At 58.4% G+C, this 56,944-nt stretch carries 52 protein-coding genes (1 of these 52 cut by a window edge); 32 read left to right on the forward strand and 20 right to left on the reverse strand.

The genetic code is table 11. From position 1 onward, the window contains the following. Both WA928_RS03605 and WA928_RS03610 read right to left on the reverse strand, forming a co-directional pair. A partial coding sequence (locus WA928_RS03605; protein ID WP_424299703.1) for a TRAP transporter small permease occupies positions 1-207 on the reverse strand: 207 nt, incomplete at its 3' end. A 107-nt stretch (positions 208-314) separates the two neighbouring features. Then, positions 315-767, reverse strand: a complete 453-nt coding sequence (locus WA928_RS03610) for a hemerythrin domain-containing protein (RefSeq protein WP_424299706.1) — start codon at positions 765-767, stop codon at positions 315-317. A 197-nt stretch (positions 768-964) separates the two neighbouring features. On the opposite strand from WA928_RS03610, the gene WA928_RS03615 reads away from it, so the two are divergent. The 4 genes from WA928_RS03615 (at position 965) to WA928_RS03630 (ending at position 4,397) form a co-directional block, all read left to right on the forward strand. Then, positions 965-1,741, forward strand: coding sequence for an ABC transporter ATP-binding protein (locus WA928_RS03615; RefSeq protein ID WP_424299709.1), 777 nt, complete (start codon positions 965-967; stop codon positions 1,739-1,741). Then, positions 1,738-2,733: an ABC transporter substrate-binding protein gene (locus WA928_RS03620; protein WP_424299712.1), complete on the forward strand. Its 996-nt coding sequence runs from the start codon at positions 1,738-1,740 to the stop codon at positions 2,731-2,733. Before WA928_RS03615 ends, WA928_RS03620 begins: the two co-directional genes overlap by 4 nt. A 139-nt stretch (positions 2,734-2,872) precedes the next feature. Further along, entirely contained in the window at positions 2,873-3,601 is a 729-nt protein-coding gene (locus WA928_RS03625) for an ABC transporter permease (protein WP_424301088.1), read from the forward strand. Continuing rightward, positions 3,594-4,397, forward strand: coding sequence for an ABC transporter substrate-binding protein (locus WA928_RS03630; RefSeq protein WP_424299715.1), 804 nt, complete (start codon positions 3,594-3,596; stop codon positions 4,395-4,397). Before WA928_RS03625 ends, WA928_RS03630 begins: the two co-directional genes overlap by 8 nt. Before the next feature lie 37 nt (positions 4,398-4,434). Here WA928_RS03630 and infA read toward each other — a convergent pair whose 3' ends face one another. Then, positions 4,435-4,695, reverse strand: a complete 261-nt coding sequence (infA, locus tag WA928_RS03635; RefSeq protein ID WP_350383048.1) for a translation initiation factor IF-1 — start codon at positions 4,693-4,695, stop codon at positions 4,435-4,437. Between the two features lie 280 nt (positions 4,696-4,975). Between infA and WA928_RS03640 the strand changes: the two genes are divergently transcribed. After that, on the forward strand, positions 4,976-5,887 hold the full coding sequence (locus tag WA928_RS03640; RefSeq protein ID WP_424299718.1) for a DMT family transporter: 912 nt from the start codon (positions 4,976-4,978) through the stop codon (positions 5,885-5,887). 51 nt (positions 5,888-5,938) lie between these two features. Here the strand turns inward: WA928_RS03640 and recJ are convergent, their stop codons facing one another. After that, positions 5,939-7,639 (reverse strand): single-stranded-DNA-specific exonuclease RecJ, encoded by a 1,701-nt coding sequence (recJ, locus tag WA928_RS03645; RefSeq protein ID WP_424299721.1) that lies wholly within the window; start codon positions 7,637-7,639, stop codon positions 5,939-5,941. Further along, the gene (locus tag WA928_RS03650) at positions 7,624-8,535 is read right to left on the reverse strand and encodes a hypothetical protein (RefSeq protein ID WP_417276729.1); all 912 of its coding nucleotides are present in this window, start codon (positions 8,533-8,535) and stop codon (positions 7,624-7,626) included. Before WA928_RS03650 ends, recJ begins: the two co-directional genes overlap by 16 nt. A 40-nt stretch (positions 8,536-8,575) precedes the next feature. Here WA928_RS03650 and WA928_RS03655 point away from each other — a divergent pair, with 40 nt between their 5' ends. The 12 genes from WA928_RS03655 to purL all read left to right on the forward strand — a co-directional run bounded on the left by WA928_RS03655 (position 8,576) and on the right by purL (position 25,796). Then, positions 8,576-9,847: a lipoprotein-releasing ABC transporter permease subunit gene (locus WA928_RS03655; RefSeq protein ID WP_417276730.1), complete on the forward strand. Its 1,272-nt coding sequence runs from the start codon at positions 8,576-8,578 to the stop codon at positions 9,845-9,847. Continuing rightward, on the forward strand, positions 9,840-10,538 hold the full coding sequence (locus WA928_RS03660) for an ABC transporter ATP-binding protein (protein ID WP_424299726.1): 699 nt from the start codon (positions 9,840-9,842) through the stop codon (positions 10,536-10,538). Before WA928_RS03655 ends, WA928_RS03660 begins: the two co-directional genes overlap by 8 nt. Positions 10,539-10,557: 19 nt before the next feature. Continuing rightward, positions 10,558-11,385, forward strand: coding sequence for a TatD family hydrolase (locus tag WA928_RS03665; RefSeq protein ID WP_424299728.1), 828 nt, complete (start codon positions 10,558-10,560; stop codon positions 11,383-11,385). A gap of 103 nt (positions 11,386-11,488) precedes the next feature. Further along, positions 11,489-14,029: a DNA internalization-related competence protein ComEC/Rec2 gene (locus WA928_RS03670; protein ID WP_424299731.1), complete on the forward strand. Its 2,541-nt coding sequence runs from the start codon at positions 11,489-11,491 to the stop codon at positions 14,027-14,029. A 114-nt stretch (positions 14,030-14,143) separates the two neighbouring features. Beyond that, positions 14,144-15,376, forward strand: a complete 1,233-nt coding sequence (locus WA928_RS03675; RefSeq protein WP_424299734.1) for a 3-methyl-2-oxobutanoate dehydrogenase (2-methylpropanoyl-transferring) subunit alpha — start codon at positions 14,144-14,146, stop codon at positions 15,374-15,376. 2 nt (positions 15,377-15,378) lie between these two features. After that, a complete protein-coding gene (locus WA928_RS03680) occupies positions 15,379-16,416 on the forward strand; it encodes an alpha-ketoacid dehydrogenase subunit beta (protein ID WP_350383026.1) in 1,038 nt (345 codons plus the stop codon). Then, on the forward strand, positions 16,416-17,774 hold the full coding sequence (locus WA928_RS03685) for a dihydrolipoamide acetyltransferase family protein (RefSeq protein ID WP_424299738.1): 1,359 nt from the start codon (positions 16,416-16,418) through the stop codon (positions 17,772-17,774). The genes WA928_RS03680 and WA928_RS03685 overlap by 1 nt, the downstream gene beginning before the upstream one ends. 2 nt (positions 17,775-17,776) lie before the next feature. Continuing rightward, positions 17,777-19,189, forward strand: a complete 1,413-nt coding sequence (gene lpdA, locus WA928_RS03690; RefSeq protein ID WP_424299741.1) for a dihydrolipoyl dehydrogenase — start codon at positions 17,777-17,779, stop codon at positions 19,187-19,189. A gap of 14 nt (positions 19,190-19,203) precedes the next feature. Next, entirely contained in the window at positions 19,204-20,133 is a 930-nt protein-coding gene (locus tag WA928_RS03695; RefSeq protein ID WP_424299744.1) for an alpha/beta fold hydrolase, read from the forward strand. Positions 20,134-20,172: 39 nt separating this feature from the next. After that, positions 20,173-21,009 carry a PHP domain-containing protein gene (locus tag WA928_RS03700; RefSeq protein WP_417276738.1) on the forward strand — a complete coding sequence of 279 codons (837 nt, stop codon included), beginning with the start codon at positions 20,173-20,175 and terminating at the stop codon, positions 21,007-21,009. Positions 21,010-21,021: 12 nt separating this feature from the next. Then, a complete protein-coding gene (greB, locus tag WA928_RS03705; RefSeq protein ID WP_350383015.1) occupies positions 21,022-21,573 on the forward strand; it encodes a transcription elongation factor GreB in 552 nt (183 codons plus the stop codon). 176 nt (positions 21,574-21,749) lie between these two features. Then, on the forward strand, positions 21,750-25,796 hold the full coding sequence (purL, locus tag WA928_RS03710; RefSeq protein WP_424299749.1) for a phosphoribosylformylglycinamidine synthase: 4,047 nt from the start codon (positions 21,750-21,752) through the stop codon (positions 25,794-25,796). Here purL and WA928_RS03715 read toward each other — a convergent pair. Beyond that, positions 25,793-28,150: an acyl-CoA dehydrogenase gene (locus tag WA928_RS03715; RefSeq protein ID WP_424299752.1), complete on the reverse strand. Its 2,358-nt coding sequence runs from the start codon at positions 28,148-28,150 to the stop codon at positions 25,793-25,795. The two genes, purL and WA928_RS03715, sit on opposite strands and share 4 nt — an antisense overlap. Before the next feature lie 113 nt (positions 28,151-28,263). On the opposite strand from WA928_RS03715, the gene guaB reads away from it, so the two are divergent. Continuing rightward, complete coding sequence (gene guaB / locus WA928_RS03720) at positions 28,264-29,724, forward strand: IMP dehydrogenase (RefSeq protein ID WP_417250807.1); 1,461 nt, start codon at positions 28,264-28,266, stop codon at positions 29,722-29,724. A gap of 125 nt (positions 29,725-29,849) precedes the next feature. On the opposite strand, the gene WA928_RS03725 is transcribed toward guaB, so the two are convergent. Further along, positions 29,850-30,578: an alpha/beta fold hydrolase gene (locus WA928_RS03725; protein ID WP_424299756.1), complete on the reverse strand. Its 729-nt coding sequence runs from the start codon at positions 30,576-30,578 to the stop codon at positions 29,850-29,852. After that, positions 30,575-31,807 carry a YbfB/YjiJ family MFS transporter gene (locus tag WA928_RS03730; RefSeq protein ID WP_424299759.1) on the reverse strand — a complete coding sequence of 411 codons (1,233 nt, stop codon included), beginning with the start codon at positions 31,805-31,807 and terminating at the stop codon, positions 30,575-30,577. The genes WA928_RS03725 and WA928_RS03730 overlap by 4 nt, the downstream gene beginning before the upstream one ends. Positions 31,808-31,960: 153 nt before the next feature. On the opposite strand from WA928_RS03730, the gene guaA reads away from it, so the two are divergent. Further along, the gene (gene guaA / locus WA928_RS03735; RefSeq protein ID WP_424299762.1) at positions 31,961-33,553 is read left to right on the forward strand and encodes a glutamine-hydrolyzing GMP synthase; all 1,593 of its coding nucleotides are present in this window, start codon (positions 31,961-31,963) and stop codon (positions 33,551-33,553) included. Positions 33,554-33,683: 130 nt separating this feature from the next. Here guaA and WA928_RS03740 read toward each other — a convergent pair whose 3' ends face one another. The 3 genes from WA928_RS03740 to WA928_RS03750 all read right to left on the reverse strand — a co-directional run bounded on the left by WA928_RS03740 (position 33,684) and on the right by WA928_RS03750 (position 36,777). Next, entirely contained in the window at positions 33,684-34,514 is an 831-nt protein-coding gene (locus WA928_RS03740) for a nucleotidyl transferase AbiEii/AbiGii toxin family protein (RefSeq protein ID WP_424299765.1), read from the reverse strand. Beyond that, complete coding sequence (locus WA928_RS03745) at positions 34,514-35,350, reverse strand: type IV toxin-antitoxin system AbiEi family antitoxin domain-containing protein (RefSeq protein ID WP_424299768.1); 837 nt, start codon at positions 35,348-35,350, stop codon at positions 34,514-34,516. The genes WA928_RS03740 and WA928_RS03745 overlap by 1 nt, the downstream gene beginning before the upstream one ends. A gap of 449 nt (positions 35,351-35,799) precedes the next feature. Beyond that, positions 35,800-36,777, reverse strand: a complete 978-nt coding sequence (locus WA928_RS03750; protein WP_424299771.1) for a LysR substrate-binding domain-containing protein — start codon at positions 36,775-36,777, stop codon at positions 35,800-35,802. 41 nt (positions 36,778-36,818) lie between these two features. Here WA928_RS03750 and WA928_RS03755 point away from each other — a divergent pair, with 41 nt between their 5' ends. The 3 genes from WA928_RS03755 (at position 36,819) to WA928_RS03765 (ending at position 40,041) form a co-directional block, all read left to right on the forward strand. Next, the gene (locus WA928_RS03755; protein WP_424299774.1) at positions 36,819-37,985 is read left to right on the forward strand and encodes a mandelate racemase/muconate lactonizing enzyme family protein; all 1,167 of its coding nucleotides are present in this window, start codon (positions 36,819-36,821) and stop codon (positions 37,983-37,985) included. Between the two features lie 84 nt (positions 37,986-38,069). Continuing rightward, entirely contained in the window at positions 38,070-39,341 is a 1,272-nt protein-coding gene (locus WA928_RS03760) for a M20 family metallopeptidase (protein ID WP_424299777.1), read from the forward strand. 22 nt (positions 39,342-39,363) lie between these two features. Then, positions 39,364-40,041: a trimeric intracellular cation channel family protein gene (locus WA928_RS03765; RefSeq protein WP_424299780.1), complete on the forward strand. Its 678-nt coding sequence runs from the start codon at positions 39,364-39,366 to the stop codon at positions 40,039-40,041. Between the two features lie 12 nt (positions 40,042-40,053). Here WA928_RS03765 and WA928_RS03770 read toward each other — a convergent pair whose 3' ends face one another. Continuing rightward, positions 40,054-41,520: a sodium:solute symporter family protein gene (locus tag WA928_RS03770; protein WP_424299783.1), complete on the reverse strand. Its 1,467-nt coding sequence runs from the start codon at positions 41,518-41,520 to the stop codon at positions 40,054-40,056. Continuing rightward, positions 41,517-41,702, reverse strand: coding sequence for a hypothetical protein (locus WA928_RS03775; RefSeq protein WP_424299786.1), 186 nt, complete (start codon positions 41,700-41,702; stop codon positions 41,517-41,519). Before WA928_RS03775 ends, WA928_RS03770 begins: the two co-directional genes overlap by 4 nt. Before the next feature lie 877 nt (positions 41,703-42,579). Between WA928_RS03775 and WA928_RS03780 the strand changes: the two genes are divergently transcribed. Next, on the forward strand, positions 42,580-42,927 hold the full coding sequence (locus WA928_RS03780; RefSeq protein WP_424299789.1) for a BON domain-containing protein: 348 nt from the start codon (positions 42,580-42,582) through the stop codon (positions 42,925-42,927). An 81-nt stretch (positions 42,928-43,008) separates the two neighbouring features. Continuing rightward, positions 43,009-43,206, forward strand: coding sequence for a CsbD family protein (locus tag WA928_RS03785; protein WP_424299792.1), 198 nt, complete (start codon positions 43,009-43,011; stop codon positions 43,204-43,206). Positions 43,207-43,243: 37 nt separating this feature from the next. On the opposite strand, the gene WA928_RS03790 is transcribed toward WA928_RS03785, so the two are convergent. The 3 genes from WA928_RS03790 to WA928_RS03800 form a co-directional block, all read right to left on the reverse strand. After that, entirely contained in the window at positions 43,244-44,710 is a 1,467-nt protein-coding gene (locus tag WA928_RS03790; RefSeq protein WP_424301091.1) for an MFS transporter, read from the reverse strand. 153 nt (positions 44,711-44,863) lie between these two features. Continuing rightward, entirely contained in the window at positions 44,864-45,244 is a 381-nt protein-coding gene (gene trxA, locus WA928_RS03795) for a thioredoxin (RefSeq protein ID WP_350382984.1), read from the reverse strand. 94 nt (positions 45,245-45,338) lie between these two features. Then, positions 45,339-46,631, reverse strand: coding sequence for an NCS2 family permease (locus tag WA928_RS03800; protein WP_424299796.1), 1,293 nt, complete (start codon positions 46,629-46,631; stop codon positions 45,339-45,341). A gap of 106 nt (positions 46,632-46,737) precedes the next feature. On the opposite strand from WA928_RS03800, the gene tsaD reads away from it, so the two are divergent. Then, complete coding sequence (gene tsaD, locus WA928_RS03805) at positions 46,738-47,787, forward strand: tRNA (adenosine(37)-N6)-threonylcarbamoyltransferase complex transferase subunit TsaD (protein ID WP_424299799.1); 1,050 nt, start codon at positions 46,738-46,740, stop codon at positions 47,785-47,787. 1 nt (position 47,788) lies between these two features. Here the strand turns inward: tsaD and plsY are convergent, their stop codons facing one another. After that, complete coding sequence (gene plsY, locus WA928_RS03810) at positions 47,789-48,430, reverse strand: glycerol-3-phosphate 1-O-acyltransferase PlsY (protein ID WP_424299802.1); 642 nt, start codon at positions 48,428-48,430, stop codon at positions 47,789-47,791. A gap of 136 nt (positions 48,431-48,566) precedes the next feature. On the opposite strand from plsY, the gene surE reads away from it, so the two are divergent. From surE to rlmD, 5 genes are read left to right on the forward strand one after another with little or no spacing between them, the layout of a single operon-like run. Beyond that, positions 48,567-49,316, forward strand: coding sequence for a 5'/3'-nucleotidase SurE (surE, locus tag WA928_RS03815; protein ID WP_350382974.1), 750 nt, complete (start codon positions 48,567-48,569; stop codon positions 49,314-49,316). Beyond that, positions 49,309-50,139: a protein-L-isoaspartate(D-aspartate) O-methyltransferase gene (locus tag WA928_RS03820; RefSeq protein WP_417250829.1), complete on the forward strand. Its 831-nt coding sequence runs from the start codon at positions 49,309-49,311 to the stop codon at positions 50,137-50,139. The genes surE and WA928_RS03820 overlap by 8 nt, the downstream gene beginning before the upstream one ends. A gap of 13 nt (positions 50,140-50,152) precedes the next feature. Then, positions 50,153-50,962, forward strand: coding sequence for a peptidoglycan DD-metalloendopeptidase family protein (locus WA928_RS03825; RefSeq protein ID WP_417250830.1), 810 nt, complete (start codon positions 50,153-50,155; stop codon positions 50,960-50,962). Continuing rightward, on the forward strand, positions 50,959-51,738 hold the full coding sequence (locus WA928_RS03830) for a 3'-5' exonuclease (RefSeq protein WP_417250831.1): 780 nt from the start codon (positions 50,959-50,961) through the stop codon (positions 51,736-51,738). Before WA928_RS03825 ends, WA928_RS03830 begins: the two co-directional genes overlap by 4 nt. Then, positions 51,731-53,053: a 23S rRNA (uracil(1939)-C(5))-methyltransferase RlmD gene (rlmD, locus tag WA928_RS03835; RefSeq protein ID WP_424299807.1), complete on the forward strand. Its 1,323-nt coding sequence runs from the start codon at positions 51,731-51,733 to the stop codon at positions 53,051-53,053. The genes WA928_RS03830 and rlmD overlap by 8 nt, the downstream gene beginning before the upstream one ends. Before the next feature lie 13 nt (positions 53,054-53,066). Here rlmD and argH read toward each other — a convergent pair whose 3' ends face one another. Beyond that, entirely contained in the window at positions 53,067-54,494 is a 1,428-nt protein-coding gene (gene argH, locus WA928_RS03840; RefSeq protein ID WP_424299810.1) for an argininosuccinate lyase, read from the reverse strand. A gap of 82 nt (positions 54,495-54,576) precedes the next feature. Between argH and WA928_RS03845 the strand changes: the two genes are divergently transcribed. Continuing rightward, on the forward strand, positions 54,577-54,915 hold the full coding sequence (locus WA928_RS03845) for a P-II family nitrogen regulator (RefSeq protein WP_424301094.1): 339 nt from the start codon (positions 54,577-54,579) through the stop codon (positions 54,913-54,915). Next, complete coding sequence (locus tag WA928_RS03850; RefSeq protein ID WP_424299813.1) at positions 54,915-55,646, forward strand: pseudouridine synthase; 732 nt, start codon at positions 54,915-54,917, stop codon at positions 55,644-55,646. Before WA928_RS03845 ends, WA928_RS03850 begins: the two co-directional genes overlap by 1 nt. Here WA928_RS03850 and WA928_RS03855 read toward each other — a convergent pair. Continuing rightward, the gene (locus WA928_RS03855; RefSeq protein WP_424299816.1) at positions 55,619-56,539 is read right to left on the reverse strand and encodes a 23S rRNA (adenine(2030)-N(6))-methyltransferase RlmJ; all 921 of its coding nucleotides are present in this window, start codon (positions 56,537-56,539) and stop codon (positions 55,619-55,621) included. The genes WA928_RS03850 and WA928_RS03855 overlap by 28 nt on opposite strands. Positions 56,540-56,548: 9 nt before the next feature. Next, positions 56,549-56,944: the 3' portion of a glycerophosphodiester phosphodiesterase gene (gene ugpQ / locus WA928_RS03860; RefSeq protein WP_424299819.1), read on the reverse strand. 369 nt of this gene lie beyond the right edge of the window; only the last 396 of its 765 coding nucleotides appear in the window; the start codon falls outside the window, past its right edge; its stop codon occupies positions 56,549-56,551.

A 56,944-nucleotide genomic window follows, 5' to 3' on the forward strand; every position in this document is an offset into this window, starting at 1 on the left:
GCCGATGTGGGCCCCCACGCGCACGCCGTAGGCCATGCCCAGGAAAATGAGCGCGCCAAAGCAATACATGGTGAGCTCGAGCGCCCAGACAAAGCTGTAATTGAAAACGTAGCGGGCGATGACCTGAGCAAAGGTAATGATCGTCATTGCCGCCAGCAGAAAGGCAATCAGCCCTTCCTCTAGATGTTCCAGCCAGTTTCTCAGCATGGAAAACTCCTTCAGGATACGAGAAACGGCCGCAGATGCTGCGGCCGTACTAAATCAGCTTAGAGGATACCTGCACTTTGGCTTTGCCCGGCAGGGAGAGAAAACCCTTAACCTTGTGCGAATGCCTGGGTGTATCGCGCCTCGATATCCTGTAAGGCAGCGTCGTCCAGCAGGCGCTGGGCCATCGGCAGTAGATCCTCATCGGCGCATTGCAGGTATGTCAGGTAGTCCTGTATCCAGCGCTGAGTGGTCTCACTGTTCTGGCCAGGCGCCTGCAGGGCTTGTCGTATGGCCGGCCATTGGTGGGCCAGTACATGGCTTTGCTCAGTCAAGCCGCGAGTCATGCCTTTCAGGCAGACAGCATCGGATCCGGCCATGGATTCGATCAGGGCAGGGAACACGCCGGTTTCAAGGATCTCTCGTTGTTGTGATGCTGTGTGATCAAACCAGGCAATGGCTTGAGCACCATTGGCACTGCCCAAAACGCCAAGTTGCTGGCGTGTTTGCTTGTGGCCCGCGAGTAACAGGGCAAGAGGATCGAACTCTGAAGGGCGCGGCATGACGGGCTCCTGATTATGCTAGGCCCATGGTAGCGCGTCCATGGGGCATGTACGAGTGAAGCTTATATAACCAAATGTTATGTTGAAATCAATAATTTGTTGTTGTTGTTTATGTAGACAGGCCGCTAAAGTAGCGACATCCTGTCTATTAAAGGACGCAGGTTTGTCCAGCCAGACTTGCCCGTCCCGATGTCATTATGAATCTATCCTTTCAGCAAGTAGAAAAACAGTTTGGCGATCTGCGAGTTGTGGATCGCTTTGACAGCAATATCCAACCCGGAGAGCTTGTTGCACTGGTCGGGCCATCAGGGTGTGGTAAATCCACCTTGCTGCATTTGGCTGCTGGCCTTGAGAAGCCCAGTGCCGGAGAAGTCCTTGCTGATGGTGTGCCTATCAGGCGCCCTGATCCCAGCCGCATGCTGATGTTCCAGGAAAACGCGCTGTATCCCTGGTTGACTCTGGCACAAAACGTGGCCATGGCACTTGAACTGCAAAAAGTACCCAAATCCCAGGCACGCCAGCAGGCGCTTGTCTGGTTGGACAAGGTTCGCCTCAAAGGTTTCGAAAACTACTTCCCGCACCAGGTATCGGGGGGGATGCGTCAGCGTTGCGCATTGGCCCGGGCATTTATCAGCCACCCCGAAGTACTGCTGCTGGACGAGCCCTTTGGGGCGCTGGATGCGCTGACACGCATGACCCTGCAAGATGCCTTGCGTACGCTGATCCTTGAAACCAAGCCTACTGTATTGTTGGTTACGCATGATGTGGATGAGGCTTTATTCCTGGCGGATCGCATTCTGGTGTTCAGTTCGCGTCCATCCAGGCTTTTAAAGGAATTCCACCTTTCTGCTCATGACAAGACACACGATTTGTCCGGTTTTGCCGCAATGCGGCGCGAAATCCTGTCCCTGCTAGGGATGACCACTGATCCAGAATCACCTTCTCACCCTGTTACTGAGGAAATTGCAGCATGAAATTCAGCCGTGTATTAATCCCAGCGCTTGCCGCCCTGACACTGGCAACGCAGGTGCTGGCCGCCGAGCCCTTCAAGGTAGGCTATATCCGTGTCATGGATGATGCCCAGGCAATTACCGCCTACGAAGGTCAGTTTTATGCCAAACACGGCCTGGACGTGCAACTGGTTGAGTTCAAGTCTGGCACTGATCTGATCAAAGCCATTGTGGGTGGCCAGCTGGATACTGGCGTGCTGGGTTTCACTAATGCCGCCTCCTGGTCGTCTCGTGGTGCCGATCTTAAAGTGGTTGCCGGAGCCCAGCGTGGATATCATGCACTGGTCGTGCGTGACGACGCAGGCATCAACACGGTAGCTGACCTCAAAGGCCACACGTTGGCATCGCAAAAAGAGGGCAGTACAGCAGATACCGTGTTGCGTGGTGTTGTACTGAAAAACGCCGGCCTGGAAGCCAGCGACGTATCCATCATGGGTGTCAGCCCGCAGGTGGCTGTGCAGTCTTTGGTGGGCAAGCGGGTGGATGCAGCCTTTCTGTTCGAACCTCAGGCCAGCATTGCGCAGCTGATCGCGCCGGTCAAGCAGATCTACGAGATTGGCGAAGTCTGGCCTTTCCCCTGCATGGTTACTATCACCTCGGGTGATACGCTCAAAAACAAAAAGGATCTTGTCTGGAAGTCTCTGGATGCACAACGCGAAGCAATCGACTTGTTGCAAAACAAACCCGATGAGGCCGCTAAGCTGATTGCGGGCTACTTTATCGCCGAGCCCACTCTCAAGACGCTGAATAAAGGTGAGATTCCGCGTGAGCAGGTGATCAGCAAGGCCATCCAGACACAAACCTTCAGCCCGGCCCTGACAGCCAAGGATCTGAGCCGCATGCAGGAAGTTGCGGACATCATGCAAGCGCGTGGTTCGCTCAAGACCAAAGACGGACAGCCTTACGATGTGAGTGCGATTGTCGATCTCGACTGGCAGCATGATCGCAAGCTGTAAGACGCCGGCTTAGTGTCGTGTGTCTATGGGTGCGATAATCGCACCCATTCCTTATTTTTGGTGGCCGGGTTTGTCCGGCCATAAATTCTTGAGTATGAGCAAAAAAAGACAGGTTTCTTCTACAGGCCGCAAACTGGCGATGGGCGTGGCGATTGCCGCCATCTTGTTGATCTGGCAAAGCGCCGCCTGGACGCTGCCGGACTTTCTGATGCCTGGAGTGCCTAGTGTGCTTGATCGCGTCTGGCATGATCTTCAAACGGCAGAGTTTCGTGCCATTTTGGCAGGCAGCATGGGGCGCCTGGGTATCGGCTATGGTTTTGCCCTGCTGTTCGGTATCGGCTTTGGCCTGGCGGGTGGCTTGTTGTTGTTTTTCCGCGAGGTGTTGAAGTCTGCCATCATTATTTTGCAGTCGATTCCATCCATCGCCTGGGTACCGCTGTTTTTGATTTTGATGGGCTTTGGCAACGTACCCATTATTGTGGTGATTGCGCTCGCAGCGTTTTTTCCGGCAGCCCTATCGGTGATGAATGCCACTGAAAGCGTTTTGCAAACTCATGTGGCTGCTGCGCGGGTGATGGGCGCCAGCCCCTGGGACATGGTGCGCCGGGTTTATCTGCCAGCTGTGATGCCCGCTCTTATTACCGGGGCCCAATTGGCGTTTGGCAACGCTTGGCGTGCCTTGATTTCGGCAGAAATGCTGATTGGTTTTGGTCAGGGGCTGGGCCGTTCTCTGGCATACGCAGGTGAGACAGCCGACATGATCGGCGTGATGGCCAATATTCTTACGATTGCGATCCTGGCCACCCTGATTGATCAGGTCATTCTTGAAAACATCAAACGCCGCGTGTTGCGGTACCAATATGTCTAGTGCTCAAGGGCCGCGTGCGCTCGGCCTGTTTTTACATACCACTCGGGTGCTCGTTGTGGGATCAGCGTTGGTTTTGACGGCTAATCAGGCCATCGCGGGGCCCGCCCAGGAGGGGTGGCTCCTGGGTGTGGCCAATGTCCCTGATGCACCGGTACCAGGGGCCAAACCTCGCACGCCCGTGCGCATCGAGGTGCTGGCAGGCGCCAAGTGGGAGGGATCCGCCCCTATGCAGGCGGTTGCAGCTGATCAGGCCCTGGCGCAATTGCAGGACGGGCAATTGGATGCATGGGTGGGTGTTTTGCCCGAAAACAGTCAAGTCTCGCAGCAGGTGCTTAAGCAAACTGTGGCATGGTCGGTCAGCCCGATGGCGATCATGCGGACTGATACCGACATTCATGACTGGGCATCACTGGCTGGACGCACGGTGTGCTTGAGTGCCGACGGCCGCTATGTAGGAGAGCTGAACGCGCGGCTGGGTGCCATCGAGCAGGTGTATGCCTCGGCTACGGATGCCTTGCTGGCTTTACGTACAGGGCAGTGCGACGCTGCCGTACAGGATGAGGGGTTTCTGCGCCAATTGCTGAAGTATCCAGAATGGCGCAAGTTTTCGGCACAGCTGGCCCCGTACCGAAAAGCCAGTTTGACGCAATTGGTGAGGGCAGACCTGCCCACGTCAGCTCGGAAGGCCTTGCAGCAGGTATTTTCTGCCAAAAACCTAACACAGTTGGGCAAAGAGCAGGCGAAAACCATCGCCTTTGAAGTGTATCTGGATCAGGCCGTACCGGATTGCCACTAAGGCAAATGGTGTCGCCCAGCGGGTGGGCGCCTGAAAATCAGTGGCGACGACGTTGCACAGGGGCGGAGCCTGGTGCACGATTGAGATGGCGAAACGTAATGCGCCCTTTGGTGAGATCGTAGGGCGACATCTCGAGGGTGACTTGGTCGCCGGCAAGGATGCGGATATGGTGCTTGCGCATTTTGCCGCCGGTGTAGGCGATAACTGGGTGTCCGTTGTCTAGCGTGACGCGGAAGCGTGAATCGGGCAACACCTCGGTGACGGATCCGTGCATTTCGAGTAGTTCTTCTTTGGCCATGTATTCTCCGTGAATTGATTAATGCATCAGCGTTGCACATGCAGCAGGTTTCGCATCGATGGACGCGAAAATAAAGATATGCAGACGATCAGAACCTGGACAGGGGCCTGAAACCCCAGAGAGGCAGTGGATAAATGGTATCCACCAAGGCAGCCAGCATGCCGGCAATGACTGAAAACCGCTGATGAAACAAGCCCTTATGATAAGGGTTGCACGTATATTATGTCAACAATTTTAGTGGGGGTTAGAATTCAGCAAAATGTATGCAGGTGATTGACAGATGAATGACAGATTAAGCCCCGGCACAATAGCACTGCTTCTGGTTCCTCCCACCCTGTGGGCCGGCAATGCAGTGGTGGGACGGGCCGTGGTGGATCTTGTCCCGCCATTGACGCTCAATTTTCTGCGCTGGACATTCGCCTTGCTGATTTTGTTGCCCATGGGGTATCGGGTTTTGGCTCGTGGCAGTGCCATCTGGCAGCAGTGGCCCCGCTACGCCATATTGGGGCTATTGGGAATCGGCCTGTATAACTCGCTGCAATATCTGGCACTGCATACCTCCACGCCGTTAAATGTCACGCTGGTCACTGCCAGCATCCCGGTATGGATGATGATTGTGGGGCGCGTGTTTCACGGTGTACCAATTCAAGTGGGCCAGATACTGGGTGCAATTCTGTCTTTGGCAGGGGTTGCCATTGTGCTCTCGCATGGCAACTGGCAGCAGCTGCTGGCGCTGCATTTTGTGGCAGGAGACCTGATCATGGTTCTGGCTACCATTATCTGGGCGTTTTATAGCTGGCAGCTTGCGGGGGTGCCGGCTGACTCTCCTGTGCGGGCACACTGGGCAGGGTTTTTGTTGGGGCAGGTGCTGTATGGCGTAGTGTGGTCGGGCGTGTTTGCAGCCATCGAGTGGCAGATCACCGATTGGCAGATCAGTTGGGGCTGGCCGTTGGCACTGACTGTGCTGTTTGTTGCGGTCGGCCCGGCGGTGATTGCGTTTCGCTGCTGGGGAGCAGGCGTACAACGGGTTGGGCCAACCCTGGCGGGGTTTTTCAATAACCTGACGCCTCTGATTGCCGCATTGCTTTCTTTGGTGGTGTTGGGCGAATCACCGCAGCTGTTTCACGTGCTGGCGTTTGCACTGATTATTGGCGGGATTGTGCTGTCTTCGCGCAAACCTGCCGCTGCTTGAGATCGCAAGGCCTGCAGCGGCTGTCATCGGTTTGCTGGACAGATGTGGCTTTTACGCCGCCTGAGCGTATTCGATCAGCAACTGAACCGTCGTCTGGCCACCCCAGGTGTTGGATTCCAGCCGGTAGACAATCTCGACTTCTTCGGGCAGCAATTGCGCATGATTAAACCAGATGCCATCGATTCGCTTTCCGTCGCGCTCGAGATAGACCTTCAGGTGTTGCTCTTTCAGCAGCCGCTGATGAACCACCCGAAATCGATCCTGGAACAGTGGGGGAGGAAACCCTGCGCCCCACACCTGATCGGCCAGCAGACGCGCCGTTTCGGTACTGACGAGGCCAGGCTCCAGCGAGCCGTCTGTTTCCAGACAGGGTTCAAATGACTCACGGCCGCTTAGCGTGCGCACCGCGTCATCAAACTGCACAGAAAAATCCTTGAAGGCAGGTGCATGCAAGGTGAGGCCGGCGGCCATGGCATGGCCTCCAAACTGAATAATCGCACCCGGCAAGCGTTTGCTGACCAGATCCAGGGCATCGCGCAGATGAACTTCGGGGATGGAGCGGCCAGAACCCCGTAGTGTGTTGGATTCATCTGGCGCAAACGCCAGGGCGGGGCGCCAGTAGGTTTCTTTCAAGCGGGATGCCACCAGACCAATGACTCCTGGGTGCCAGCCGGGTTGCCAGACGCAAATGCTGGCTGCCAATGTGCCGGGTTGAGCATCCAGATGGGCCAGCGCTTGATCACGCATTTCTGTTTCACGGCTGCGGCGCTGGCGGTTCACCTCGTCCAGCGCTCGGGCAAGCTCAAGTGCCCGCTGGGGGTTGTCCTCAAGCAGACAATGAATGCCAAGGCTCATGTCGGCCATTCGGCCTGCCGCATTGATCCGCGGGCCCAGCGCAAATCCGAGATCCGCTGTGGATGCCTCGCCTGGATTGCGTCCGGCAATCTCGAATAAGGCGGCCACACCGGCATGCATCCGGCCCTGGCGGATGCGCTTCAGGCCTTGCGTAATTAGAAGCCGGTTGTTGGCATCCAGACGCACGACATCAGCCACGGTTCCCAGAGCCACCAGATCGCTTAAGGCATCCAGACGTGGCCCGCCTTGTGCGGGCAATAGGTTGCGCTCGCGTAGTACGGCGCGCAAGGCCAGCATCACATAGAAGATCACGCCCACACCGGCCAGGTGCTTGGATGGAAAGCCGCAGCCAGGCTGGTTGGGGTTTACGATTGCCAGGGCCTCAGGCAACGTGTCTCCGGGCAGATGATGATCGGTGACGATCACCTCCATACCGGCTTGTCGTGCAGCGGCTACCCCTTCGATACTGGCAATGCCGTTGTCTACGGTAATCAGCAAATCGGGCTTGCCGGCTGCATGCTTGCAGGCAAGCTGCACCACTGCGGGCGACAGCCCATAGCCAGTTTCAAACCGGTTGGGCACTAAAAAATCAACATCTGCATCCATCGCCCGCAGACCACGCACTGCCACGGCACAGGCGGTTGCGCCGTCGCAGTCGTAGTCGGCCACGATCAGCAGTTTTTTGCGGCTGCTGATGGCGTCTGCCAGCAGCTGAGCTGCCTCTTGCACGTGGCTCAGGTGCGACGGCGGAATCAGCCCGGCCCACTCTGTGGGGGCCAATGCGGCCAAGCCGCGCGCGCCCCACAAACGGGCAAGCAGTGGGTGCACCCCTTGTTGAGTCAGGGCTTCGGTGCGTTGCCGGTTGCTGTGTCTCGGGCGAATCAGCGGCTGCACCACCAGCGCCTCCAGTCTTGTGTGCGCCAGCGGGCAAACCAGCCAGTGTGTGCACTGAGTTCTACATAGCGGTTACGCCCGCTCAGGATCAGAGAGGCCGGTTGCGTGGTCAGTTGTGTGAACAGCTGCTGATCCAGGCGCGCCAGCGCCTCAATCCACTCGCCCCACTGCTGCGAGATGGCCAGGTCATATAGGGAGAAATCAGTCTGGATATCGTTGGGTGGGGTGCGGCCCAATTGCGACTGGCCGGCGCCGCCGTACAACCAGAGGCTGTTGACCGGCGCTTGCCCTAGTGCCGCTCTGGCCTGATTGGCAGGGTGCTCGTACCAAGCCATCTGCAAGGTGTTTGCCAGTTGTCGCCATGGCCGTGCAACAGCTTCTTGTGGCCACCAGTCGTTGACGGCACTGGTGGCCACAAGCGCAGGGCTGGCACACGGCAGCGTAACGGCTTGAGGCCAGCGCACGCGCCAGGTGTCCGTCGTCAGGGCCTCAAGCTCAAGGCCGCTTTCCTGGAGGTAATCCTTTGCAGTTTCCCATAGGGCGTGGGATTGTTCTGGCGTGATATCGAGCACTCGGGCGGGCAGCAGTGCCGCACCGTCACGTGAGGGTGCCATATGCACAAGCTCGGCCAGCCAGACGGGTTCCTTGTCTGCCGGTGCGCCACGCAGCGGCCCCAGACCTGCGCTAATATGCTCTGCTTCAGCTGGGTTGAAGTTACAGGCCTTCAGCAACCAATGTTCGTGCGGCATGCACCAGGTATCTGCAGCAGGGCTTTGGGTAATAGCTGTGGTGCTGTGGGCCATCCAGGCAGCCAGTGCGGGTGCGCGCTGGGCTACATGTCCGGCAAGCTCGCCAGCAACTTCAGGTTCGGGCCAGGCCCCGGGGATCACAATATGCATGGCAGAATTGTAGAGTTAAACAGAACAGAAGGCAGTTCATATGGCCTATGAATGGTGGATTGGTGCCCGATATGCCGGTTTGGCCCGCACGGGGCGCAAAGGGCGTCGGGGCGACCGCTTTGTGTCGTTTGTTGCCGCCAGCTCGATGGCGGGTATCGCACTGGGGGTCGCTGCACTGATTATTGTGCTTTCGGTGATGAACGGCTTCCAGACACAGGTGCGAGATCGCATGCTGTCCGTTTTGCCACATATCGAGCTCTATTTTTCAGGTGTTGATCATCAGCAGGTGCTTGAGCACTGGCAAGAGTTGGCACAGGCTGCCAAGGGCGACCCCGAAGTACGTGGTGCCGCACCTTTTGTGGCTGCCCAGGCCATGGTAGCGCGCGGGCAGTCGCTTAGCGGCGTGCAGGTGCGAGGCATTGATCCGGCGGTCGAGCCCCAGGTATCTGATCTGGCGCAACAAATGCAAACTGGCACGCTGGATTCCTTGAGCCCTGGTTCATATCATGTCATCGTCGGCAGCCAGATTGCGCAATCTTTAGGGGTAGGCGTAGGCGATACGCTGCTGATGCTGGCGCCACAGGGGTCGATTTCTCCGGCGGGGTTTGCGCCGCGGATGCGCCAGTTCACGGTCTCCGGGGTGTTTTCTTCTGGCTACTACGAATACGATGCGACGCTGGCTTTCGTCAACGTTCAGGACGCGGCCCGCGTGTTTCGTGACAGCGGTGTCAGCGGTGTGCGCTTGCGCATTGCCGACATGCAGCAGGCGCCCCAGGTAGCCCTGCGGGTGTTGCAGCGCATGCCTCGGGGTGTGCGCGCCACCGACTGGACGCAAAGCAACCGTACCTGGTTTGCTGCCGTCAAAACCGAGAAACGCATGATGTTCCTGATTCTGGCCCTGATTGTGGCGGTTGCCGCTTTCAATCTGCTGTCGTCTCTAGTGATGGCCGTCAAAGACAAGCAGTCGGATATCGCCATACTGCGCACGCTAGGTGCAACACCTGGTGAGATCGCTCGGATATTTTTGGTGCAAGGGGCGCTGATCGGCGTGATTGGCACAGGCGCAGGGGTGGTTCTGGGCACGCTGCTTGCCTACAACATCGATGTGATCGTCCCCTGGATCGAGCGCATGCTGGGGATTCAATTTATCCCACAACAAATTTATTTCATCAGCGAACTACCTTCCAATCCCCAGATTGGCGATATCACCTGGATTGGCGTGACCTCATTGGTGCTGTCCCTGCTGGCAACGCTATACCCCAGTTGGCGTGCTTCGCGCCTGCAACCCGCCCAGGTGCTGCGTCATGACTAATTCAACTCAAGACCCCAATATCGTCTTGCGGGCAGAGCATCTAGCAAAAACCTACGATGAAGGTGCCAGCCGGGTTGAGGTTTTGCGAGACGTCAATTTGACAGTGCAGGCTCACGAGATGGTTGCGGTCATCGGTGCCTCGGGGTCTGGCAAAAGTACCTTGCTGCATGTGCTGGGGTTGCTGGATCAGGCGGATGCCGGGAAGCTATGGATCGCTGGCGAGGCTGCCAGCGGTCTGAATGAACGCCGCCGCAGCCAGTTGCGCAACCGCGCGCTGGGCTTTGTATATCAGTTTCACCATTTGCTGCCCGAGTTCTCTGCTCTGGATAATGTGGCGATGCCACTGATTGTGCGTGGCATGCGCCGGCCCCAGGCTCGCCAACAGGCAGAAGCCTTGTTGCAGCAAGTAGGCCTGCCAGACCGTGCCAGCCATTTTCCGGGCCAGTTGTCGGGCGGCGAACGTCAACGCGTGGCGCTGGCGCGTGCCCTGGTTACGCAGCCTGCCTGCGTACTGGCTGATGAACCCACCGGCAATCTCGACCGTCATACCGCAGACAAGATGTTCGATCTACTGCGTGAAATCAATCGGGATCTCGGAACTGCGTTTGTCATTGTCACGCATGATCCCGCCCTGGCGGCGTTGGCTCATCGCCAGCTGCACATGGAATCAGGGCATTTAGCCGAAAACTGAACCTCTGGGCGGGCCTGCCATGTTGATTGACACCCATTGTCACCTCGATGCCGCAGAGTTTGAAGATGACCGTGATGCGGTGATTGCCCGGTCGCGGCAGGCCGGCGTGCGCGCAATCGTGATCCCGGCCGTGGGCGCAAACAACTTCCAGGTGGTGCGCCAGTTGGCAGGGCAACTGCCTGGCGGGGCCTATGCCCTGGGGATCCATCCGCTGCTTGTTGCACAGGCCACAGAGGCTGATCTGGACGGCCTTAAAGACTGTCTGCAGGCCTGGCGTGATGATCCCCGTCTGGTGGCCATCGGCGAAATTGGTCTGGATTTCTTTGTGCCGGAAATCAGCACGCCATCCGGACGATCCCGGCAGGAGTACTTTTATCAGCGGCAACTGGACCTGGCCGTACAGTTCGATCTGCCCGTGCTGCTGCATGTGCGGCGCTCACAGGATGTTTTGCTCAAGTATTTGCGCAGGCGCCCAACAGTGTGTGGGATTGCCCATGCGTTCAATGGCAGTTTCCAGCAGGCCCAGCAATTCATCCAGCAGGGGTTCGTGCTGGGGGTTGGCGGCGCGATGACCTTTGACCGTGCACTGCAAATCCGTCGGCTGGCTGCTCAGTTGCCGGGTGATGCCCTGGTGCTTGAAACAGATGCACCGGATATCCCGCCGGCCTGGCTTGGGATTGCAGGCGCGCCTATACGGCCACGTAATGAGCCTGCCCAAGTGGCGAAGATTGCTGAGTGCCTGGCACAGCTGCGTGATGAACCCGTTTCCCAGCTTGTAGCCAGGTGCGCAGATAATGCAGTGCGGGTATTGCCGCGTCTGTCGGCTGTGCTGCAAACAGCACGCTGATCTCGATTTGTCCTGGCAAGCTGCAGTAGCGTAATACGCGTGTGCAGCCCCTGTGCAAGGCTTTGCTGTCAATAGCAAACCTTGTTGCTAAAGGACATCCATCATGATCGGCCGGCTGACAGTAGCAGCCGGCCTGGCCGGTATCGCGATTGTCCATCAATTGCAGACGTTACCGGGAGTACTGCTGCCTGTGCTAATAGGTGGCATGGGCGCAGGCTTGTTGGCCCTGGGCAAGCGTTGGACGCAACGCAGGCGTGGCTGCGCAAGCCGTTGGCTGTGGCGTGTGGGCCTGTGGATTCTGGTGGCCAGTGTATCGGCGGCAGTGACGGCGCATCGTGCGCAACAGCGGCTTGATCAGCACCTCGCGCCTGACAATGTCGACAAGGTATCGCGCGTCATCTTGCGTGTTCATGGGCTACCCAGGCTGCAAGCCGACAAAATCCGCTTTGAGGCCGATATCTTGCAGGCCCATCCTCCCGGGGTCCCTCGGCGGGTGCTGGTGAGCTGGTCTGCGGCAGGCTGGCGTAGCCCCTATGCTGCGCCTACCCCTGCAGAGCCGCCATTTCCTGTGATCCAGGCAGGGCAGGTGTGGCGCATGGCATTGGTGCTTAGGCCGGTTCATGCCGCGCAAAATATTGCGGCATTCGACTACGAAGCACATCTTTTTGCTCAAGGTGTCCGGGCCCTGGGCACGGTGCGCGGAGTACCGGAATACCGAAGAGATGATGGCTGGCAGGATGTTGGTATCGTCGCCGACAGGGCCCGCCATGAAATCCGCGAGGCCATGGCGCCTTTTTTGCAAGGGCTGCGCTATGGTGCTGTCCTGCGGGCATTGGCCATCGGCGACCAGGACGGCATGGAGGATGCCGACTGGCAAGTGTTCAACCGCACCGGTTTATCGCACCTCGTGTCCATATCCGGATCACACATCACGATGCTGGCAGGCGTAGCCGCGTGGCTCACCCAATGGGTCTGGCGGCGAGGACGCTGGCGCGGGCGGATTCTGGCCGAGCGCTGGCCGGCACGCCGTGCGGCTGCGTGTGCGGCCTTGCTGTTTGCCTGGTTGTACTGTCTATTGGCGGGCTGGGGTGTGCCTGCCCAGCGAACCTTTATGATGTTGGCGGTGGTGGCGGGGGCCCAGTTAGTGCAATTGCGCCTGTCTGGTGCACGCGTGCTGGCACTTGCGGCCGTTGTGGTCTGTGTGCTGGATCCCTGGGCATTGCTGGCCAGTGGATTCTGGCTGTCCTTTGCCGCAGTGGCTGTACTGTTGGCGGTAGGCGCGCGGTTGGCCTCCAGGCAGGGCACACTGGGCTCAGGCGCTGCGCCTGTTCCCGCCGGCCGGCTCAAGCGGCTTCTGCACGGGCTTGGTCTGGCCGCTCGTCTGCAATGGGCAATCACGTTGGCCCTGGCACCGGTACTGGCACGGGTCTTTCACGAAATCTCGCTGGTATCGCCACTGGCCAATGCTTATGCCATTCCGGTGATCGAGCTCCTCGTCACGCCTTTGTCTCTCTTATTGGCAGTCGTGTCCCTGATGCCGGGTCTGGCGCTGCTTGCCACCGGGCTTGCCCAGGCCGCCCACGGGATCCTGAATCTGATGATGTACCCAACCGAGTGGCTGGCTGCGCTACCATCTTGGCCAGTAGCCGCCGGACCTGTCGGTGGGTACGTACTGGCATGTGCGGGTGCGGCCATCGCCTTGTGGCCACATCCATTGGCCGGCCAGGGACGGCTCGCCACTGACTTGCGGCGTCTGCGTCCCTGGGCGTGGCTGGGCATCGTGCCCATGATGATCTGGAGGCCCCCCACGCCTGCGCCAGGTGAGTGGGATGCCTATGCACTGGATGTCGGCCAGGGCAGTGCCGTGATCATCCGAACCGCCCGGCACGCGGTTTTATTTGATGCCGGGGCCCGTCATGCGCGTGATTCGGACGAGGGGCAGCGCACGGTGGTACCTGTCTTGCGCGCCCTGGGTATTCGGCAGCTGGACGCCGTGGTGCTCTCTCATGCGGATCTGGATCATGCAGGAGGTGCACGCAGTGTGCTGGCAGCCGTGCCGGTGCAGCAAACATTCAGTTCCTTTGACTTGCCCCGTTGGCTTGGTGGTGAGGCGCGTCGCCTGGATGCCGCGCCAGCCGTTCTGCCAATGGCCGCGACGGCTTGCCTGTTTGGCGGCCGCTGGCAGGTGGATGGCGTCAGTTTCGAATTTTTATGGCCGCTGGATGAACGCCTGATACGCAAGGGAACCCAAGCCAACGCGGGCAGCTGTGTGCTGCGGGTGCGGGGCCGATATCACAGTGTGTTGCTGACAGGAGATATCGAGGCGCGCACCGAAGCTGCGCTGGTCCAGCGTGGGTTGACATCCACCGATGTGGTGGTGGCTGCCCACCACGGATCCAAAACCTCATCCTCCGCCTTGTTTGTGGATACGGTTGCTGCCAGGCATCTGATTGTGCAGGTGGGCCGCTGGAATCGCCACAATCATCCAGCACCCGCCGTATTGCGGCGTTGGCAGGCAGCAGGTGCAAATATCTGGCGCACCGACTGGCTGGGTGGAGTCAACGTGCACTCGCGCATCGATGGCCTATCGTTGTACAGTGTTCTGGAGTCGTCACGTCGATATTGGCATGGACGGCGCCCGTAATGGTTTTCGCGATCTTGCGCTTCATGGCGGGATCGGCGATGATGCGGCAGCCGTCCAAAAGACGACAACGGCCCGTTTTCGGGCTCTTGAAAAATCCACAAGATTTTCGCCACCATGACACAGACACCACTCAAGTTCTATGTCCCCGAACCCTCGGGGCGTCCCGGTCAGGCCACTGACTTCTCGTATTTGCGGCTGCAGCCGGCAGGCGCCGCCCGCAAGCCACCCATCGACACCTTAGCCTACGATACCCGCGACCTCGCACTGGGTTTGATCCGGGTGCTGGATGATGAGGGCGAGGCGCAAGGCCCTTGGGCCGAAAATCCCCCTGATCAGGACATCTTGCGCCGTGGCATGCAGGCGATGATCAAGACACGCATTTTCGACGCCCGGATGGTGATTGCCCAACGCCAGAAAAAGACCTCGTTTTACATGCAGTGCCTGGGTGAAGAGGCCATTGCCATCGGGCAGTCGCTGGCCCTGAGGCCGGGTGACATGCATTTTCCCTCGTATCGCCAGCAGGGGCTTCTGATCGCCCAGGATTACCCGCTGTTCGACATGATGTGCCAGATCTTTTCAAACGACAAAGATCCGCTCAAGGGCCGTCAATTGCCGGTGCTGTATTCGGTGCCCGAAAAAGGGTTCTTTACGCTTTCCGGCAATCTGGGCACACAGATGCCCCAGGCAGTGGGTTGGGCTATGGCGTCCGCCATCAAGGGCGACACGCGTATCGCTTGCGGCTGGATTGGCGATGGCGCCACGGCCGAATCCGACTACCAGACAGCCTTGCTGTTTGCCCATGTCTACCGGGCACCGGTGATCCTCAACGTCATCAACAACCAGTGGGCGATTTCCACATTTCAGTCGGTGGCGGGTGGCGAAGGCATCACCCTGGCCGCACGAGGCATCGGCTCCAACATTGCATCGTTGCGGGTAGATGGCAATGATTTCCTGGCGGTGTACGCAGCTTCTCGCTGGGCTGCCGATCGGGCTCGCAACAACCATGGTGCAACCCTCATCGAGTGGGTCAGCTACCGCGCCGGGCCGCACTCCACCTCGGATGATCCGTCCAAATACCGGCCGGCAGATGATTGGTCACGGTATCCACTAGGAGACCCCATTACGCGCCTGAAGCAATACATGATTGCGCAAGCCATGTGGTCTGAGCAAGAGCACCAGGACACGCAAAAAGCATGCGAGGCTGAAGTAGTGGCTGCTCAGAAAAAGGCAGAATCCCACGGCACGCTGGCCACAGGGCGCACATCCAGTGTGGCCACGATGTTTGAAGATGTATACAAGGACATGCCAGAGCATCTGCGCCGGCAGCGTCAAGAGCTGGGGGTCTGACGATGGCACAGGAAAAAATGAAAACGCGTCCGATGACCATGATTCAGGCCCTGCGCTCCGCCATGGACATCATGCTTGAGCGCGATGATAACGTGGTGGTGTTTGGCGAGGATGTTGGCTATTTTGGTGGCGTGTTCCGATGCACCGAAGGCCTGCAGGCCAAGTATGGCCAATCGCGGGTATTTGATGCACCCATTTCCGAAAGCGGGATTGTGGCCGCTGCCGTGGGGATGGGGGCTTACGGGCTTCGCCCCGTGGTTGAAATCCAGTTTGCAGATTACTTTTACCCGGCCGCAGACCAGATCTTTTCTGAAGCGGCACGGTTGCGATATCGGTCGGCGGGTGGTTACACCTCACCGCTTACTATTCGCATGCCCTGCGGGGGTGGCATTTTTGGCGGGCAAACGCACAGCCAAAGCCCCGAAGCGCTGTTTACCCACGTGTCGGGCTTGCGTACGGTGATGCCTTCCAACCCCTACGACGCCAAAGGCCTGCTGATCAGTTCCATCGAAAACGATGACCCGGTGATCTTCCTCGAGCCCAAGCGGCTTTATAACGGGCCGTTTGATGGCCACCATGATCAACCGGTGGTGCCGTGGTCCAAGCATCCTTTGGGCAACGTGCCTGAAGGCTATTACACCGTGCCGCTGGACAAGGCTGCGCTGTATCGTGAGGGCCGCGAACTCACCGTGCTTACCTATGGCACGATGGTTTATGTGGCCGAGGTGGCGGCCCGTGACGCCGGCATTGATGCCGACATCATTGATTTACGCAGCCTCTGGCCGCTGGATCTCGACGCCATCCTGAACTCGGTGCGCAAAACCGGCCGTTGCGTGGTCTTGCACGAGGCCACCCGCACCAGCGGGTTTGGTGCCGAGCTCTGCGCACTGGTGCAAGAGCACTGCTTTTATCATCTTGAAGCCCCGATCGAACGCATCACGGGATGGGATACGCCGTATCCGCACTCTCATGAGTGGGCATATTTCCCCGGCCCCAAACGGGTTGCCGAGGCATTCAAACGTGCGTTCCGGGAGGCATAATGGGTATTCATATCATCAAGATGCCGGATATCGGCGAAGGCATCGCTGAAGTCGAACTCGTCGAATGGCATGTGCAGCCGGGCGAGGCTGTGGTCGAAGACCAGATCCTCGCCGACGTCATGACAGACAAGGCCACCGTTCAGGTGCCGTCACCCGTGCATGGCACGGTGGTGTCCCTGGGGGGGCAAGTGGGTGAAACCATGGCTGTGGGTTCAGAACTTATCCGTCTCGAAATAGAAGGCGAGGGCAACGAGCACACCATCCGGAATCGCGCACCAGCCGCTGCAGATGCCCCTAAGGCTGTGGCAGCCGCCCCTGTTGCTCCTGTACACAAAGAAACCAAAAGCCCTGAGCCCGAGGCGCAGCCACCTGTCAGCCCGCCACAGACGCTGCCTGATCAAACAGCAGATGCCTCAGCTGCGCCTGTCCGGCCCCAGGCGGCGCATGTATCCTCGCATGCGCCGGCCCGCACAGAGGGCCAGCGGCCCCTGGCATCCCCGGCAGTGCGCCGGCGTGCCTGGGACCTGGGCATTACCCTGCAGTACGTGCCTGGCACCGGCCCTGCCGGACGCATTACCCAGGGTGATCTTGACGCTTGGCTGGCACGCGACCGCAATGCCACCTCCAATCGCACATCAGGGTCCTTATATCAGTCCAGCAATCAGGAAACCGAGGTGCCGGTTATTGGCCTGCGGCGCAAGATTGCCCAGAAGATGCAAGAGTCCAAACGCCGGATTCCGCACTTCACTTATGTCGAAGAGATCGATGTCACTGAGCTCGAATCCCTGCGTGCGCGGCTGAATACCCGCTACAGCACCGAGCGCGGTAAGCTGACCTTATTGCCATTTTTGGCCCGGGCCATGGTGCTGGCCTTGCGCGAGTTTCCGCAGATCAATGCGCGCTTTGATGATGAGGCGGGGATTGTCACCCAGTATGGCGGAGTGCATCTGGGGGTTGCCGCGCAAACGCCCTCCGGCCTGATGGTGCCTGTGGTGCATCACGCCGAAACCCTGGATCTCTGGTCGTGCGCGGCAGAAATTGCCCGCCTGGCCGAAGCCGCCCGCCAGGGCAAGGCCGCGCGCGACGAACTCACCGGTTCAACCATTACCATCACCAGCCTGGGGCCACTGGGCGGCGTGGTATCCACACCTGTCATCAATCATCCCGAAGTCGCCATCGTCGGCGTCAATCGGGTGATAGAACGGCCGGTGTTTCAGGAAGGCAGAGTCGTGGCGCGCAAGCTGATGAACCTGTCTTCGTCCTTTGATCATCGCGTGGTCGACGGTATGCATGCCGCCGAATTCATCCAGTGCATCCGGCGCTATCTCGAATGCCCGGCGCTTCTGTTTGTGGAGTAAGCATGTCCAATCTCATCAATACCACTTTGCTGATCATTGGCGGCGGGCCTGGCGGTTATGTGGCGGCCATCCGTGCCGGCCAGTTGGGTATCCCCACGGTGCTGGTCGAGGGAGCCTCTCTTGGCGGCACCTGCCTGAACATCGGCTGCATCCCCTCCAAGGCCCTCATCCACGTGGCCGAGAAATTTCATGCCCTGCAGGGATACGACAAGCATTCGGCGCTGGGGATCCAGGTATCCAGCCCCACGCTCGATCTCGAGCGCAGCGTGGCCTGGAAAGACGCCATCGTCAAAAAGCTTACAACCGGCGTTGGCGCCCTGCTGAAGAAAAACAAAGTCACAGTGGTGCAGGGCTGGGCACACATTATCGATGGCAAAACCGTGGATGTCGATCCTGTGGCCAAGGGCAAGGCGGGTGCGCCACAGCGCATCCGCTGCGAGCATCTGTTGCTGGCCACAGGCTCCGAGCCTGTGGCGCTGCCATTCATGCCGTTTGGCGGGTCGGTCATCTCATCCACCGAGGCGCTTTCACCCAAAACATTGCCGGCCTCTCTGGCTGTGGTGGGGGGCGGCTACATAGGTCTCGAGCTTGGCACCGCCTATCGCAAGCTGGGAGTCAAGGTTGATGTCATCGAGGCCCAGGATCGTGTGTTGCCCGCCTACGATGCCGAACTGGTTAAGCCCGTGCATGCGGCGCTTAAAACCCTGGGCGTCGGCCTGCATCTGCAGACCCAGGTACTTGGCCTGGCAGAAGACGGCAAGGGCGTGCGCATCCAGCCGGCCAAGGGCGCCGAGCAAATCCTGGCGGCCCAGCAGATCCTGGTGGCTGTGGGGCGCAAGCCCCGCAGCCGTGGATTTGGGCTCAGTTCCCTAATGCTGGATATGAACGGCCTGGCGGTACGCATTGATGACCGCTGCCATACGTCCATGAACGGCGTCTGGGCGATTGGTGATCTCACGGGCGAGCCCATGCTGGCGCACCGGGCCATGGCCCAGGGCGAATGTGTGGCCGAGCAAATTGCCGGCCTCACTCGCCGGTTTATGCCCGCTGCCATTCCTGCCGTGTGCTTCACCGATCCCGAGGTTGTCACTGCGGGTTTGTCTCCGCAGCAGGCTGCTGCAGATGGGCTGGATACCGTCGAGGGCGTGTTTCCGCTGGCGGCCAACGGGCGTGCCATGACGCTCGAATCCTCAGATGGATTTGTGCGTGTGGTGGCCCGGCGTGATAATCACCTTATCATTGGCTGGCAGGCGGTGGGGCGTGGTGTCTCCGAGTTCTCGGCCTCCTTTGCCCAGTCGATCGAAATGGGGGCGTGCCTGGAAGACGTCGCCCACACTATTCACGCGCATCCCACCCAAAGCGAAGCCATCCAGGAAGCGGCACTACGCGCATTGGGGCAGGCGGTGCATATTTGATACCCAAGGTGGCCATGTTGTCCGTCGAACCCCGTCTCAAATTTGTTACCTGCGCCAGCACGGCGGGCCTGCATCGCATGGCTTATTGGGAGTGGGGTGATCCGGATAACGATCGGGTTCTGTTGTGCGTCCACGGGCTTACCCGTACCGGCCGCGATTTCGATCCGCTCGCACAGGCACTATGCGCCGAGTACCGTGTGGTGTGCCCCGATGTCGTCGGCCGCGGCCGTTCGGATTGGCTGCTGGATGCCAATAGCTATGTTGTGCCGCAGTATGTCGCCGATATGGTCACCCTGATCGCCCGCCTGGCACCCGCCCGCCTGGATTGGGTGGGTACCTCCATGGGAGGCCTGATTGGCCTTGGTCTGACAGGTATGGCGGCGCTGTCAGCACAACTGCGCCCGGACCGTGGGGCCTCTGGCCCGGATCAGATGTCTTACCTGTCTCTGGGCAAGGTAGTGCTCAATGACATTGGGCCTGCGCTCAATCTCGATGGTCTGGCCCGGATTGGCGAGTACGTGGGGCAGGACATCCAATTTGCCTCTTTTGATCAGGCAGTTCAGTACGTCCGGCAGGTATCGCAAGGCTTTGGGCCGCACGATGCCGCCGGCTGGGAAGCCCTGACGCGATACGTATTTGTCCAGCAAGGCCAGCAATGGGTGAAACACTACGATCTGCGCATCGCACAGCCCTTTGCCTTGCAAACACCCGAAGCCACGGTAGCGGCCGAAGCCTTGCTGTGGCAGGCTTGGGATCACCTTGCACATCCCGTGTTGGTGCTGCGTGGCGCTCAATCGGATATTCTTCGGGCCGATACGGTGCGTGATATGCTGGCTCGCAACCCTCATGCACAGTCGTTGCAATTTGAGGGTGTGGGCCATGCACCCAGCTTGCGCAGCCCCGATCAAATCCACGCAATCCGTCAGTTTCTGCTGGCAGATTGATTCCTGCCTGATGGTCAGGCAAGGCAATCCTTCCTGCTTATGGCCTTAAATATCGATCTTCACAGTCATTCCTTTGAGTCTGACGGCGAACTGCCGCCGGCTGCTGTCGCAGCGCGTGCACATCAAAACGGGGTTGATTGGTGGTCGCTGTCTGATCACGATGAAACCCGGGGATTGGCAGAGGCCGCTGAAGCAGCAAACCGGCTAGGCATGGGGTTTATTCCCGGCGTCGAGATTTCAGCCAATTTCTGCGAAAAAACTATTCATATTGTTGGGCTCAACATTGATCCGCAGCATTCGGTGCTGGCTGAGGGGCTAGCCCGCATCCGCCAAACACGAGTGGATCGGGCCAGGAAAGTTGCGCAACTTCTGACTGATTGTGGCATTACTGATGCCTGGGAAGGCGCATTGAGTCACGTCGACAACCCAAATCTGATCAGCCGGGTACATTTTGCCCGGCATTTACTGGACCAAGGTCACGTCAAGACGCTGCAGCAGGCGTTCGACCGCTACCTGGGCGACGGCAAGCGGGCCTTTGTGCCCACGCAATGGGTACCGCTGGCGCAGGCGGTTCAATGGATATGTGCGGCAGGCGGCAAGGCCGTACTGGCGCACCCAGGGCGGTATCGCTACAAACCAGCTCAGGCCGATGCATTGTTTTCGGCTTTCAAGGAAGCGGGCGGACAGGGTATCGAAGTGATTACGGGCAGCCACAGCCCGGCACAATATGATTACTATGCCCGTGTTGCCTTAAGCTATGGATTTGAGGCCTCCCGCGGTTCGGATTTTCACGCACCCGGGGCAGGGCGGGTAGATCTTGGGCGCATGCCTGATCTCCCGGCCAATCTCACGCCTGTTTGGCACGATTGGATTTAAGCAAGGTGCACCATGAATAAAGCCTTCGTCAAAGAATCAGACTCCGACGACGAGGATCAGCTACCTGATCCCAGCCCGCTGCCGGCAGGCACAAAAAACTACATGACCGTCACAGGTTATAAAGCGCTGAATGCCGAGCTCACGCATCTGCTCAACACCGAGCGCCCCGATGTCGTGCAAACGGTTTCCTGGGCGGCATCCAATGGTGATCGCTCTGAAAACGGGGATTACATCTACGGTAAAAAGCGTCTGCGCGAGATCGACCGCCGGATTCGCTTTTTAACCCGCCGGCTGGAGTCTGCTGAAGTCGTTGACCCTGCCTTGCAACCGAATCGCGACCAGGTCTTTTTTGGCGCAACCGTGTATTACAGTGACAGTCAGGGCCAGGAATTCACCGTCACCATTGTGGGGGTGGACGAGGCCGAGCCCTTGATCGGGAAAATCAGCTGGGTGTCGCCGGTGGCCCGGGCCCTGATCAAGGCACGCGAAGGCGATACCGTTATTTTGCGCACCCCGGCGGGTGTCGAAGCGCTTGATATCCTCGAGGTCCGCTACCCCGAATAGCAGGCTGCCTTTGCGGCCAGGTGCGTTTTTGCAGCTTGTGACTGCACACAGGCAAACGGGGGTATCCCGGCTGCCGCGTCGTATTGCAATCATCCCGAGTCAGGTCTCTGCCATGATGACGCCCCGATCCCGGTAAAATAGACAGCTTCTGATCCTTTTGTCTGTGGGCTTCTGTCGTGACCTCTGTATTGATCATCCCCGGTTCTGCCGCTTTGTCCGATTTTCGCCGGCAACGCCTCTTGAGCACTCTCAATGGCCGTGGCCTGCCGGTTGCCGCTGTGGCGGCAGCTTCGTGCTATTTTGTCGAGACAGACGGCCCTTTGTCCGATGAGGATCTCGCACGCGTCAAAGTCTTGCTGGATGATGGTGGTGATGTGGTGCCTCCCGCCGATCGTCACGTCATTCAGCTGCTGGTTGTGCCACGCCTGGGCACGATTTCTCCCTGGGCCAGCAAAGCCACCGATATTGCCCATCATTGCGGTTTGCAACAGGTGCGGCGCATCGAGCACGGCGTCCGGTATTACATTTCGCCCGAACGCACCCTGGTTGGCAGCCGCAAACTCGACGAACCGCAATTGCAGCTGCTCGCCACCTGCCTGCACGACCGCATGACACAAACGGTGGTGCCAGCCGATTTCGATGGCAAGGCCTTGTTTACGCCTGTCTCTGGACAGCCAGTCAAGATAGTCCCGGTGCTGGCCGATGGCCGCACTGCACTGCAACAAGCCAACCTGCAGATGGGCCTGGCTCTGTCGGGGGATGAAATCGATTACCTGCTGCGGGCTTACTCCGACCTCGGGCGCGACCCCACCGATGTCGAGCTCATGATGTTTGCGCAAGCCAATAGCGAGCACTGCCGCCACAAAATATTCAATGCCCACTGGACGCTGGATAAGCAGGCCCAATCGCAAACGCTGTTTGACATGATTCGTGCCACCCATGCTGCGCAGCCCGAAGGCACCGTGGTGGCTTATTCCGATAACGCAGCCGTCATGCAGGGTGGCCCAGCCTCGGTGTTTCACGCTGCGGGGGCCGATAACTCTGTGTATCGCCGTGATGCTGCAACCATGCACATCCTGATGAAGGTCGAGACGCACAACCATCCCACGGCGATTGCGCCGTTTCCGGGCGCGGCCACCGGAGCCGGCGGTGAAATCCGCGACGAAGGCGCCACAGGGCGTGGCTCCAAACCAAAAGCGGGCCTCACGGGTTTTACGGTATCTAACCTGCGGGTAGACGAGGCCCACGAGCCCTGGGAGACCCCGGCGCAAGCCCCGGATCGCATTGCTTCCCCCCTGGATATCATGATCCAGGGCCCCATTGGCGGTGCTGCTTTCAACAACGAGTTTGGCCGTCCCAACCTGCTGGGCTATTTTCGAGCCTTCGAGCAAACTGTCAATGACGTGCATTGGGGCTATCACAAGCCCATCATGCTCGCAGGTGGGCTGGGGCAAATCGACGATCGCCTCACGCACAAAGATCCGCTGCCACCGGGCGCCTTGCTGGTTCAGCTGGGCGGGCCGGGCATGCGTATCGGCATGGGCGGCGGTGCGGCCTCCAGCATGGGGGCAGGCACCAATCAGGCCGAGCTCGATTTCAACTCCGTGCAACGCGGTAATCCCGAGATGCAGCGGCGTGCCCAAGAGGTCATCGACCGTTGCTGGCAGCAGGGCGCAGATAATCCGGTTCTGGCGATTCACGATGTGGGTGCCGGTGGCCTGTCCAATGCGTTTCCAGAGCTTGTCAACGATGCCGGGCGTGGTGCCGAGTTCGAGCTGCAGCGTGTCCCACTCGAAGAATCTGGCCTTTCACCGGCCGAAATCTGGAGCAACGAATCCCAAGAGCGCTACGTACTGGCCATCCAGCCAGAAGATCTGGCCCGCTTTGCAAAAATCGCGGATCGCGAGCGCTGTCCCTACGCCGTGGTAGGCGTTGCCACCGAGGCCCGCCGCCTGCGTGTCACCCAGGGAGAGGGTCTTCCTGGGTTGGATCGCCCAGAGGGCGAGGTGTCACCCAATGGCTTGCGGCCAGTGGATGTCCCCATCGATGTAATCCTGGGCAAACCGCCCCGGATGCAGCGTGAAGCAAGTCGCGAGACCATCCAGGGCCAGCCGCTTGATCTTGTTGACGTTGATCTGGGAGAAGCCATCGAGCGCGTCTTGCGCCACCCCACAGTGGCCAACAAGTCGTTTCTCATCACGATTGGTGACCGCACTGTGGGTGGCCTGACTGCCCGAGACCAGATGGTTGGCCCCTGGCAGGTGCCGGTGGCCGACTGCGCCGTTACCTTGCGTGATTACGAAGGTGTGGCCGGCGAAGCAATGGCGTTGGGCGAGCGCAGCCCGCTGGCGATCCTCAACCCGCCGGCCTCCGGGCGCATGGCAGTCACAGAAGCGCTCACCAACCTTGCTGCAGCCGGGGTGGCGCGTCTCGAAGACGTCAAGCTGTCTGCCAACTGGATGGCTGCTTGCGGACAACCCGGGCAGGATGCCGCGCTGTTTGATACGGTTGCCGCTGTCAGCGACTGGTGCCAGACCCTGGGCTTGTCCATTCCGGTTGGCAAGGATTCGCTCTCCATGCGCACAGCCTGGGAGGACGATGAAGGCACGCATGCTGTACTGTCGCCGGTATCCCTGGTGGTTACCGCCTTTGCGCCTGTGGCTGATGTGCGCACCACGCTGACACCACAGCTGCGCACGGATGCGGGTGATAGCGTGTTGCTGCTCATCGATCTTGGCGAGGGCCGTCAACGCATGGGCGGCTCGATCCTGGGCCAGGTGTATGGCGAGATCGGGGCTGAAACCCCGGACATGCAAGACGGTAATTTGCTGCGTACTGCCCTGATGGCCCTGCGCGAGCTGGTCAGCCGCGGCTGGGTACTGGCCTGCCACGATCGCTCTGACGGCGGGCTGATGGCCAGCGCAGTCGAGATGGCATTTGCCGGTCATGTCGGTGTATCGCTCAATCTCGACATGCTCACACTCGACCCCCACATCGCCGATGCCGGAGACTTCAAGATCCGCAATGACCAGGTGGCGGTGTTGCACCACGAACATAACCTGACCGCACTGTTTAACGAAGAAGCTGGATGGCTGATTCAGGTGCCGCGCGCCCATCGCGACGAGGTTTTGCAGTTTCTGCGTCAAGAGGGGTTGGCCGCCATTGCGCATGTAGTGGGCATGCTCAACTCCCGGCAAGAGTTTCAAGTGTTTCGGGATGGCGCCATCACCTACCATCGGCCTTTGTCCGAGCTTGGTCAGATCTGGAGCGAAACCACGCACCGGATCATGGCCCGCCGCGATCACCCCGACTGCGCCGAGGCCGAACACGCCCGCTGGCTGGATACAGAAAACCCCGGCCTGGTGCCACAGGTTGCATTCAACCCGCAAGAAGACGTCGCTGCACCGTTTATTGCGCGTGGCGCACGGCCAAGTGTTGCAATCCTGCGCGAGCAAGGCTGCAACAGCCAGGTCGAAATGGCCTGGGCCTTTGATACCGCAGGCTTCGAGGCGGTGGATGTCCATATGACGGATCTGCTGGCTGGCCGTGTGCGCCTGGATACCCTGCAGGGTCTGGTGGCTGTTGGCGGGTTTAGCTACGGTGATGTCTTGGGCGCCGGCGAAGGCTGGGCCCGCACCATCCGCTACAACGCGGCACTGGCAGACCAGTTTGCCGCTTACTTTTCACGGCCCGATGTCTTTGCCCTGGGTGTATGCAATGGTTGTCAGATGATGGCTGCTCTGGCCGACATGATCCCCGGCGCGCAACACTGGCCGCGTTTTACCCGTAACGTCTCCGAAAAATACGAGGCCCGTCTCTCGCTGGTCGAGATCCTGGATTCACCCTCCATCTTTTTTGCCGGCATGGCGGGCGTGCGTGCACCCATTGCAGTGGCGCACGGCGAGGGCTATGCCAACTTTGCCCGCCAGGGCGATGCCAGCCAGGTAACAGCGGCTGCCGCCTTTGTAGACGCCGCCGGCCAAAGAACAATCTCATATCCGGACAATCCCAATGGCAGCCCGGAAGGCCTCACAGCAGTCACAACCGCCGACGGGCGCTTTACTGCCATGATGCCGCACCCTGAGCGCGTAACCCGTAATGTCGCGATGTCATGGCGGCCTGCCAGCTGGGGGCCTGCAGATACGGATGACGGCACCAGCATCCATGGCGGATTTACGCCATGGATGCGGATGTTCCGTAACGCCCGGGTCTGGCTGGGTTAAGCACCATCCGCTTGCGTGTGTGAGGGTGTATCGGTGTTTGACAGCCCCGAGAAATCGGGGGCAAAGTCGTCAACGCCGATCACGCGGTCGCGCAAGGTGTTGCGGGCGTGCAGGCGTTCGTATTCATCGTCGGTCAATCCGCCGGCAGCGTGCACGGCCTGTGCAAGGTCGCGTACGTTGGCACGCGGATCACCTGCAGGAATTTTGCCGGACTTTTCAAAATCACGGATCTTGCGCGCCAGATCTTGTGTATCCATCACGGCCTGCAGTGCGGATTCGATGGCGGCCACGGGCTCTTGTGGATCTTCAGGAAGATAGGCCAGGTGGGTCAGCCGGTCTCGGGTTGGACCAGGCGTGCATAGCGCCTGTGCCACTTCTGCCGAGAGCTTGTCGGATGGTGCCGGGAAACTGCGTCCCCAGGGCATCAGTGCCACATGCAAGGCGCACGCCAATATTCGGTTGGGGAAATTGTGCAACACTCCGGAAATTGCGTCTTCAGCCCGACAAAAGGCGTCCTGAATCGCCCAATGGGCCAGTGGTGCGTCGCCTGGCTGCTGGCCCTCGTCGTGAAAGCGCTTCAGGGTGGCGGAGATCAGGTAGAGCTGCGACAACACATCACCCAGACGCGCAGAGATGGATTCCCGGCGCTTGAGCGAGCCCCCCAGACTCAGCATGGCGACATCCGATAAGGTGGCCAATACCGCGGAGTAGCGGGTGAGCTGCCGATAGTATCGGACCATGGCCGGCGCCACTGCAGTGTCGGGGCGTGCAAAGCACGCGGCTGTCCAGCCGTGTGCAATGGCCCGCAGGGCATTGCTGCCGGTGTGACGCATGTGGCCCCAAAAGGCCTTGTCAAAGTTATCCAGCCCCTGTTTGGGGTTGCTGTCCTGGGCCGCTTGCATCTCGGCAAGCACAAACGGATGGCAACGGATGGCCCCCTGGCCAAAGATGATCAGGCTGCGCGTGAGAATATTGGCGCCTTCCACGGTAATCCCCACGGGGATCTGCTGATAGGCCCGACCCAGGAAGTTTTGCGGGCCAAGAATAATGCCTTTCCCGCCAATGATGTCCATGCCGTCGTTTACCACCATGCGGCCGCGCTCGGTGACGTGATATTTGACAATAGCCGAGACCACGGCAGGTTTTTCTCCCAGATCCACCGCACCCGCCGTCATGGCACGCGCCGCATCCATCAGGTAGGTGTGGCCGGCAATCCGGGCAAGGGGCTCGATCACACCCTCAAACTTGTGAATGGGCGTATGAAATTGGTCGCGCACCACGCTATAGCCACCTACCGCGCGGGCGGTCAGCTGCGCCATGCCTGCGTAGGAGGAGGGCAGGGAGATGGATCGCCCGGCCGCCAGGCACTCCATCAACATGCGCCAGCCCTGGCCGGCACGGGCCTGGCCACCAATGATGTACTCCAGCGGAATAAACACATCGTGTCCGCGTGTGGGGCCGTTCATGAACATCGCATCCAGCGGGAAATGCCGCCGGCCGATCTCCACCCCAGGGTGGTCGCGAGGTACCAGGGCGCAGGTAATACCAATATCGGGTTGATCGCCCAGCAAACCATCGGGGTCGTATAACCTGAAGGCCAGCCCCAACACTGTGCAAACCGGGCCCAGGGTAATGTATCGCTTGTCCCAGCTCACTCGCATGCCCAGGGTTTCCTGCCCCTGCCACATGTCCTTGCACACCACACCGGAGTCTGGAATGGCAGCAGCATCCGAGCCCGCCCACGGGCTGGTTAGTGCAAAGGCCGGGATTTCCTCGCCACTGGCCAGACGTGGCAAGTAGTAATCTTTTTGCTCGGTGGTGCCGTAATGCAGCAGGAGCTCGGCTGGGCCCAGTGAGTTGGGCACCATCACCGTGGCCGATAGCGCCGAGTTGCGCGAGGCCAGGCGTGTGATCACCGCCGAATGCGCCACCGCAGAAAACCCCAGGCCGCCGTATTCTTTGGGGATGATCATGCCAAAAAAGCGGTGGCTGCGGATGTAGTCCCAGGCTTCAGGTGGCAAATCCAGATCTTCGCGAGTAACCCGCCAATCGTGCACCATGGCACACAAGGTTTCTACTTCATTATCCAGAAACGCCTGTTCTTCGGCAGACAGCCGTGGCAGCTGGATGGCATGCAATGCGCGGGCACTGGGTCGCCCTGAAAACAATGCGCCATCCCACCAGACGCTGCCCGCCTCCAGGGCTTCGCGCTCGGTGTCGGACATTTTGGGCAAAATCCGCTGAAACATGCGATAAATGGGGCGGGTAAGGTAGCGCATGCGTAAATCGGCATGCCACAGCACTACGGCTGCCGCCACGAAAATCAGGATAATCAGGACAAACACAAAAGCCATGAGGAGCCTCCCTTTTGCATACTATCGTAGTCTTGGGCCGCCGGTAGGGGTAGGGGTTTATCCTAGGGGCCCAAGAGCGTATAATCCTGCTTTGCCCGGAGTCTACACAGTTTATGCGTCTGATCAAAAAAGCGCTCACCTTCGACGACGTCCTCCTGGTGCCTGCCTTCTCCCAGGTTCTGCCGCGCGACACGCGTCTTGCCACCCAGCTTACACGGGATATCCAGCTAAATATCCCGCTGGTTTCTGCAGCTATGGATACGGTTACCGAGTCTCGCCTGGCCATTGCTATGGCCCAAGAGGGTGGTATCGGCATCATCCATAAAAACCTCACCGCCGACGAACAAGCCCGCGAAGTCTCGCGCGTCAAGCGCCACGAATTCGGCATTGTCATCGATCCGGTTACTGTCACGCCCACCATGAAAGTGCGCGATGCCATCGCATTGCAGCGCCAGCATGGCATTTCGGGCTTGCCAGTGGTCGAGGCCGGCAAGCTGGTGGGGATTGTCACCAACCGGGATCTTCGCTTCGAAGACCGTCTGGATGTTTCTTTGCGCGAGATCATGACGCCGCAAGAACGACTGGTCACGCTGCACGAAGGTGCTACCCTCGAAGAAGCGCAAGCCCTGATGCACAAGCATCGCCTCGAGCGCGTGCTGATTGTCAACGACAAATTCCAGCTGCGCGGCCTGGCCACGGTCAAGGATATTGTCAAAAACACCGAGCACCCCCTGGCCAGCAAAGACAGTCAGGGCCAGTTGCGTGTTGGTGCAGCTGTCGGCGTAGGCGAGGGCACCGACGAGCGTGTCGAAAAACTGGCTGCGGCCGGTGTCGATGTGCTTGTGGTGGATACGGCACACGGCCACTCCGCCGGCGTCATCGAGCGCGTGCGCTGGGTTAAAAAGCACTATCCCCATATTCAGGTGATTGGCGGCAATATCGCTACTGCTGCCGCTGCACTGGCATTGGCAGAAGCTGGTGCCGACGCCGTCAAGGTGGGTATTGGCCCGGGGTCAATCTGCACCACACGTATCGTGGCGGGTGTGGGTGTGCCCCAGATTACCGCCATTGCCGATGTGGCTCAGGCCCTCGAGGGCACAGGTATCCCCCTGATCGCCGATGGCGGCATCCGCTATTCGGGCGATGTTTCCAAGGCGCTGGCCGCGGGCGCGTCCACGTGCATGATGGGTGGCATGTTTGCCGGTACCGAAGAAGCCCCCGGAGAAGTCGTGCTGTTTCAGGGGCGCTCTTATAAGTCGTACCGCGGGATGGGCAGCCTGGGCGCCATGGCGGATGGCTCTGCCGACCGCTATTTCCAGGATCCCAACAACAATATCGACAAGCTGGTGCCAGAAGGCATCGAGGCCCGCGTGCCGTACAAGGGCAGTGTCATCGCCATCATCTACCAATTGGTGGGTGGCATCCGCGCATCCATGGGGTACTGCGGCAGTGCCACGATCACCGATCTTCATGCCCAGGCCGAGTTTGTCGAGATCACCTCGGCCGGCGTGCGCGAATCCCACGTGCACGACGTGCAGATTACCAAAGAAGCGCCCAATTATCGCGCGGATTGATCGGGGCCGACCACTACCGCGCAAAGCCCAGACCCGCACCCTGGGACGTTTGCGCGGCCTGTACGAAGGCGCAACGCGGGACGACGGCTGCCACAAGGGGCTGCGATCTTCGCCACCCTGATGTATCAGCGGCTGGCAGGTTCGGCGTCCAGCAAGGTCTCGGCCACCCGATCGGGCGCGCTGATCATCGCGTCGTGGCCGCAGTCCAGGTCCCGCCAGGACCAACGGGTGCCATAGGTTTCGTGCGCCCATGCATAGGCTTGAGCGACGGCCTGGAAGGGGGGGCGGATGCAGCGCACATATGTGACCGGCAGGCTATTGCCCAGCGGATGGTTCAGGCGCAGCGGTTCACGATAGGAGCCGATCGGATGCGGCGTCAAGCGGTTCTGCACGGCGGCAATGTCGGCGGCCCGTGTCAGGCCCAGGCTTTCAGGCCGGGGCGGCGGGATGCCGCCGGTGCCGGCGGCGCTGTGTTCCAGCCGCTGAACGACGGCCTCGGGCAAGGTGTCGAAAGTTGATTGGCCGGGCGGCAGCAAAAAGGCATCCAGATAGACCAGGCGTCGGATACGTTTGGGCAGGCGGTCGGCCACGCCGGAGACCACCAGCCCGCCGAAGCTGTGGCCGACCAGAATGACCTCGCGCAGATCCTCTTTGGTTAGATAGCACTCCACATCCCGGATGAAGGTGTCCAGTGTGATGTCCGGCCCCAGCAGGTTGCTGCGTTCTCCTAGTCCCGGCAGGGTAGGGGTATCGACGCGATGCCCCGCTTGCCGCAATTTCTCTGCGACAGCCGACCAGCACCAGCCGCCGTGCCAGGCGCCATGAACGAGCAGGTAAGGATGAGGACTTGTCATGGGCTGATCTCCGCCTGGCTGGTAACTTTGTCGCACGTACGCAGCCGCAGGATGGGCAGCGCACCGGCGATCAGGCCCAGGGTGCCCAGAACCAGAGCAAATTCCAGCGGCGCACCGAACAAGGCGTGAGTCAGGCTGAAGAACAGCGGACCAATCAATTGGCCCATGGCGAAGGATGCCGTCATCGCCGCCATCTGCCGCTTGGCGCCAATGCGGCCGACAGCCGCCTGAGCCTCTTGCAGGCCTACCATGGTGATCACCATGAAGGTACTGCCAACACACAACGCAGCCAGTAGAATGGCAGCTAGCGTATGCCACAGGGCCGGCAGCAGCACGCCGATGGCCATCAGGATCTGAGCGCCTGCCCAGATCTTCTGGCGACTGAAGCGGCGCGCCAGACGGCTTGCAATCAGGGTGGACGCTGCACTCGCCAGTCCGAAAATTGGCCAGGCCAAACTGAACAACCAGGGATCGGGTACCAGCAATCGCGCTTGGGCGGGTAGGAAAGTGGCAGGAAGAATGTAGCCGAAACCGTACACGCCATAGCACAGGATCAGCCCCCAGTGCAGCGACGGGATGGGAGCGGGCGTGGCCTGTGGAGCCGGTGGCTGCTTGTCCACCGCGTCAGTTTCTCGAGGTATGGCCGCTGGCCTTGGATCGGCTTGGTTCGACGATCGCCACAGCATGGATGCCCCGATCAGCCCCAGCAGGGCCGCGGCCGCCAACCACAGCCAGGCGTGCGAAGAAGCCGTGCCCAGTAGTGTCAGCCCCATACAAGCCAACCCCGCGAATGTAATTCCGCAGCCCACACCGGCGAAGACGATGCCGCTATGCCGTTCCTTACCTTGCGCGTTCAGGCGGGCGATGCACAGCGATGCCGTCCCGATCATCACCCAGGCGCTGGCCACGCCCGCCAGCAGGCGCCAGACTATCCAACCGGCCCAATGGCCATCCAGCCCCATGGCCGCTGTCATCAGTACCACCAGCCACAGGCCGCTGCGCAACAAATGCGCCGGCGACCAACTCAGATGCGTGACCAACAGAGCGCCGAGTAAATAGCCCAGGTAATTGGCACTAGCCAGCCATCCCCCTTGAGCCAGGCTCAGGCCCTGATCGGCCTGCATCATGGGCAGGATGGGCGTGAATGCAAAGCGGCCAATCCCCATGGCAACGGCAAGGGCCAGCAGGCCTGCGAAAGGCAGGGGGATCCGGGAAGCACGTGAGGACATTGGTTTGCAGCCGACAAAATCCATAACCCGACTACTGTAATGGCAGTGGCGACTCTGACACAAATATTATTGGCAGCGCAGGCCCGAACATTGGAAGCCGCACCCTCGCATGGGTTAAAGTAACGCCTTGATCAGCCACTCAAATCGTCTGCCATGCACCAACGCATTCTGATCCTGGATTATGGTTCCCAGGTAACCCAGCTTATTGCCCGTCGCGTCCGCGATACAGGGGTTTATTGCGAGATTCACCCGGGCGACGTCGATAACGCATTTATCCGAGATCAGCTGGATCATGGCCTGAAAGGCATCATTTTGTCGGGCAGCCACGCCTCGGCCTATGCCGACGAATCCCTGAAAGTGCCTGGGGCAGTTTTCGAGGCAGGAGTACCGGTGCTGGGCATCTGCTACGGCATGCAATCGATGGCACTGCAACTGGGCGGCAAGGTCGAGTTCTCCGACCATCGCGAGTTTGGCTATGCCGAAGTTCGCGCCCACGGCCATACGCAGTTGCTCAACGGGCTTCAGGATTTTGAAACCCCCGAAGGCTACGGCATGCTCAAGGTATGGATGAGCCACGGCGACCGCGTCACACAACTGCCCCCGGGTTTTGTGCGGATGGCATCCACTCCCTCATGCGACATTGCGGGCATGGCCGACGAAACCCGGCATTTTTATGCCGTTCAGTTTCACCCCGAAGTCACTCACACGGTGCAGGGCCAGGCCATGCTTCAGCGCTTTGTCACCGAGATCTGCGGGTGCTCGCGCGACTGGAACATGCCTGATTACGTCACCGAAGCCGTCAACCGCATCCGCGAGCAAGTCGGTGATGACGAAGTCATCCTGGGCTTGTCTGGCGGCGTGGATTCTTCGGTGGCTGCGGCCCTGATCCACAAAGCCATCGGCGAGCAACTCACCTGCGTGTTTGTCGACCACGGCCTGCTGCGTCACAACGAAGCCAAGCAGGTGATGGACACCATGGCACGCAATCTGGGGATTCGCGTGATCCACGTAGATGCCAGCGAGCAGTTCATGGGCAAGCTGGCCGGTGTGGCCGACCCCGAAGCCAAGCGTAAGATCATCGGCCGCGAGTTTGTCGAGGTGTTCCAGACCGAGTCTGCCAAGCTGAAATTAGCCCGCTGGCTGGCGCAAGGCACGATCTACCCTGACGTGATTGAATCCGCGGCGTCCAAAACCGGCAAGGCCGTGGCGATCAAATCGCACCACAACGTGGGTGGGCTGCCCGAGACGCTTAATCTGAAGCTGCTTGAGCCTCTGCGCGAGCTCTTCAAGGACGAGGTACGCCACCTGGGCCTGGCCTTGGGCCTGCCCCCGGAAATGGTGTTTCGTCATCCGTTCCCGGGGCCTGGTCTGGGGGTGCGCATTCTGGGTGAAGTCAAACCCGAATACGCCGACTTGCTACGCCGCGCCGATGACATCTTTATCACCGAGCTGCGCAACACGATTGACACAGCATCCGGAAAGTCCTGGTACGACCTCACTTCTCAGGCCTTTACCGTATTTTTACCGGTTAAATCTGTGGGTGTGATGGGCGACGGCCGCACCTACGATTACGTGGTGGCCCTGCGTGCCGTACAAACCAGCGACTTCATGACAGCTGATTGGGCCGAGCTGCCATACGCGTTATTGAAGCGGGTATCCTCACGCATCATCAATGAAGTGCGCGGCATCAATCGGGTCACGTACGATGTGTCGAGCAAACCGCCTGCTACTATTGAGTGGGAGTAGAAGTATTTAGAAATATAATTATTAATCAATAAATTAAAACTTATATTTAATGTAATTCATAGATTAGCAGGTTTGACCTATGCAGGTTGTTTGGTCAATGCCCATTCCATCCGCCTAGATACTCATTAGCTCATGGCAGATTGGCAGCGCGAACTGTGCGCAATACTTCTCGAAAGACATCCTCAAAGGGAGGCAGATGGTTCATCTGGTGGGCGAGGCGCTGCGTCCATAGCCGTCTCAGGCGGTCCTCCTTTTTTGCGATTGCCTGTTCCATGCCTGTGATGTCCCGTTGACGCAATTCCAGTTTCGCGTCGAGTTCAGGCCGCATTTCTGCAATTCGCAGATCCGCCGAATCGAGCAGATACCATAGGTCATAAAGATCGCGGGGTTCGTTACGCGCCCGATCGCTGAGGGCAAGAAGTTTCTCTATGACGATTTCCTCGATGGCGTAGACCTTCACGGTTGGTCCCACGGGCAAATCATCAAAACCGTCGTAGGTGCGATGAACCGGGCGGTCTTGCAGTGGAAAGCACAGAACTTCGTTGATGGTGACATCGACCTTCACATCGTTTTCAGCAGGCAGCGGACCCTGGTAGCACAGATAAAAGGTATGGCTATTTTGGTGGCTGTGACGGTCAGAGCGATCAAATGCGATCTGCAGGCCCGTCTCGGCACTGATGGCAGCGAAGATTTCGTCAAGCCCGGCCAGTATTTCTTCGAGCGTGATGGGGCGAATCAGTGTGAAATCCAGATCCTCGGAGAACCGGTAATCGGGGAACCAGCAGCGGCGTAAGGCCGTTCCTCCCTTGAATGCCAGGACTTCACGCAGCGGGTGGTTGGCCAATCCGGTCAGGAACCAGGCCAGCACGTAATCACGTTCAATGACGGATTCGGGGATGCGACGGCCACCCGCGGTGACCAGCGCGTTTGAGATCATTGAGATGTTGCGTTGTGAGATCATCAGGTAAACCTTATGCTGTCCAATTCTTCGGCGGGCACATTCAGCTGAAGCTTCCAGCGGGAAAGATGAGGCCCCTCTGCTGAAAGCAGCGGATCGAGGCGCAAGTAGGTGGCGGTCAGCTGAGCCCGCAAAGGCTCTAATGTGGCTGCGTCAGCCAGTTCGTAGTGTTCCAGCAAGTAGCCCAAGCGACGTATCACTGCACCGACACCAAGACGCTGCGCGTAATCCATCAGCCGCTCGACCTTCAGCGTGTCCCGCTTCATCCACAGGCCTTTGGCGACTTCTGTGATTCCGCCGACGTAGGCTGGATGCCTGAGACCGTCGATGATGGTTCGTTCCATGTCGCTGATCATGACGAAGCGCTGCTTGTCGATCCAATGTTTCATGACGCCGAAGTCTTGCTTGTCCGTGATGAGGACAAACCGGAAGTCATAGCCACCGACGGTCTGGGGGCGCACGCGTCGGGTGCTTGAGGCGTAGATGGTGAAGTTCGGCTGGGTCACCATGCGGTGCAATTCGAATGCCGTACCGTGGGACAGAAAGTAGGGCGCTGTGCCGGCCAGTTCCCGGGCGATGATGAACGGGCTATCGACATGCTCTGTGGCACGACCGAGCTCAAAGGGTACAAGGTTGTACAACCCTGGCTTTAATCGCGTCACCAGGCCTCTTTGCTGAGCCTTGTGCACCAGGTTACGGGCGGCTGGCGGTGACAGGCCCGTGATGGAGGTGACATCGGCGGTGTTGAACGTGGTCTGGCGCCGCTCGTTCAGCTCCACGAGCAGCTGGGCAGCACGCGGACCCACTGTCTTGAGGTTAAAATTACTGTTTATGGTCAATTCGTCTCTCTTGAAGAGATGTTACGTGCATATAAGATAACATGAATGATGTTTTGTGAACATAACATTTCCTGTAAAGAGACGTTTTGGTTAGAAAATATAATAATCTTGAGTGAATGGCTGAAACGCCCGTATCATGGGCCTTTCAGTGGGTCTGGATGGTATTGCCGTGACGATGGCCGCGTTGACAGCTGTCTCCGGTCAAATCTGGCAAGATTCCGTTTCTGCCGACACAAGGCCTAGGGATACCCCGCAATGCTGGGCCGATCCAAGCGGTTTTCCCAGAAGGTCATTGCTGAGGGTATTGGCAAGGGCTAGCAGAAAATTCCCCTTATGGATCAATGCTGTTTTCAAACAAACAATCATTGAGTGGGAGTAATTTGTGGCCTGGCACAGCCAGGCCAGCGGTGCCGCGATTCCATGGCTGATGCGTAAATCGACGGGAAAACCTACATGCCACAGCTGATGCTGGAGACAGTATCCCAGAATTTTTCTGCAATTTCGTTGATCTTGCTCCGATCTCTATAGAGCCGTATTTGCAACGGTATGCGCCAACTTAGAGGGCCGACGCCTGCCAATCGGCCAGTGGCAAGTTCATCGGCGATCAAGGACTGGGGCAACCATGCTATCCCACGACCAGTAAGGACCATTGGCTTGAGTACGGAAGCAAGGTGTGCCTTGAATACTGTCTGGGTGGACAAGTGCTCCATCTGAGGCGCCAAGACGGTTTGCATGATACGGCCGATGCCCGATTCTGCGCTGTAATGCAATAAATGTATCGGGCGGGACGTGTCGTCTGCACGATGATAGGCCTGTCCTTTTTCGTCTGTCGACGACACAGGAATGAGTGTGTCAGTCCCAAGCTGAATGGACGGATAGCCTGCGGACTCAAGCGCCCCTTCGACGTCCGAATGCGCGTGGCTGAGCACAAAGTGAACCTTTCCTTGGAGCATCAGGGCTTCGCAGCGTTGCAGCATGTCCGAGACACACTGTATGGCGCCGACGGGTTGTTGCGATTCAAGGCTGCGAAGCCAGTTGGGCATAAAGGTGAAAGAAAGCGTATGAGTTGCGGCAAACTGCAGGATTGTTGATGATGACGCTTCGATGGCCTGCGCTTCGCCAGGCAGGCTGGCGACGCGTGCAAGCAGATCTTGGGCAACCTTGCGGAACCATTCGCCAGTTTCAGTCAAGGTCGTTGCTTGCGTGCCGCGATTAAAAAGATCAGTGCCCAGCCATTCTTCGAGTGCCCGGATCCGGCGGCCAAATGCAGGTTGGGTCATATGGCGCAGCTCGGCGGCACGCGAGAAGTTTTTGGTCAGTGCCAAAGCCAGGAAGTCGTCGAGCCAGGAGAGATTCATATCAGTGCTTTGAAAGCATAACGTGGGAGAAAAATAGCATTGGCCGTGAACGGCGATAGCGCAGATCATAACGACACTTAGCTTAATGATATTTCACATAGGAGCCGTCAGTGAAAATCGTCAATATTATTGAAAAAACACTGCCAATAAGTTCGCCCATCCGAAACGCGTATATCGATTTCAGCAAAATGAACCTGAGTCTGGTTGCGGTCGTCACCGACGTCATCCGCACTGGGAAACCCGTTATTGGCTATGGCTTCAATTCCAATGGCCGCTACGGTCAAGGCAAGCTGATGCGCGACCGTTTCATTCCAAGGATACTGGAAGCGGACCCCGCGTCACTGCTTGATGCCAGCGGCAATAACCTGGATCCACATAAAATTTGGGATGTGATGTTCACCAATGAAAAGCCTGGTGGTCATGGTGAACGCTCAGTGGCAATCGGTACGATAGACATGGCTGTCTGGGATGCGGTCGCAAAAATCGAAGATAAGCCGTTATTTCAATTACTGGCCGACCGCTATGGCAATGGGCAGGTCAATAAAAAGGTATTTGTCTACGCCGCAGGCGGGTACTACTACCCCGGACAAGATCATGACAAGCTTAAAGACGAAATGCGTAGCTATCTTGATCGTGGCTATACCGTGGTCAAGAAAAAAATCGGAGGCGCTTCGTTGGATGAAGACCTTCGCCGTATCGACGCCATCCTGAGTGTGTTGCAAAATGGGCAGAGGCTTTGCGTCGATGCTAACGGCCGCTTCGACCTGGACACCGCAATCGCTTATGCCAAGGCGCTGTCCCAATACGATCTGTTCTGGTACGAAGAGCCGGGCGATCCTCTCGATTTTGAACTTCAAGCTGCGTTGCGCAGTTATTACAAGAACCCAATGGCAACAGGCGAGAATTTATTTTCGATGCAGGATGCGCGCAACCTGATCCGCTACGGCGGTATGCGCCCGGATCGCGATTGGCTGCAGTTTGATTGTGCGTTGAGCTACGGGCTGGTCGAGTACCTGCGCACACTGGATATGCTAAAAGAGCACGGCTGGTCTGCCAGCCGTTGCATACCACATGGCGGGCACCAGATGTCGCTGAATATTGCTGCCGGATTGGGGCTGGGCGGTAACGAATCGTACCCCGATCTCTTCCAGCCGTTCGGCGGCTTCCCAGATGGCGTTGTCGTCGAAAACAGCTACATCACCATGCCTGAGCTGCCCGGTATCGGTTTCGAGGGAAAAGCAGATCTGTATCGCGTCATGCAATCTCTTTTGGCCTAGCTCATCGCACCCGATACCCACTTTGATAGGCGTACTATCTTGTTTATCGTCTGTGATTGATATTATGACTGGAGGCTAGTTGTGATGAGTGCAAATCAAACCAGTGATAAAGAGGATCTACTGGCCGGGTTAACCGGCCTACTGCCCGAGCTTGAAAAAATCTACACTGATATCCACGCTCATCCCGAACTCTCGATGCAAGAGGTGCGCACCGCCGGTCTGGTGGCCAAACGCCTCCAGCAGGCGGGCTATGAGGTCAGCACCGGTGTGGGTCAAACCGGAGTAGTTGGCCTGCTGAAAAACGGCGAGGGCCCAGTTGTGATGCTGCGCGCCGACATGGATGCGCTGCCGGTTAAAGAAGCCACCGGTGTGCCGTATGCCAGCAAGGCCAGTGCTACCGATGCAGAGGGCCACACCGTGCCCGTCATGCACGCCTGTGGACACGACATGCACGTCACCTGGCTGCTGGGTGCCACCGCAGTGCTTGCGCAAACACGCGCGGCCTGGAAAGGCACGGTTCTGGCTGTCTTTCAGCCTGCAGAAGAAACCGCAGCGGGTGCACAGGCCATGATCGATGATGGCCTTTTCAAACGCTTCCCCAAGCCCGAGGTTGTACTGGGGCAGCACGTGATGGTGGGCCCTGCGGGTGCTTTGGGCGGGCGCGTGGGCACCATTACCTCCGCGGCTGACAGCTTCCAGATCCGGCTCTTTGGACGCGGTGCGCATGGCTCCATGCCGCAGGCAAGTATCGATCCAGTTGTGATGGCAGCTTCGGTGGTGTTACGGCTCCAGACCATCGTTTCACGCGAGCTCGCACCATCCGAGGCCGCTGTGGTCACCGTGGGCGCCTTGCAAGCGGGCACAAAAGAAAATGTGATTCCTGAAGAGGCCATCATCAAGCTGAATGTCCGCACCTTTGATGAAGGGGTACGCGCACGCGTACTGGATGCCATTACCCGTATCGTCAATGCCGAAGCAGCGGCATCTGGGGCACCTAAACCACCTGAGATTACTCCGCTTGATCGTTACCCGATGGCGTCCAACGACGAAGAAGCCACCGAGCGGGTGGCGGATGTTTTTCGGAAGCACTTTACTAAAGAGCGGGTTCACGAAGTCGGGCCGGCTTCGGCCAGCGAAGACTTCGGCTCCTTCGGAACCCAATGGGGTGTCCCGTCGGTCTTTTGGTTTGTGGGTGGTACAGATCCGGAAACCTATGCCAAGGCAAAGGCAGCCAACCGTCTCAATGAAATTCCCAGCAATCACAATCCGCACTTCTTGCCGGTCATGCATCCCACACTCGAGACTGGCGTAGAAGCCATGGTGGTGGCTGCGCACGCATGGCTTGCGGCTGGCTGACAGCGCTGCGTATCATACTGCCATGTTGCCCATCCCTCATGTCTTGCTTCTGGTGCTCGACCTCGGCGGCACCTTTGTCTTTGCCATCAGTGGCGCCATGGTGGCGGTCAAGCACCGCTTAGACATTCTGGGCGTTTTGGTCTTGGCCTTTGTTACCGGCAATGCCGGTGGCATGACACGCGATGTGTTGATCGGCGCAGTGCCGCCCGCAGCCATTGCAGACTGGAAATACCTTTTGGTATCTATTGCAGCGGGCCTGATCACCTTTCTCTGGTATCCCGTCACCGACAGATTGCGTACCCACATGCTGTGGTTTGACGCTATTGGTTTGGCGTTCTTTGCCGTTTCAGGTGCAGAAAAAGCGCTGCTCTTTGGGATTTCACCCGCCATGGCGGCCATTCTTGGCATGCTCACAGGTGTGGGCGGGGGCATGCTCCGAGACATGCTGGTCACAGAGATTCCCGTCGTACTACGTGCGGATCTCTATGCGTTTGCAGCGCTGGCGGGCGCTTCCGTGGTGGTGGGCGGGCATCTTTTAGAGATCCCTCCTGTCATGACAACTGCTGTAGGCGGGGTGCTGTGCTTTGCGCTGCGCTTTTTTGCCATACGCCGTGGCTGGCATCTTCCTGCGGTCAAGACGCTACAAAGCAGGGCAGATGAGGCTCAATCCAAAGATCGTCCAAGCAGCAAAGCACCCTAGGCCATCTGGTGGTCAGCCCATATTTGCGCGCGTAATAAACTCGTCTGCGTGAGTTTCAGGTGCCCGGGTAAGCAGGCTCACCCCCACAAAAATCACAATCGAGATTGGCAGTACCCAGACCCCGGCAGATAGGCCCAAGGGACGCAGGCCACTGGCAAATAGCGCCAGCACTGCGACGCTACCAACCAGAATGCTGGACAAGGCACCAGCTGCCGTGCCGCGTCGCCAGAAAAAAGCACCAACAATTGCCGGCACCACTACGGCAAGGCCTGTAGATGCGGCCACCGACAAGACAGCAATCAGGTTAAGCTGCAACTCGGCAAACACCCAGGCCAAGGCAGCCACTACAGCTAGCACGATTTTGCCAAAGCGCAGCTGGCGAGCATCGTCCTGGTGGCCTGCGGCATGGGCATAGACATCGCGTGACAGCATGGAAGACAAGGTCAACATGATGGAATCGATGGTCGAAATCGCGGCGGCCAAAATGCCAATCATGACAATCTCGGCCAGCACCGGCGGAATAATATCGGAGGCCAGCAGACTGGGGGTAGCCAGATCGGCCTTCTCCAGCCCCGGAAGTGCCAACAAGGCACCAAAACCCCAAGTGACCGATACCAGGGTATAAACTAGGCCGAAGCACAAAAAGCCAAGTAGCATGCGGCGCAGGGCAGGCAAAGACTTGGGCATGAACAGCCGTTGGCTGACCTGCGGGTTGGACAGGCTGAAGAAAAACCAGGGCAGTGTCAGGCCTAAAAACGTGGCAAAAGAAAAGAACCCGGGGCCGGGAACCGTAAGCACATTACCTTGCACCTCGGAGAGCTGGCTGAACATGGCACCAGGCCCGCCCAGGTGCTGTACCACCAGCCAGGCCACAGCCGATGCGGAAATCAGCATGAAAGCCGCCTGCAAGGCGTCCGTCCACATTACCGAGCGCATGCCAGCAATGTATGAGAACACCAGGGCCACCACAGTAGCAAAAATAGTGCCCGTGGTGAAACTGATGGCACCGTTGCTCATCCCCGCCAACAGATAACCGACACCAGCCAGCTGAACCGCAGCATAGGGAATCAGAAACAGGCAGTTGCTCAGGGCTGTAGAAACAGCCACAGCACGACTTTGGTAGCGATGGCCCAGCATTTCACTGGGGGTAATAAAATCGTAGGCCTTACCCACTCGCCAGAAGCGCGGGCCAAAAACAGCAACAAGCGAAACCCCCACGAAATAAACGATCTCGAAGCCATAAGCCCCGATACCGGCCTTATAGGTAAGCCCTGCCAGGCCAACCATCATGAAAGCACTGTAGGTGGTAGCGCTGTAGCTTAACGCCGAAACAAAGCCTCCGAAGCGCCTCGCACCCAGAAAATACCCCGACATGCTGACTTGCCGGCCATTGGTGGTTTCGTCGCGGGACAACCATGCCACGGCAATCGACACGGCCAGATAAATGGCGACACCTATCCAGATGACTGTCGGGCTCATTTGTCTTGCTCCTGAAACCCTCGGGTGGCCAGCAGATTGCAGACAATGACCAGAACACCTGCAACAGACCAGAACAAAAAGCTGCCATACCAGGCGTTTACCTGGTCTAGCACCCAGTAAGGCACGGCATAGCACAAGATGGCCAATAACCAGACGCAGGCCAGACTTAGTTTTCTTACCATGATGGTTCGGATATGAGACTGTAAAAAGTTGATGCTAGCAGTTTCTGTGGCCCGGGGCATCGCAATCAAGGCAACGCACTATCGATCATTGCGTGGTTCGCCTGCCTTTACCCGTTGGTATGACAAAGCAGGCGTTCCCCATCAAGATTTATTAATGATAAAAATTCATTTTATAAATCAGATACATATAGGTTCAAATCCGCAGTAGTCAGCCCGATTCTTGGGCGCTACCATGGATCTGGACAGTGAGCTGTCATCATCCATATAAACCTTGAGACGAGGACAATGCCATGGTCACCCAAACCGACAAACACACCCCAAATGAAACATCCCAGGATATCGAAGACATGCTTGATGAGGCCAGTATCGAGTCCTTTCCAGCCAGTGATCCCCCGGCATGGATTTCGGGAAGGCACGATACACCGCACCCTGATAAACCTCTCCCTGACGATCAGGGCTGATACCAACCTGTGCAGATTGGTTTTTTGCGTGGCGCTCAGGCGCCATTTTTATTTTATTTCTTCTGACGAGTGGTATTAAACAAACACAACCGTACGCGATTTCATTGGCAAAAAAAAGCAATACAGAAGTTAAAGAGGCAACTTTTTACACAATCCATGAAATTAATGATTCTGCCACGGCAGATAATGTTACAGGATGAATATACTGTTTTCCCTGGGAAATATAAATAATATTGCCAGGCAACTCTCCTTTAGTAGCATCTTGTATTCACGAACCTTGCTTTCTGGATGTTAGCTTTGGGTCAACCCTGGGCTATATCTGAAGGCATTCAGGATGCGGCTCAAGGTTCCTGATGATGAACAGCAAGCTGGCCCAGGCTTATGTGCGCTGTTCCCAAACACTAGGAGAAAACCGTATGAAGAAACCAGTAATTGCTTCCCGCCTCGTTTTAGCAACCGCGTTGGGCTTTGGCCTGCAGGCTGGTGTGCTGGCAGCCGATCAAAACACCACCGTTGATCAGTCAGCCACAGCGACAGAAGCAGTCAGCGATGCCTGGATCACCACCAAGATCAAAACTCAGCTGGCGACCACCAAGGATCTCTCCAGCACGGATATTTCCGTGGAAACAAATAATGGAGTCGCGACACTTACTGGCACAGTGCCCAGCGAAATCGAAATAAAAAAAGCCGAAGCAGTTGCCAGCAGCACAAAAGGTGTGCAAAAGGTGGATATTTCTGGCCTGAAAGTTAAGGCTTCCAATTAAAAACTGGCTATTTTATTAGTCTGCGCAATTATCCTGGTCAAGGAAACCTGCATCTGTTTTCAATAATCACTGGAGTACAAAATGAATCAAGACACAATCAAAGGTCAATGGAAACAGCTCTCTGGCAAAATTAAAGCCAAATGGGGCAAACTTACTGATGATGATATTGATGTCGCCGAAGGTAATTTTGAATATCTGGTGGGCAAGGTACAAGAACGGTACGGCATTGCTCGCGACGAGGCTGAAAAAGAGGTTAGGGAATTCAACCGCATGCCTTAAACATCCCCAATTTCCGCAGCCTGATCCCGTGGATGGCTCAGGCTGTGGCCTGATAAATGGCCTTGCCAGACCTGCGACGATCTCGCAGGTCTTTGTAGGCAAAGGCCAGCGCGACCAGCACCACAGCGGTGATCACACAAAACCCGACAACCGTGGCAACAGGCCAGGAAAACCGGTCGAGCGTAAAAAACACCGCAGCTGTAATCATGGCAATACCCACCGAAGTACCAATCCGTTGGCCGGTTTGCATGATGGCACCCGAGCTTCCCGCGTAGTCCAGCGGGACATCCATCAGTGTCAGAGCCTGATTGGGACTGATCACGGAACCCTGTGCAAGGCCGATAAAGGACAAACTCAGCAGTAGCCACCAGGGGCTGGCATATCCATAGGCCTGCAACACAATCACCAGCATGCTAAGCAATAATCCCAGCAGTGCAAGTAATAGACCACCAATGACGATCCTGCGGCCGTACTTCATGACACGTCGACCAGCCCAGTCGGCCGCCCAGGACGAGAGCAGGGCGGCGGGGATTCCGAACATGCCCGATTCCAGGGCACTGAGCCCAAGGCCCTCCTGGACATATAAAGCAACCAGCACCCAGATGCTGGTTGTGCCCAGGAAGTAAAGCGCCATGATGGTTACGCCATTGCTGAAGCTGGCAGTAGAGAAAATTTCCAGATTCACCATCGGACTATGACCATGTCGGGCGGTTCGACGCTCCCAGAGGATCCAAAACCACGTCAGGATGCCGGCCAATGGCAGTAACGCCCAAGTAATGGGCGCAGTACGCGATTCGACAAACGGATATAAAAACGCCAGTACGGCGAGGCCCAACAGCAGAGATCCGACAGGATCCAGCGATCGCCAGCCGTCTTTCCGATTGCGGATAGCCGCCCTGTTGCTGGGATCATCCGCCGCCGTTGCACGCAAGGGGAGGCTGCCCGGACGACTAAACAGAGGGCGGGGAAACCACTTGAGCGCCAAAATGATCACTGCAATACCAAAAGGCACGTTAACCAAAAAGGTCAGACGCCAGCCCAGATGCAGGCCGCCCAACTCAATCAACAAGCCGCCCAGCGCCGGCCCTACAGCAACAGAAAACCCAACAACTGTCCCAAAATATCCAAAGGCACGACCGCGTTCTTCACCCCGAAAATATTGCTGGATCATCCCCAGACCCTGCGGGTTGAGCAGGCCCGACCCTACACCTTGCACAAAACGCGCACCATTAAGCCAATCAGCATCAGGTGCCAGACCGGCAGCAATGGAAGCCAGCGTGAAGATGACTACACCCACCACAAAAAGGCCGCCGCGCCCCATAAGATCGCCGGCACGGCCGGCAGCCACCAGTACCACACCAAACGTCAGGGCATAGCCGGACAACACCCATTGCACATCCGACTGGGAGGCATCAAGGGCGATGTGGATGGAGGGCAGGGCAACATTGACGATACTGACGCCAATGAGCGACATGAAGATGGTTGTGAGCAGAACGGCGAGGATTCGCCAGCGGTCGGGATCGGGCCTGGGCGCTTTACGAGGCCGTGAAGGGGGAGGAGATGCTTGGCGGCCCGATCGCGAGAGGAGAGGTGTCATTAGCCGAATCGTACACTGTGGCGCGCCGTTTGGCAGCCTACGCCACAGCGGATGCGGCAGTTAGTGCGTGGTTGAAGAGGCTTTTTCCTGCTCAGCAATCTGGGCATGCACCTGCGACATGTCAACTGCCTTTACCTGGGTGATGAGTTCTTCGAGCTGTGACGCAGCCAGAGCGCCTGCCTGCTGAAACAACAGTACGTTTTCGCGAAACACCATCAGGGTAGGGATTGAACGGATGCGCAGCGCAGCGGCAAGCTCTTGCTGCTCTTCGGTGTTGATTTTGGCAAAGGTTACATCAGAGTGCTTTTCGGCCGCAGCCTCGAAGGTGGGCGCAAATTGGCGGCATGGGCCGCACCAAGGTGCCCAGAGATCGATGATCAGGGGCTGATCGGCCTTGGTGGCCTCTTGGAAGGTATCCTGGGTGAGTTCAATGATGCTCATGCGGGCTCCTGTCTGTGGCGGGGCGGCAGAAGGCCGCCCACCGGATTACAGATCATATGGGGACAGTGTACCTGCCCTGCAAGGCCTGTCGGCCTTAACCTGGAAACAAGGCGTATTTGATGACAAACAAAATGGCAACCAGCAAGGTGGCGGGGTGAATGTCGCGGAAGCGACCCGACAACGCCTTGATGACGACATAGCTGATGAAACCAAATGCCAGACCATTGGCAATGGAGTAGGTAAGCGGCATGGCCACTGCAGCAATGGCTGCAGGCACGGATTCGGTGATGTCATCCCATTGCACGTCAACCAGCTCGCGCAACATCAGGCAGGCCACATACAGCAGTGCGGGTGCGGTGGCATAGGCTGGAACAACAGCGGCCAGTGGCGATAAAAACAGCGCCAGCAAAAACAGGATCCCGATGACCAGCGCGGTCATGCCGGTACGGCCACCTGCCTGCACACCGGAGGCGCTTTCGATGTACGCCGTGGTGCTACTGGTACCCAGGAAAGATCCGGCCACAATGGCGCAGCTATCAGACAGCAGGGCACGCCCCAAGCGACCTGGATTGTTGGGCTTGATGAGACCCGCCCGAGTGGCAATGCCGATCATGGTGCCCGTGGCGTCAAAGACTTCAACCAACACGAACACAAGAATAATATGAAAGAACCCTGTGTTCAGCACTCCCATCACATCCAGTTGGAAGAAGGTAGGATCCAGGCTGGGCGGTGCAGAAAAAATCCCTTGGTACTGGCTAAGCCCCGTAACGATGGAGAGCAGGGTGATTGCCAGAATCCCGATCAGGATGGCCCCGCGTACCTTGAGCGCACCCAGTGCTGCGATGATGAAAAACCCCAGAATGGCAAACAGGGTGCTGGTGTGGGTAAGGTCTCCAAGGCCCACCATGGTGGCCGGGTTAGGCACCACGATACCGGCTGTTTTCAGGGCAATAATCCCTAAAAATAAGCCTATCCCGGCTGCGATGGCTGCTCTTAATGATGCCGGTATCCCCGCTACCAGCCATTCTCTGGCCCCGGTGACGGTAAGGATCACAAACACCACGCCGGAGATAAACACGGCGCCCAATGCCTGCTGCCACGAGTACCCCATCTGGGCAACTACAGTAAATGCAAAAAACGCATTTAAGCCCATCCCTGGTGCCATACCGATAGGCCAATTAGCCACAAAAGCCATAATCAAGCAGCCCAGTGCTGCGGCCACGCATGTGGCGACAAACACAGAACCCTTATCCATCCCTGTGCTGGACAGGATGTCGGGGTTCACAAACACGATGTAGGACATCGTTAAAAACGTGGTTAGGCCGGCCAGAATTTCGGTACGGGCTGTGGTGCCGTGTTCCTGAAGCTTAAACAGCTTTTCGAACATGATGAAGTCCCCTCGAGTAGCAGGTGTAACACCTGAATATTGTGTGTAACGACGCCATTCTATAGCCGGTGATTCGGTTTTGTGAACCGCTGTACACTGGCGGCCTATGTTGATCATCGGATTTGAAAGTTCTTGCGACGAAACCGGCGTGGCCATTGCCTGCACGCAACGTGGCCTGCTGGCACATGCGCTTTACAGTCAGATTGCCATGCACCGCGAGTATGGCGGTGTCGTACCCGAACTCGCTTCGCGTGATCACATTCGGCGTATTGTGCCCCTAACGCGAGAAGTGCTGCAGCAGGCACGCGTCAAACCAGACGAACTTAACGCAGTGGCTTACACCGCCGGGCCAGGCCTGGCTGGCGCACTGTTGGTTGGTGCAAGTTTTGCACGCTCATTTGCGTGGGCGCAGAGCCTGCCGGCCATTGCCATTCACCACCTTGAGGGGCATTTGCTGTCACCCTTGATGGCCGCTGAAGTACCTGCCTTTCCGTTTGTGGCCTTGCTGGTGTCGGGCGGCCACACACAGTTGATGCGAGTGGATGGCGTTGGGCGCTATCAGCTGTTGGGCGAAACATTGGATGACGCAGCCGGAGAGGCATTCGATAAAAGTGCCAAGCTGTTGGGCCTGGGCTACCCGGGCGGCCCAGAGCTCTCGCGTCTGGCACAGCAAGGCGACCCACGCGCGTTTACGCTGCCTCGTCCAATGTTGCACAGCGCTGATCTCGATTTCAGCTTCAGTGGCCTTAAAACGGCCGTAATGACGCAGATGCGCAAATTACAGGCCACCGATGGGGATACTGACATCCGGCAACGAGCTAATCTGGCCGCCGCCACCGAAACTGCAATCGTGGATGTATTGGCAGCAAAGTCCTTGCAAGCCCTGAAGCAGACTGGGCTTAAAACCCTGGTGGTGGCCGGCGGTGTGGGTGCCAACCGTCATTTACGGGCACATTTGCAGGCGGCCTTGTCCAAAATGGATGGGCAGGTGTTTTTCCCGCCCATGCATTTGTGCACAGACAACGGCGCCATGATTGCCTGGGCTGCCGCACTGCGGGTACGGGCCGGTTTGGTGGATCTATCAGCCGTGCAAGAGGCCGGCTTTGCCGTGCGTCCCCGATGGGATCTGCAGGATGTCTGCGTACCAGCTACTTAGCTTATTTTTTCTTGGCACCAATACGGCTTTCTTTGCCGGCCATCAGGCGCACGATATTATCGCGGTGGCGGGCCAGCAACAGCCCACTGATCACCACAACCACCGAGGCCGTCAGTGCGTCCATGCGCCAGGCAACGCCGCCGCCCAATATGTAATAAAACGGTGCGAAGATCGCCGCAATGATGGCCGCCAGAGATGAATAGCGGGTGACGACCGCCACAATCATCCAGGTAAGTGCAGTCGCCAGCGCCAACCACGGTTGCAGGGCCAGCAGTACGCCCAGCGCCGTGGCCACCCCTTTACCGCCCCGAAAGCGCAAAAACACCGGATATACATGCCCCAGGAAAGCACCCAGGCCGGCCAGCGGCAGTGCGGCATCAGGCAGCCACCCGCGGCCGACCGCCCACGCAGCCAGGACCACTGCGGCCCAGCCCTTGGCTGCATCCCCCAGCAAGGTAAGCAGCGCAGCCAGTTTGTTGCCGCCTCGCAGCACGTTGGTGGCGCCGGGGTTGCCAGAGCCAAAGCTGCGGGGGTCGCGCAGACCCAGCAGATGGCTGACCACCACGGCGAAGGAGACTGACCCCATCAGATAGCCAATGAGCAGAGCGAGAATAATGCCGGCAAAAAAGTAAAGTTGAATCATGGTGGGCAGGGCTCTGCTGTGTTGAAAATGAGAATGGGGGCCATTCTATAGCTGCCGGGTTATATTCGCCATCCGTTCGGGGGATATCCCCGAGTACAATTCGCACCATCTGGTTGCAGGCAGGAAATAAAAACCCATGCGGATTTTAGTTACCAACGATGATGGCTACAACGCGGCAGGGATCGAGGCCCTGGTAGAGACCGTACGCCCATTTGGCGAGACAGTGGTGGTGGCGCCCGAAACCAACTGCAGCGGGGCCTCCAATTCGCTCTCGCTGCGCCGCCCCTTATCGGTGCGACAAGCGGCCAACGGCTTTTATTTCATTAACGGCACTCCGTCGGATTGCGTGCATATTGCGCTCACGGGCCTGTTGGATTTCCAGCCGGATCTATTGGTATCGGGCATCAACAATGGTGCCAACCTGGGTGAAGACACCTTGTATTCGGGTACCGTGGCGGCTGCATCCGAGGGGTTTCTCTTTGGTGTGCCATCCATCGCATTTTCGCTGGTAGAGCGCGACTGGCGGCATCTGGATACGGCTACCCAGGTTGCCCACGAACTGATCAAGCGATTTAAAGAGCAACCCTGGCAACAGCCGCTGCTGCTTAACGTCAATATTCCTGCTTTGCCCTATAGCCAGCTATCGGGTTTTCGGCCTACGCGGCTCGGGCGCCGGCATCCCTCCGAGCCCGTGATCCGCAGCACCACGCCATACGGTGAATCTGTTTACTGGATTGGGCCTGTGGGCCAACCGCTGGATGGAGGTGAAGATACGGATTTTGGTGCAATCCAGGATCGTGCCGTGTCTCTCACCCCCTTGCGGCTGGATCTCAGTGATCACACGCAGGTACAGGCAGTGGCCCACTGGATGCAAGCGCATGACTAAATCACGCTCTCCTTCCAACCCAGCCGCGCAAACCCGGCGCAGCCCGGTACGCAGTGCCACGCTGGGCCCGGGATACTCGGTGGCCAACAGCAATACGCGGATTTTGGGGCCAACCGGGCCGGCCGGCCCCGCGTCAGCACGTGTCTTGCCCGGCAATAAACCGGTGGCAACAAGCAATCTGGGGCTTAATTCTGATCGCCTGAGAACACAAATGGTGCGCCGGCTGCGTGAGCAGGGAATCAGCGACGAGCGGATCCTGGCAGCGATGCAAGGTGTTGCAAGACATGATTTTGTGGATCAAGGTTTAGCCAGTCGTGCCTACGAAGATGCCGCGCTGCCGATCGGATACGGGCAAACCATCTCGCAGCCCTGGGTTGTGGCCTACATGCTGGCCATGATGAGCGAAGGCCGTAACCCTCAGAAAATACTGGAGATTGGTGCTGGCTGCGGATACCAGGCAGCGGTGCTGGCTCAGTTCGTCCCCGAAGTCTACACAGTCGAACGCATCCGCGGCCTGTACGATCAGGCACGGCTCAATCTCTCGCACGGACGTTTGCGCAACCGTGTGCGGTTATCATTTGGGGATGGAATGCAGGGCCTGGAACACCGGGCCCCCTTTGATGGCATTGTCGTTGCTGCGGCGGGGGTTAAAATCCCTGAGATCCTGCTGCATCAACTGGCAGTGGGGGCGCGATTGATCGCCCCTGAAGGTGCGGCAAACCAAAGGCTTATTCTTTTCGAGCGCACGGGGCCCGCTTCGTGGCACCGAGTAGAGCTCGAAGATGTTCGATTTGTACCGCTGCGTCCAGGGACGCAGACCTAAGTAGGAGATCCATATGCTCGATGGGACGCTGGTGACAGATGCTCCGTTCACCCAATCGCCACGCACCGGGCGCGTGCTGGTGTGGGCAGTTTTGTTCTCTGCAGCCCTGTTGTCGGGCTGCGCATCACGGTCACAACGTGCGCCGGTAGCAGATCACTCCAGTGTTACCCCCAGCGCAGCGGCAACGGCAAAAGGCACTTACGTGGTTAGGGCAGGTGACACCTTATACAAAATCGCCCAGGCACACGGCATGGAAGTCTCCCGTCTGGCATCACTTAACAATATCTCCGACCCCAGCCAGCTGGCCATCGGTCAGGTACTGCGCCTGGATGGCAATACTCCCAAGCCCAGTAGCGCCACGCCGGTGGCTACGCCTGTGCAAACGCAAACGGTTGAGTCTAGTCCTACCCAGGCTGCAGCGCCAGTGGATGCCTCGCCATCCCGTGCCAGCGACGCCAATGTTGTCACCTGGGGGTGGCCGGCAACCGGTAAGATCATCTCGGGCTTCAACGACAACACCAAGGGTATCGATATCGAAGGCGCCATTGGCGCCCCCGTCGTGGCTGCAGCCAGTGGCAAAGTGATGTATGCCGGTAATGGTGTGCGCGGGCTTGGCAACCTGATTTTGCTGGGTCACAGCAATGGTTTCATTACCGCATACGCACACAATCAGACACTGCTGGTCAAAACGGGCGAAACCGTCAAGAAAGGCGCAAAAATCGCTACTGTAGGCCAAACCGACACCACTTCACCACGGCTGCACTTCGAAATTCGACGTCGGGGTAAACCGGTCAATCCGCTGTCCTACCTGCCACCACGATGATTCCAGCACTGGTCTTCGATCTCGAAACCATCCCGGATGCTCAGGGGCTGCGTCGGCTTAATCCACAGTGGGCAAGCCTGCCAGACGCAGAGCTGATCGAAACCGCCCTGGCCGAACGCCGGGAAACCCACGGCAACGATTTTTTGCCGCTGCATCTGCAGCAAGTGGCGGTGGTGGGTTGTGCGTTTCGTGACGACACCGGGTTCCGGGTGCGCACCATCGGGCAGGCAGACGACTCCGAGGCCACCCTGATATCCGGCTTTTTCAAGACAATTGGGCATTACACGCCTACGCTGATCAGTTGGAATGGCTCGGGCTTTGATCTGCCGGTGTTGCACTATCGCAGCCTGATTCACGGTGTTGCAGCCCCACGCTATTGGGATACCGGAGAAGACGATCGCGATTTCCGGTTCAACAACTACCTTAATCGCTACCACACCCGCCATGTTGATCTCATGGATGTACTGGCCAAGTTCAACGGTCGCGCCAATGCGCCATTGGATCAGCTGGCCAAGCTGTGCGGGTTTCCCGGCAAGCTGGATATGGATGGCGGGCAAGTCTGGCAAGCGTGGCATGCGGGCGAGCGCGAGCACGTGCGCAACTACTGCGAAACTGATGTCGTGAATACCTGGCTGGTGTACTGCCGTTACCGGCTGATCAAAGGCGAGCTCGATACTCAGTCCTACGAAGCCGAGTTGCAACTGGTGCGCGACACCTTGACTGCGCTGGATGCGCCCCACTGGAAAGAATTTCTGTCTGCCTGGACATATGCCTGACGCTATTTTGTATCCCCTTGAGATCGAATCGTTGGATCTTGAAGGGCGAGGGATTGCCCACCACGAGGGCAAAGTTGTCTTTGTTGAGGGCGCGTTGCCTTCCGAGCGAGTACTGGCACGCATCACCCGACGCAAGCCTTCGTTTGACAAGGCCCGCATCGAGCGCGTGCTGCGGCCGTCTTCTCAAAGAACCACGCCGCCATGCCCGCACTTTGGCGTGTGCGGTGGTTGTGCCGTGCAACACCTCGAGCCTGCTGCGCAATTGGCCATCAAACAGCGCGCCCTCGAAGACGCACTGCAGCACATCGGCAAGGTGAAGCCCCAGCAGATCCTGCCTGCCCTGCAAGGGCCTGCTTGGGGCTACCGCTACCGTGCCCGTTTGTCGGTGCGTTACGTCGCCAAGAAAGGCGGCGTACTGGTGGGATTTCGCGAGCGTGGCCGCAGCTACGTCGCAGACATGCGCGAATGCCGGGTATTGCCCCCGCACGTCTCCCAGCTGTTGATGCCACTACGCAGCCTGGTGCAAGGTTTGTCTCGCCCCGATCGTATCCCTCAAATCGAAGTGGCTGTGGGCGACGAGGCCACGGTGCTGTGCCTGCGCCATATGGAGGCCCTGACCGACAGCGATATTGCGCACTTGCACCAGTTTGCGATCAAACACAATATTATCTGGTGGCTGCAGCCCAAGGGGCCCGAAACCGCCCATCCATTAAACCCGGATGATATCGATGCACTGGCCTATGCGTTGCCAGCGTACGGTTTACGTATGCACTATCGCCCCGCCGATTTCACGCAGGTTAACCCTGCCATCAATCAGGCCCTGATCTCCCGTGCCTTGGCCTTGTTGCAACTTCAGCCCACTGATCGGGTAGCCGATTTGTTTTGCGGGCTGGGTAACTTCAGCTTGCCTCTCGCCACGCAGGTGCGTGAGGTTCTGGGTATCGAAGGCAGCTCAACCCTGGTGGCACGCGCCCGCCAGGACGCAGCGCGACAAGGCCTGGAAAACCGCGCCCGGTTTACCGAGCTCAACCTTTTTGAGGTGGACGACAACTGGCTGCGCGGGCTTGGCCACTTTGACGCAATGCTGATAGACCCACCGCGCGAGGGTGCCATGGCACTGGTGGAAGCCCTGGCCACCCTGACGCCGTCCGAGCGGCCGCGCCGGGTGGTGTATGTGTCATGCAATCCGGCCACGCTGGCTCGCGATGCCGGCATCCTGCACCATCAGGGCGGCTGGCGGCTGGCTGCCGCCGGCGCCGTCAATATGTTTCCACATACAGCGCATGTAGAGTCGATTGCAGTTTTTGAGCCTTAAATCAATCGGGCCATCAATCCGGCAGGGCCTGGCCTTTGCCATCCAGAATACGCTGCGCCTCGATGCGGACACGCTCGGGGGCAGTGCCACCGATGTGCTTGCGAGCCGCCACGGAGCCTTCCAGCGTCAGCACTTCAAAGACGTCGTCACCGATGGACGCGTGAAAGCCCTGAAGCTCGGCCAATGAAAGATCAGCCAGATCGCAGCCGCGTTGTTCGCAAGAACGTACGGCTAGCGCCACGGTTTCGTGGGCATCCCTGAAAGGCACCCCACGTTTGACCAGATAATCTGCCAGATCGGTGGCCGTCGCATAGCCCTGCAGGGCGGCTGCACGCATGTTGTCGGCCTTGACCTGCACGCCACTCATCATGTCCACAAAGATTGTCAGCGTGTCGCGAACCGTGTCTGCCGTATCAAACAGACCCTCTTTGTCTTCCTGATTGTCCTTGTTATAGGCTAGCGGCTGGCCCTTCATCAGAGTAAACAAGGCCATCAGATGGCCATATACACGGCCGGTTTTACCGCGAGCCAGTTCGGGCACATCGGGGTTTTTCTTTTGCGGCATGATCGAGCTGCCGGTACAGAAGCGGTCGGCCAACACAATGAAACCCACTCGGGGGCTCATCCACAAGACGAGTTCTTCAGACAGGCGCGAGATGTGCATCATGATGAGTGCGGATGCCGAACAGAACTCGATGGCGAAATCGCGATCGGACACTGCATCCAGAGAATTGCGGCAGACGTCATCAAACCCGAGGGTACGGGCGACACGTTCACGATCGATGGGATAGCTGGTGCCCGCCAAGGCGGCAGCGCCCAGGGGCAGGCGATTGGTTCGTCGTCGGCAGTCGGTCAGGCGCTCGGCATCACGGCCAAACATCTCGGCATAGGCCAGCAGATGATGCCCAAAGGTAACCGGCTGAGCCACTTGCAAATGGGTAAAACCCGGCAAAATGGTATCTGCGTGCTCGAGCGCCAGTGAAGCCAGCCGTTGACGCAGCTGTTGAAGCAGATCCAGCGCCTGATCAATCTGATCTCGCAGCCAAAGGCGGATATCCGTGGCTACCTGATCATTACGCGAACGGCCCGTGTGCAAGCGTTTACCTGCATCTCCGATGAGTTCGACCAGGCGTTTTTCGATGTTGAGGTGAACGTCCTCGAGATCGAGCGACCATTGCAGCTGGTGATTCTGGATTTCTTGCAGGATCTGCGCCATGCCTCGCTGGATGTCGGCGAGGTCGGCGGCACTGATCACACCAACGGCAGCCAGCATATCGGCATGGGCTAGAGAGCCCTGAATATCAAAGACTGCCATACGCTGGTCGAAATTGACCGAACCGGTATAGCGCTTGACCAGATCGGACACAGGCTCTGAGAAGCGCGCGGACCAGGCTTGGGATTTGTTATCGAACTGATTGTGGGGAGACGTGGTATTGGGCATAGTGCTGAAATTATAGAGGACACAGACCTGCGCTATATTAAAAGCTTTTAAGCGGAACTCCGAAACCATGGCGCAGCCCGATATGAAGCAGATCACAGCGATCGTCAAGCCGTTCAAACTCGACGAGGTTCGCGAAGCCCTGTCCGATCTCAACGTCAACGGCCTGACCGTCACCGAAGTAAAAGGCTTTGGCCGGCAAAAAGGACATACCGAGCTCTATCGCGGCGCCGAGTACGTCGTGGACTTTTTGCCCAAGATTCGTATCGACGTCGTGGTTGCCCAAGATCAGGTCGAGGGCGTGATCGATGCCATTATTCGGGCGGCTCGCACCGGCAAAATTGGTGATGGCAAAATTTTTGTCACGCCTGTCGAGCAAGCCATCCGGATCCGTACGGGTGAAACAGGGGTTGAGGCACTTTGATGGAACCCGTCCGCATTTCCAAGCTGATGGCCCAGCGTGGCTTGTGTTCGCGCCGTGAAGCAGATGCCTATATCGAGCACGGCTGGGTGCGTGTCAATGGCCAGATCGTGCAAGAACTTGGCACTAAGGCCCTGCCCAATGCCAAGATCACGCTGGAGCGCCAAGCGGCCAAACAGCAAACCGACAAAATCACCGTCATCCTGAACAAGCCCGTGGGCTACGTCTCCCATCAGGCGGATCAGGGCTATCGGCTGGCGGTCTCCCTGATAAGGGCCGACACGCAATATCACGCCGGCCGCGGCCGGAAAGTCTTTGAGCCTAGCCATGTCCGCGGGCTTGCCCCCGCAGGGCGGCTGGATATCGATTCTCAAGGCCTGCTGGTGCTCACCCAGGACGGCCGGATCGCTCGCCAGCTGATCGGGGACGATTCCTCGCTTGAAAAAGAATATCTGGTACGCGTCTCAGGCCGCTTATCGAGTAACGGCCTGGCCTTGCTGAACCACGGCCTGATGCTGGATGGGCATGCCCTGCGTCCGGCAAAGGTTCATTGGCAAAACGAAGACCAGCTGCATTTCACGCTACACGAGGGCCGCAAGCGGCAGATACGCCGCATGTGCGAGCAAGTGGGCCTGAAGGTGGTGGGGCTGAAGCGTGTACGCATGGGGCAGGTGGTGTTGGGCGACCTGCCCGTCGGGCAATGGCGCTACTTGCGCGATGGCGAGCGCTTCTGACGCATAGAAGGCCGATGTCCCACTGCGTCTGGCGTAGGCATCTGGCCACTGTGTACAAGGCTGAACCGGGCCTGATCATCCTGTGCCAGGATGTTCTTTAACCAGGGCAGGGACGCTTCAAGACCAGCTTGAAGCGTCCAGGGCGGGTTAACAACAAACATGCCACTGCCGTGCAAGCCCAGCCCATCGGCCGAGGGCTTGTGTACGGTCAGGCTGGCATTTAGCCAGTTGCCCGGCAGTCGCTCTAAAGAGCGCACCATCTCGTGAGCCTGCACCCGCTGTACCAGCGGATACCACACTGCAAAGCAGCCCGTCGCAAAACGCTGCAGGCCGTCTCGCACTGCCTGCAAGGTAGCCCGGTAATCCTGTTTGTCTTCGTAAGATGGGTCTATCAACACCAGCCCGCGCCTCGAAGGTGGTGGCAGCAGGCGCTTCAGGCCCTGAAAGCCATCTTCACGCGCCACTGCCACTTGCCGTGGGGAGGCGCGCATGCGCTTGCGCAAGGTGTCTTCGAGTACCTGCCCCTCGGTGGGGTGCAATTCAAACAGCCGCAAGCGATCCTGCAAGCGCATCGCCTGCAAGGCCAGGCTGGGTGAGCCGGGATACACATTAGCCACACCGTCTGGGTTGAACGCTTGCACGGCTTCCAGATAGTGTTGCACCATCTCAGGCGCGTCTGGTGCACCCAGCAAGCGATCCAGGCCATCACTGACCTCGCCACTTTGGCCGGCCCATTCGCCATCCAGCGCATATAGTCCCGCCCCGGCGTGGGTATCGATCACCCAGTACGGCGTGTCTTTTTGGTTCAGATATTCGAGTATCTGCACCAAAATGGTGTGTTTGAGAACGTCGGCATGATTGCCGGCATGAAACGCGTGTCGATAGCTGAACATCCGCTGCCTTTAAGGGGTTTGGCCGAAATCGGCCGGGCGTATCTGCGCCAGCTGATCGGTAAAAATTGCGTGACACCCCGATTGCAGCAATTGCCTGGCCTGGGCGACATCATTTACCGTCCAGATTGCCAGGGTGGCACCTTGGCCGAGAATCTCTTGTATCACAGCCGGCTCGGCATAAGTAGCATCAATATTGACACCTATACAGCCCAGCCTCAGTTGACGGGCTCGCCAGTCGGTGGGGACAGGCCCCTCGATGAGCAGGGCACGCGGCAAATCCGGGGCCGCCGTACGAGCGGCCTCGAGGGCAACTTCTGAAAAAGAAGACAACAAAGGGGGAAGCGCAGCTTGTGCCCACAAGGTACGTGCCGCGGCAGCTACTGCCAGGCCCGTTTGATGCTCATG

Origin of the sequence: Castellaniella sp. (assembly GCF_049651205.1) — a bacterium.
In the GTDB taxonomy this organism is placed as follows: Bacteria; Pseudomonadota; Gammaproteobacteria; order Burkholderiales; family Burkholderiaceae_B; genus Castellaniella.

What these genes read in the sequence shown, in the direction of transcription:
- WA928_RS03730 (WP_424299759.1), bottom strand. Translation starts at nt 31,807, where the DNA reads ATGTCCTCACGTGCTTCCCGGATCCCCCTGCCTTTCGCAGGCCTGCTG.
- plsY (WP_424299802.1), bottom strand. Translation starts at nt 48,430, where the DNA reads ATGATTCAACTTTACTTTTTTGCCGGCATTATTCTCGCTCTGCTCATT.
- trxA (WP_350382984.1), bottom strand. Translation starts at nt 45,244, where the DNA reads ATGAGCATCATTGAACTCACCCAGGATACCTTCCAAGAGGCCACCAAG.
- WA928_RS03760 (WP_424299777.1), top strand. Translation starts at nt 38,070, where the DNA reads ATGAGTGCAAATCAAACCAGTGATAAAGAGGATCTACTGGCCGGGTTA.
- WA928_RS03820 (WP_417250829.1), top strand. Translation starts at nt 49,309, where the DNA reads ATGACTAAATCACGCTCTCCTTCCAACCCAGCCGCGCAAACCCGGCGC.
- WA928_RS03615 (WP_424299709.1), top strand. Translation starts at nt 965, where the DNA reads ATGAATCTATCCTTTCAGCAAGTAGAAAAACAGTTTGGCGATCTGCGA.
- WA928_RS03650 (WP_417276729.1), bottom strand. Translation starts at nt 8,535, where the DNA reads ATGCATATTGTGATCCCCGGGGCCTGGCCCGAACCTGAAGTTGCTGGC.
- greB (WP_350383015.1), top strand. Translation starts at nt 21,022, where the DNA reads ATGAATAAAGCCTTCGTCAAAGAATCAGACTCCGACGACGAGGATCAG.
- WA928_RS03675 (WP_424299734.1), top strand. Translation starts at nt 14,144, where the DNA reads ATGACACAGACACCACTCAAGTTCTATGTCCCCGAACCCTCGGGGCGT.
- WA928_RS03665 (WP_424299728.1), top strand. Translation starts at nt 10,558, where the DNA reads ATGTTGATTGACACCCATTGTCACCTCGATGCCGCAGAGTTTGAAGAT.
- WA928_RS03825 (WP_417250830.1), top strand. Translation starts at nt 50,153, where the DNA reads ATGCTCGATGGGACGCTGGTGACAGATGCTCCGTTCACCCAATCGCCA.
- WA928_RS03845 (WP_424301094.1), top strand. Translation starts at nt 54,577, where the DNA reads ATGAAGCAGATCACAGCGATCGTCAAGCCGTTCAAACTCGACGAGGTT.
- WA928_RS03660 (WP_424299726.1), top strand. Translation starts at nt 9,840, where the DNA reads ATGACTAATTCAACTCAAGACCCCAATATCGTCTTGCGGGCAGAGCAT.
- guaA (WP_424299762.1), top strand. Translation starts at nt 31,961, where the DNA reads ATGCACCAACGCATTCTGATCCTGGATTATGGTTCCCAGGTAACCCAG.
- rlmD (WP_424299807.1), top strand. Translation starts at nt 51,731, where the DNA reads ATGCCTGACGCTATTTTGTATCCCCTTGAGATCGAATCGTTGGATCTT.
- WA928_RS03695 (WP_424299744.1), top strand. Translation starts at nt 19,204, where the DNA reads ATGTTGTCCGTCGAACCCCGTCTCAAATTTGTTACCTGCGCCAGCACG.
- argH (WP_424299810.1), bottom strand. Translation starts at nt 54,494, where the DNA reads ATGCCCAATACCACGTCTCCCCACAATCAGTTCGATAACAAATCCCAA.
- surE (WP_350382974.1), top strand. Translation starts at nt 48,567, where the DNA reads ATGCGGATTTTAGTTACCAACGATGATGGCTACAACGCGGCAGGGATC.
- WA928_RS03685 (WP_424299738.1), top strand. Translation starts at nt 16,416, where the DNA reads ATGGGTATTCATATCATCAAGATGCCGGATATCGGCGAAGGCATCGCT.
- infA (WP_350383048.1), bottom strand. Translation starts at nt 4,695, where the DNA reads ATGGCCAAAGAAGAACTACTCGAAATGCACGGATCCGTCACCGAGGTG.
- tsaD (WP_424299799.1), top strand. Translation starts at nt 46,738, where the DNA reads ATGTTGATCATCGGATTTGAAAGTTCTTGCGACGAAACCGGCGTGGCC.
- WA928_RS03780 (WP_424299789.1), top strand. Translation starts at nt 42,580, where the DNA reads ATGAAGAAACCAGTAATTGCTTCCCGCCTCGTTTTAGCAACCGCGTTG.
- WA928_RS03800 (WP_424299796.1), bottom strand. Translation starts at nt 46,631, where the DNA reads ATGTTCGAAAAGCTGTTTAAGCTTCAGGAACACGGCACCACAGCCCGT.
- WA928_RS03740 (WP_424299765.1), bottom strand. Translation starts at nt 34,514, where the DNA reads ATGATCTCACAACGCAACATCTCAATGATCTCAAACGCGCTGGTCACC.
- lpdA (WP_424299741.1), top strand. Translation starts at nt 17,777, where the DNA reads ATGTCCAATCTCATCAATACCACTTTGCTGATCATTGGCGGCGGGCCT.
- WA928_RS03785 (WP_424299792.1), top strand. Translation starts at nt 43,009, where the DNA reads ATGAATCAAGACACAATCAAAGGTCAATGGAAACAGCTCTCTGGCAAA.
- WA928_RS03630 (WP_424299715.1), top strand. Translation starts at nt 3,594, where the DNA reads ATGTCTAGTGCTCAAGGGCCGCGTGCGCTCGGCCTGTTTTTACATACC.
- WA928_RS03750 (WP_424299771.1), bottom strand. Translation starts at nt 36,777, where the DNA reads ATGATCTGCGCTATCGCCGTTCACGGCCAATGCTATTTTTCTCCCACG.
- WA928_RS03850 (WP_424299813.1), top strand. Translation starts at nt 54,915, where the DNA reads ATGGAACCCGTCCGCATTTCCAAGCTGATGGCCCAGCGTGGCTTGTGT.
- WA928_RS03765 (WP_424299780.1), top strand. Translation starts at nt 39,364, where the DNA reads ATGTTGCCCATCCCTCATGTCTTGCTTCTGGTGCTCGACCTCGGCGGC.
- WA928_RS03680 (WP_350383026.1), top strand. Translation starts at nt 15,379, where the DNA reads ATGGCACAGGAAAAAATGAAAACGCGTCCGATGACCATGATTCAGGCC.
- WA928_RS03655 (WP_417276730.1), top strand. Translation starts at nt 8,576, where the DNA reads ATGGCCTATGAATGGTGGATTGGTGCCCGATATGCCGGTTTGGCCCGC.
- WA928_RS03625 (WP_424301088.1), top strand. Translation starts at nt 2,873, where the DNA reads ATGGGCGTGGCGATTGCCGCCATCTTGTTGATCTGGCAAAGCGCCGCC.
- WA928_RS03830 (WP_417250831.1), top strand. Translation starts at nt 50,959, where the DNA reads ATGATTCCAGCACTGGTCTTCGATCTCGAAACCATCCCGGATGCTCAG.
- WA928_RS03670 (WP_424299731.1), top strand. Translation starts at nt 11,489, where the DNA reads ATGATCGGCCGGCTGACAGTAGCAGCCGGCCTGGCCGGTATCGCGATT.
- WA928_RS03620 (WP_424299712.1), top strand. Translation starts at nt 1,738, where the DNA reads ATGAAATTCAGCCGTGTATTAATCCCAGCGCTTGCCGCCCTGACACTG.
- WA928_RS03770 (WP_424299783.1), bottom strand. Translation starts at nt 41,520, where the DNA reads ATGAGCCCGACAGTCATCTGGATAGGTGTCGCCATTTATCTGGCCGTG.
- WA928_RS03725 (WP_424299756.1), bottom strand. Translation starts at nt 30,578, where the DNA reads ATGACAAGTCCTCATCCTTACCTGCTCGTTCATGGCGCCTGGCACGGC.
- WA928_RS03775 (WP_424299786.1), bottom strand. Translation starts at nt 41,702, where the DNA reads ATGGTAAGAAAACTAAGTCTGGCCTGCGTCTGGTTATTGGCCATCTTG.
- WA928_RS03715 (WP_424299752.1), bottom strand. Translation starts at nt 28,150, where the DNA reads ATGGCTTTTGTGTTTGTCCTGATTATCCTGATTTTCGTGGCGGCAGCC.
- WA928_RS03855 (WP_424299816.1), bottom strand. Translation starts at nt 56,539, where the DNA reads ATGTTCAGCTATCGACACGCGTTTCATGCCGGCAATCATGCCGACGTT.
- WA928_RS03700 (WP_417276738.1), top strand. Translation starts at nt 20,173, where the DNA reads ATGGCCTTAAATATCGATCTTCACAGTCATTCCTTTGAGTCTGACGGC.
- WA928_RS03610 (WP_424299706.1), bottom strand. Translation starts at nt 767, where the DNA reads ATGCCGCGCCCTTCAGAGTTCGATCCTCTTGCCCTGTTACTCGCGGGC.
- WA928_RS03640 (WP_424299718.1), top strand. Translation starts at nt 4,976, where the DNA reads ATGAATGACAGATTAAGCCCCGGCACAATAGCACTGCTTCTGGTTCCT.
- guaB (WP_417250807.1), top strand. Translation starts at nt 28,264, where the DNA reads ATGCGTCTGATCAAAAAAGCGCTCACCTTCGACGACGTCCTCCTGGTG.